At 56.8% G+C, this 57,003-nt stretch carries 58 protein-coding genes, 3 tRNA genes and 1 pseudogene (2 of these 62 running past the window's edge); 57 read left to right on the forward strand and 5 right to left on the reverse strand.

The window, feature by feature from the left end; genetic code table 11:
- The 15 genes from HMPREF9166_RS10285 to HMPREF9166_RS10355 form a co-directional block, all read left to right on the forward strand.
- A protein-coding gene (locus HMPREF9166_RS10285) for a CheB methylesterase domain-containing protein (protein WP_009753949.1) crosses the window boundary here: on the forward strand, positions 1-45 show its final stretch. The gene continues 573 nt to the left of window position 1, outside the view; only the last 45 of its 618 coding nucleotides appear in the window; its start codon lies beyond the left edge, outside the window; the stop codon is at positions 43-45.
- 18 nt (positions 46-63) lie between these two features.
- Positions 64-2,121 carry a chemotaxis protein CheA gene (locus HMPREF9166_RS10290; RefSeq protein ID WP_009753950.1) on the forward strand — a complete coding sequence of 686 codons (2,058 nt, stop codon included), beginning with the start codon at positions 64-66 and terminating at the stop codon, positions 2,119-2,121.
- A 19-nt stretch (positions 2,122-2,140) separates the two neighbouring features.
- Positions 2,141-2,605: a chemotaxis protein CheW gene (locus HMPREF9166_RS10295; RefSeq protein ID WP_009753951.1), complete on the forward strand. Its 465-nt coding sequence runs from the start codon at positions 2,141-2,143 to the stop codon at positions 2,603-2,605.
- 59 nt (positions 2,606-2,664) lie between these two features.
- A complete protein-coding gene (locus HMPREF9166_RS10300) occupies positions 2,665-3,294 on the forward strand; it encodes a chemotaxis protein CheC (RefSeq protein WP_009753952.1) in 630 nt (209 codons plus the stop codon).
- Position 3,295: 1 nt separating this feature from the next.
- On the forward strand, positions 3,296-3,781 hold the full coding sequence (locus HMPREF9166_RS10305) for a chemotaxis protein CheD (protein ID WP_009753953.1): 486 nt from the start codon (positions 3,296-3,298) through the stop codon (positions 3,779-3,781).
- 15 nt (positions 3,782-3,796) lie between these two features.
- On the forward strand, positions 3,797-4,222 hold the full coding sequence (locus HMPREF9166_RS10310) for a hypothetical protein (protein WP_039981375.1): 426 nt from the start codon (positions 3,797-3,799) through the stop codon (positions 4,220-4,222).
- A gap of 24 nt (positions 4,223-4,246) precedes the next feature.
- Entirely contained in the window at positions 4,247-5,002 is a 756-nt protein-coding gene (locus tag HMPREF9166_RS10315) for a FliA/WhiG family RNA polymerase sigma factor (RefSeq protein ID WP_175279238.1), read from the forward strand.
- Between the two features lie 68 nt (positions 5,003-5,070).
- Complete coding sequence (locus HMPREF9166_RS10320; RefSeq protein ID WP_009753956.1) at positions 5,071-6,669, forward strand: DUF342 domain-containing protein; 1,599 nt, start codon at positions 5,071-5,073, stop codon at positions 6,667-6,669.
- A 16-nt stretch (positions 6,670-6,685) separates the two neighbouring features.
- Entirely contained in the window at positions 6,686-7,021 is a 336-nt protein-coding gene (locus HMPREF9166_RS10325; protein WP_009753957.1) for a hypothetical protein, read from the forward strand.
- Between the two features lie 77 nt (positions 7,022-7,098).
- Positions 7,099-7,830 (forward strand): hypothetical protein, encoded by a 732-nt coding sequence (locus HMPREF9166_RS10330; protein ID WP_009753958.1) that lies wholly within the window; start codon positions 7,099-7,101, stop codon positions 7,828-7,830.
- An 89-nt stretch (positions 7,831-7,919) separates the two neighbouring features.
- Positions 7,920-7,996 (forward strand) — tRNA-Pro (locus tag HMPREF9166_RS10335).
- Between the two features lie 682 nt (positions 7,997-8,678).
- The gene (locus HMPREF9166_RS12630) at positions 8,679-8,954 is read left to right on the forward strand and encodes a hypothetical protein (protein ID WP_138774477.1); all 276 of its coding nucleotides are present in this window, start codon (positions 8,679-8,681) and stop codon (positions 8,952-8,954) included.
- 43 nt (positions 8,955-8,997) lie between these two features.
- Positions 8,998-9,630: an NfeD family protein gene (locus tag HMPREF9166_RS10345; protein WP_009753960.1), complete on the forward strand. Its 633-nt coding sequence runs from the start codon at positions 8,998-9,000 to the stop codon at positions 9,628-9,630.
- Positions 9,631-9,667: 37 nt separating this feature from the next.
- Entirely contained in the window at positions 9,668-10,666 is a 999-nt protein-coding gene (gene floA / locus HMPREF9166_RS10350) for a flotillin-like protein FloA (RefSeq protein ID WP_009753961.1), read from the forward strand.
- A gap of 10 nt (positions 10,667-10,676) precedes the next feature.
- The gene (locus tag HMPREF9166_RS10355) at positions 10,677-11,129 is read left to right on the forward strand and encodes a hypothetical protein (protein WP_009753962.1); all 453 of its coding nucleotides are present in this window, start codon (positions 10,677-10,679) and stop codon (positions 11,127-11,129) included.
- A gap of 52 nt (positions 11,130-11,181) precedes the next feature.
- On the opposite strand, the gene HMPREF9166_RS10360 is transcribed toward HMPREF9166_RS10355, so the two are convergent.
- Positions 11,182-12,258: a M48 family metalloprotease gene (locus HMPREF9166_RS10360; RefSeq protein WP_039981378.1), complete on the reverse strand. Its 1,077-nt coding sequence runs from the start codon at positions 12,256-12,258 to the stop codon at positions 11,182-11,184.
- 205 nt (positions 12,259-12,463) lie between these two features.
- Between HMPREF9166_RS10360 and rny the strand changes: the two genes are divergently transcribed.
- The 36 genes and pseudogenes from rny (at position 12,464) to HMPREF9166_RS10540 (ending at position 47,147) form a co-directional block, all read left to right on the forward strand.
- Positions 12,464-14,020: a ribonuclease Y gene (gene rny, locus HMPREF9166_RS10365; protein WP_175279239.1), complete on the forward strand. Its 1,557-nt coding sequence runs from the start codon at positions 12,464-12,466 to the stop codon at positions 14,018-14,020.
- A gap of 114 nt (positions 14,021-14,134) precedes the next feature.
- Entirely contained in the window at positions 14,135-15,910 is a 1,776-nt protein-coding gene (locus HMPREF9166_RS10370) for a diguanylate cyclase (protein ID WP_039981739.1), read from the forward strand.
- A 24-nt stretch (positions 15,911-15,934) separates the two neighbouring features.
- Positions 15,935-16,492, forward strand: a complete 558-nt coding sequence (locus HMPREF9166_RS10375) for a hypothetical protein (protein WP_039981380.1) — start codon at positions 15,935-15,937, stop codon at positions 16,490-16,492.
- A gap of 24 nt (positions 16,493-16,516) precedes the next feature.
- Positions 16,517-17,299 carry a TIGR00282 family metallophosphoesterase gene (locus HMPREF9166_RS10380; protein WP_009753967.1) on the forward strand — a complete coding sequence of 261 codons (783 nt, stop codon included), beginning with the start codon at positions 16,517-16,519 and terminating at the stop codon, positions 17,297-17,299.
- 19 nt (positions 17,300-17,318) lie between these two features.
- Positions 17,319-18,149: a PHP domain-containing protein gene (locus tag HMPREF9166_RS10385; RefSeq protein ID WP_009753968.1), complete on the forward strand. Its 831-nt coding sequence runs from the start codon at positions 17,319-17,321 to the stop codon at positions 18,147-18,149.
- Between the two features lie 27 nt (positions 18,150-18,176).
- A complete protein-coding gene (locus HMPREF9166_RS10390; RefSeq protein ID WP_009753969.1) occupies positions 18,177-19,034 on the forward strand; it encodes an Asp23/Gls24 family envelope stress response protein in 858 nt (285 codons plus the stop codon).
- A gap of 147 nt (positions 19,035-19,181) precedes the next feature.
- Positions 19,182-19,601 carry a flagellar basal body rod protein FlgB gene (gene flgB, locus HMPREF9166_RS10395; protein ID WP_009753970.1) on the forward strand — a complete coding sequence of 140 codons (420 nt, stop codon included), beginning with the start codon at positions 19,182-19,184 and terminating at the stop codon, positions 19,599-19,601.
- Positions 19,602-19,615: 14 nt separating this feature from the next.
- Positions 19,616-20,071 carry a flagellar basal body rod protein FlgC gene (gene flgC / locus HMPREF9166_RS10400; RefSeq protein WP_009753971.1) on the forward strand — a complete coding sequence of 152 codons (456 nt, stop codon included), beginning with the start codon at positions 19,616-19,618 and terminating at the stop codon, positions 20,069-20,071.
- A gap of 26 nt (positions 20,072-20,097) precedes the next feature.
- Complete coding sequence (fliE, locus tag HMPREF9166_RS10405) at positions 20,098-20,400, forward strand: flagellar hook-basal body complex protein FliE (protein ID WP_009753972.1); 303 nt, start codon at positions 20,098-20,100, stop codon at positions 20,398-20,400.
- 69 nt (positions 20,401-20,469) lie between these two features.
- A complete protein-coding gene (gene fliF, locus HMPREF9166_RS10410; RefSeq protein ID WP_009753973.1) occupies positions 20,470-22,050 on the forward strand; it encodes a flagellar basal-body MS-ring/collar protein FliF in 1,581 nt (526 codons plus the stop codon).
- 2 nt (positions 22,051-22,052) lie between these two features.
- On the forward strand, positions 22,053-23,072 hold the full coding sequence (gene fliG / locus HMPREF9166_RS10415) for a flagellar motor switch protein FliG (protein WP_009753974.1): 1,020 nt from the start codon (positions 22,053-22,055) through the stop codon (positions 23,070-23,072).
- Positions 23,065-23,856 carry a FliH/SctL family protein gene (locus tag HMPREF9166_RS10420; RefSeq protein ID WP_009753975.1) on the forward strand — a complete coding sequence of 264 codons (792 nt, stop codon included), beginning with the start codon at positions 23,065-23,067 and terminating at the stop codon, positions 23,854-23,856. Before fliG ends, HMPREF9166_RS10420 begins: the two co-directional genes overlap by 8 nt.
- The gene (gene fliI, locus HMPREF9166_RS10425) at positions 23,853-25,229 is read left to right on the forward strand and encodes a flagellar protein export ATPase FliI (protein WP_009753976.1); all 1,377 of its coding nucleotides are present in this window, start codon (positions 23,853-23,855) and stop codon (positions 25,227-25,229) included. The genes HMPREF9166_RS10420 and fliI overlap by 4 nt, the downstream gene beginning before the upstream one ends.
- Positions 25,226-25,693 (forward strand): flagellar export protein FliJ, encoded by a 468-nt coding sequence (gene fliJ, locus HMPREF9166_RS10430; RefSeq protein ID WP_009753977.1) that lies wholly within the window; start codon positions 25,226-25,228, stop codon positions 25,691-25,693. Before fliI ends, fliJ begins: the two co-directional genes overlap by 4 nt.
- A complete protein-coding gene (locus HMPREF9166_RS10435; RefSeq protein WP_009753978.1) occupies positions 25,690-26,298 on the forward strand; it encodes a lytic transglycosylase domain-containing protein in 609 nt (202 codons plus the stop codon). The genes fliJ and HMPREF9166_RS10435 overlap by 4 nt, the downstream gene beginning before the upstream one ends.
- A 49-nt stretch (positions 26,299-26,347) precedes the next feature.
- On the forward strand, positions 26,348-26,956 hold the full coding sequence (locus HMPREF9166_RS10440; protein WP_009753979.1) for a MotE family protein: 609 nt from the start codon (positions 26,348-26,350) through the stop codon (positions 26,954-26,956).
- A 175-nt stretch (positions 26,957-27,131) separates the two neighbouring features.
- Entirely contained in the window at positions 27,132-28,304 is a 1,173-nt protein-coding gene (locus tag HMPREF9166_RS10445) for an N-acetylmuramoyl-L-alanine amidase (protein ID WP_039981382.1), read from the forward strand.
- A gap of 22 nt (positions 28,305-28,326) precedes the next feature.
- On the forward strand, positions 28,327-29,694 hold the full coding sequence (locus tag HMPREF9166_RS10450; RefSeq protein WP_009753981.1) for an MATE family efflux transporter: 1,368 nt from the start codon (positions 28,327-28,329) through the stop codon (positions 29,692-29,694).
- A 152-nt stretch (positions 29,695-29,846) separates the two neighbouring features.
- Positions 29,847-31,130 carry an NAD(P)/FAD-dependent oxidoreductase gene (locus tag HMPREF9166_RS10455; protein WP_009753983.1) on the forward strand — a complete coding sequence of 428 codons (1,284 nt, stop codon included), beginning with the start codon at positions 29,847-29,849 and terminating at the stop codon, positions 31,128-31,130.
- Positions 31,131-31,343: 213 nt separating this feature from the next.
- Positions 31,344-31,544 carry a 50S ribosomal protein L31 gene (gene rpmE / locus HMPREF9166_RS10460; RefSeq protein WP_009753984.1) on the forward strand — a complete coding sequence of 67 codons (201 nt, stop codon included), beginning with the start codon at positions 31,344-31,346 and terminating at the stop codon, positions 31,542-31,544.
- Positions 31,545-31,654: 110 nt separating this feature from the next.
- Complete coding sequence (locus HMPREF9166_RS10465) at positions 31,655-32,578, forward strand: DUF1385 domain-containing protein (protein WP_009753985.1); 924 nt, start codon at positions 31,655-31,657, stop codon at positions 32,576-32,578.
- Positions 32,572-33,636: a peptide chain release factor 1 gene (prfA, locus tag HMPREF9166_RS10470; RefSeq protein WP_009753986.1), complete on the forward strand. Its 1,065-nt coding sequence runs from the start codon at positions 32,572-32,574 to the stop codon at positions 33,634-33,636. Before HMPREF9166_RS10465 ends, prfA begins: the two co-directional genes overlap by 7 nt.
- On the forward strand, positions 33,636-34,514 hold the full coding sequence (gene prmC / locus HMPREF9166_RS10475; RefSeq protein ID WP_009753987.1) for a peptide chain release factor N(5)-glutamine methyltransferase: 879 nt from the start codon (positions 33,636-33,638) through the stop codon (positions 34,512-34,514). Before prfA ends, prmC begins: the two co-directional genes overlap by 1 nt.
- Positions 34,515-34,575: 61 nt before the next feature.
- Complete coding sequence (locus HMPREF9166_RS10480) at positions 34,576-35,628, forward strand: L-threonylcarbamoyladenylate synthase (RefSeq protein WP_009753988.1); 1,053 nt, start codon at positions 34,576-34,578, stop codon at positions 35,626-35,628.
- A gap of 786 nt (positions 35,629-36,414) precedes the next feature.
- Positions 36,415-37,062: a ComF family protein gene (locus HMPREF9166_RS10485; protein WP_039981384.1), complete on the forward strand. Its 648-nt coding sequence runs from the start codon at positions 36,415-36,417 to the stop codon at positions 37,060-37,062.
- A gap of 70 nt (positions 37,063-37,132) precedes the next feature.
- Positions 37,133-38,815, forward strand: a complete 1,683-nt coding sequence (gene ilvB / locus HMPREF9166_RS10490; RefSeq protein WP_039981741.1) for a biosynthetic-type acetolactate synthase large subunit — start codon at positions 37,133-37,135, stop codon at positions 38,813-38,815.
- Between the two features lies 1 nt (position 38,816).
- On the forward strand, positions 38,817-39,317 hold the full coding sequence (gene ilvN / locus HMPREF9166_RS10495) for an acetolactate synthase small subunit (RefSeq protein WP_009753991.1): 501 nt from the start codon (positions 38,817-38,819) through the stop codon (positions 39,315-39,317).
- A 29-nt stretch (positions 39,318-39,346) separates the two neighbouring features.
- Entirely contained in the window at positions 39,347-40,267 is a 921-nt protein-coding gene (locus HMPREF9166_RS10500; protein ID WP_009753992.1) for a sugar ABC transporter substrate-binding protein, read from the forward strand.
- 13 nt (positions 40,268-40,280) lie between these two features.
- On the forward strand, positions 40,281-42,005 hold the full coding sequence (locus HMPREF9166_RS10505; RefSeq protein WP_009753993.1) for a methyl-accepting chemotaxis protein: 1,725 nt from the start codon (positions 40,281-40,283) through the stop codon (positions 42,003-42,005).
- A gap of 255 nt (positions 42,006-42,260) precedes the next feature.
- Entirely contained in the window at positions 42,261-42,542 is a 282-nt protein-coding gene (gene groES, locus HMPREF9166_RS10510) for a co-chaperone GroES (RefSeq protein ID WP_009753994.1), read from the forward strand.
- Between the two features lie 194 nt (positions 42,543-42,736).
- Positions 42,737-44,365 (forward strand): chaperonin GroEL, encoded by a 1,629-nt coding sequence (groL, locus tag HMPREF9166_RS10515; protein WP_009753995.1) that lies wholly within the window; start codon positions 42,737-42,739, stop codon positions 44,363-44,365.
- A gap of 178 nt (positions 44,366-44,543) precedes the next feature.
- Positions 44,544-45,866, forward strand: coding sequence for an NAD(P)H-dependent oxidoreductase (locus tag HMPREF9166_RS10520; RefSeq protein ID WP_039981386.1), 1,323 nt, complete (start codon positions 44,544-44,546; stop codon positions 45,864-45,866).
- 92 nt (positions 45,867-45,958) lie between these two features.
- Positions 45,959-46,108: pseudogene (locus tag HMPREF9166_RS13250) on the forward strand (anaerobic C4-dicarboxylate transporter family protein); the annotation flags it as partial.
- Between the two features lie 51 nt (positions 46,109-46,159).
- Positions 46,160-46,234: transfer RNA gene (locus HMPREF9166_RS10530), tRNA-Glu, on the forward strand.
- A gap of 5 nt (positions 46,235-46,239) precedes the next feature.
- Positions 46,240-46,314 (forward strand) — tRNA-Glu (locus tag HMPREF9166_RS10535).
- 74 nt (positions 46,315-46,388) lie between these two features.
- The gene (locus HMPREF9166_RS10540; protein ID WP_009753997.1) at positions 46,389-47,147 is read left to right on the forward strand and encodes a sulfite exporter TauE/SafE family protein; all 759 of its coding nucleotides are present in this window, start codon (positions 46,389-46,391) and stop codon (positions 47,145-47,147) included.
- 223 nt (positions 47,148-47,370) lie between these two features.
- Here the strand turns inward: HMPREF9166_RS10540 and HMPREF9166_RS10545 are convergent, their stop codons facing one another.
- On the reverse strand, positions 47,371-47,565 hold the full coding sequence (locus HMPREF9166_RS10545) for a ribbon-helix-helix protein, CopG family (protein WP_009753998.1): 195 nt from the start codon (positions 47,563-47,565) through the stop codon (positions 47,371-47,373).
- 244 nt (positions 47,566-47,809) lie between these two features.
- Here HMPREF9166_RS10545 and HMPREF9166_RS10550 point away from each other — a divergent pair, with 244 nt between their 5' ends.
- From HMPREF9166_RS10550 to HMPREF9166_RS10560, 3 genes are all read left to right on the forward strand, one after another.
- Entirely contained in the window at positions 47,810-48,103 is a 294-nt protein-coding gene (locus tag HMPREF9166_RS10550) for a TIGR02530 family flagellar biosynthesis protein (RefSeq protein WP_232294868.1), read from the forward strand.
- Between the two features lie 22 nt (positions 48,104-48,125).
- Complete coding sequence (locus HMPREF9166_RS10555; RefSeq protein WP_009754000.1) at positions 48,126-50,261, forward strand: flagellar hook-basal body complex protein; 2,136 nt, start codon at positions 48,126-48,128, stop codon at positions 50,259-50,261.
- A gap of 114 nt (positions 50,262-50,375) precedes the next feature.
- A complete protein-coding gene (locus tag HMPREF9166_RS10560; protein WP_006691133.1) occupies positions 50,376-50,795 on the forward strand; it encodes a rhodanese-like domain-containing protein in 420 nt (139 codons plus the stop codon).
- A gap of 228 nt (positions 50,796-51,023) precedes the next feature.
- Here the strand turns inward: HMPREF9166_RS10560 and HMPREF9166_RS10565 are convergent, their stop codons facing one another.
- Positions 51,024-51,941, reverse strand: a complete 918-nt coding sequence (locus HMPREF9166_RS10565; protein WP_009754001.1) for a LysR family transcriptional regulator — start codon at positions 51,939-51,941, stop codon at positions 51,024-51,026.
- A gap of 177 nt (positions 51,942-52,118) precedes the next feature.
- On the opposite strand from HMPREF9166_RS10565, the gene HMPREF9166_RS10570 reads away from it, so the two are divergent.
- The 3 genes from HMPREF9166_RS10570 to ttdB are packed head-to-tail and all read left to right on the forward strand — an operon-like array spanning position 52,119 to position 55,076.
- Positions 52,119-53,519, forward strand: a complete 1,401-nt coding sequence (locus HMPREF9166_RS10570) for an anion permease (RefSeq protein WP_009754002.1) — start codon at positions 52,119-52,121, stop codon at positions 53,517-53,519.
- Positions 53,520-53,565: 46 nt separating this feature from the next.
- On the forward strand, positions 53,566-54,465 hold the full coding sequence (gene ttdA, locus HMPREF9166_RS10575) for a L(+)-tartrate dehydratase subunit alpha (protein WP_009754003.1): 900 nt from the start codon (positions 53,566-53,568) through the stop codon (positions 54,463-54,465).
- A complete protein-coding gene (ttdB, locus tag HMPREF9166_RS10580) occupies positions 54,465-55,076 on the forward strand; it encodes a L(+)-tartrate dehydratase subunit beta (RefSeq protein WP_006691129.1) in 612 nt (203 codons plus the stop codon). Before ttdA ends, ttdB begins: the two co-directional genes overlap by 1 nt.
- A gap of 69 nt (positions 55,077-55,145) precedes the next feature.
- Here the strand turns inward: ttdB and HMPREF9166_RS10585 are convergent, their stop codons facing one another.
- Together HMPREF9166_RS10585 and HMPREF9166_RS10590 are read right to left on the reverse strand one after the other, a co-directional pair.
- Positions 55,146-56,264, reverse strand: coding sequence for a 5-methyltetrahydropteroyltriglutamate--homocysteine S-methyltransferase (locus HMPREF9166_RS10585; RefSeq protein WP_039981389.1), 1,119 nt, complete (start codon positions 56,262-56,264; stop codon positions 55,146-55,148).
- A 137-nt stretch (positions 56,265-56,401) separates the two neighbouring features.
- A protein-coding gene (locus HMPREF9166_RS10590) for a PTS transporter subunit IIABC (protein WP_009754005.1) crosses the window boundary here: on the reverse strand, positions 56,402-57,003 show its 3' portion. It continues 1,561 nt past the right edge of the window; 602 of the gene's 2,163 nt are visible here — the last part of the coding sequence; its start codon lies beyond the right edge, outside the window — the gene reads right to left on this strand; it ends in the stop codon at positions 56,402-56,404.

A 57,003-nucleotide genomic window follows, 5' to 3' on the forward strand; every position in this document is an offset into this window, starting at 1 on the left:
TTGCCCAAGATCGCGGGAGCGATTCAGGCGGCTGTGAGAAGATAGGAAGTAGGGGGAATATCAATGGATAACCAGTATATGGATATGTTCCTGGATGAGTCGCATGAGCATCTGCAGTCCCTGAACGAAGGCCTTTTGCGTCTCGAAGAGAACATGGAGGAGATCAGTGTCGTCAACGACATCTTCCGCAACGCTCACACTCTGAAGGGCATGTCTGCGACGATGGGCTTCGCGAAGATCGCGGAGCTGACGCATGAGATGGAAGACGTCCTTGACCTTGTCCGCAAGGAAGAGCTGAAGCTCAACGAGGACATCATGGACACGCTCTTCAAGTGTCTTGACTCACTGGAGCAGATGGTGGATAGCGTCGGCAACGGTGAGGCGGAGGATGTCGTCGATGTCTCCGACCTCGTCGCTAAGCTCAGCTCTATCTCCAAGGGAACGCCTCCTCCGGCTGCAGCTCCTGCTGCAGGGGGAGCTTCGACTGCCCCTGCGGCGGGTGATGCATCTGGCGGAGCGGGGAGCGATCTCGGCATTGATGACATTGACCTCGATGTCATGAAAAAGGCGAAGGACGCTGGGATGAACGTCTTCCATGTCAAGGTTACACTGATGGAGAGCTGTGTGCTCAAGGCAGCGCGTTCTGTCATGGTCATGCATGCATTGGATGAGATTGGTGATGTCATCAAGAGCGTTCCCCCGGCGGAGGATCTCGAGCAGGAGAAATTTGAGCGCAGCTTCGACGTGGTGATTGCCACAAGTGCTGACACGGAGGCGGTGAAGAACGCCGTTGATACGGTCTCAGAGATCGAGGATATCGGTGTAGAGGAACTCGATCCCGATGCACTTGGCAAGCAGATTGAGCCAGCTCCCGCGCAGACTGCACCGGCAGCCGCACCTGCGGCGAAGAAGCCGGCAGCTCCAACGAAGAAGGCAGGCGCGAAATCTGCGCCCGCGGCGAAGAAGCCGCATCAGAGTCAGAGCGTTCGTGTCGATATTGAAAAACTTGATACTCTGATGAACCTCATGGGCGAGCTGGTTATCAACAAGGTACGTCTTGAACAGATCGGACAGACCCATCGCATGAGTGACCTCATGGAGACACTCGAACAGATGGATCGTGTGACGGGTGATCTGCAGAACATCGTCATGAAGGTCCGCATGGTTCCAGTCAGTGCCGTGTTCAACCGCTTCCCGCGCATGGTGCGCGACGTATCGAAGGAACTGGGAAAGGAGATCAACCTCACCATCGAGGGCGAAGAGACGGAGCTTGATCGTACCGTTATCGACGAGATCGGCGATCCGATCATGCATCTTCTGCGCAACTCCCTCGACCATGGCGTTGAGAGCCCTGATGCGCGTGAGGCAAAGGGCAAGCCGCGCGTCGGTGAGGTCGGGCTGATTGCGCGTCACGAAGGCAATAACGTCGTCATCATGATTACGGATGACGGTGCGGGCATTGACGCCGATAAGATTCGCCGCAAAGCGGTCGAAAAGGGCATGATCACGCAGGATGAGGCAGACCGCCTCGATGATGCAGATGCCGTCCGCCTCATCTTCCTGCCAGGATTCTCCACGGCGGAGCAGATCACCGATATCTCGGGTCGCGGCGTCGGCATGGACGTTGTGCGCAGCAAGATCGAGGCACTCTCCGGGCACGTCGATGTAGAGACGCATATCGACGAGGGATCCATCTTTAAGATCAAGCTCCCGCTGACGCTCGCGATCATCCAGGCGATGCTTGTCCGCGTACAGGAAGAGATGTACGCCATTCCGCTCACCTCCATCGACAGCACGGTCAACATCGAGCCGACGGATATCCAGACCATCCAGAACAAGGAGGTCATCGTCCTGCGCGGTGAGATCATCCCGATTGTCCGCATGGAGGAGGCGCTGCAGGTCCCGCATGTGAAGGACTCCGAGGAGCTCTTTGTCGTCGTTGTCCATGCCGGCGAGGCGAAGGCAGGCATCGTGGTGGACAACCTCATCGGTCAGCAGGAAATCGTTATCAAGACACTGGGGAACCTCTTCGCCGGACTCAAGCTCTTCGGCGGAGCAACAGTGCTTGGCGACGGCAGAGTTGCACTCATTCTCGATGTCGCAACCATGATTCAGCAGTGAGCAGGGGAGGGAAAAGAAGATGGCAGAGGATATGAATCAGGGCGGCGCGCCGCAGAACAACCAGTACGTGGCATTCAACCTGTGTGATGAAGAATATGGTGTCAGCATTCTGAACGTGCAGGAGATCCGCAATCTCACCGATATCACCCGTGTCCCCTATTCGGCGGACTTCATCAAGGGGGTCATCAACCTGCGTGGTGCTGTTCTTCCGGTCATTGATCTCAAGCAGCGCCTTGGTCTCGCAGAGACGCCGTATACCGACCGTACGCGTATCGTTACGGTATCGGTCGAGGACGTGCACGTTGGCATGCTTGTCGATGCAGTGACGGAGGTACTGAGCATCGAGAACGCACCTGTCGATACAAAGAAGGCGACCAATGCGCGTGTGAGCAGCAAGTTTATCAGCAGCATCGGAAATATCAGAGGACGACTGATCATTCTGCTCAATCTGGAGGAGATCGTCGGCCTCAAGGAGGCAAAATAACACAGGAGTGTGCAGTGAATCCTTGAGGAATTGCACCGCATGAGAAAAGGATTGAGTCGATGACTGTAGAAGGGGAAGACCTGACAGCTCTGTCGGATATGCAGCTCGATGTGCTGCAGGAGATCGGAAATGTCGGCGCGGGTAATTCCGCGACGGCACTTTCCCGTCTGATCCAGCATCGCATCGAGATGAATGTGCCGCAGGTGGCACTGGTTCCAATTGAAGATGTACCGGAATTTGTCGGCGGACCGGAACTCGTGGTCGTCGGTATTTTCCTGCGCGTTTACGGAAAAGCACCGAGCAACATCCTTTTTCTCATTCCGCGTGACAGCGCGTTTGCTCTCGCGGATACGATGTGCGGGCGTGAGGTCGGAACAACGACGACAGAGCTCAGCCCGATGGATGAATCCGCATTGATGGAGGTCGGCAACATCCTTGCTGGCTCATACCTCAATGCGTTCTATAGCTTTACGGGGATCAGCATGCTCCCGTCCGTGCCGGCACTTGCCGTGGACATGGCAGGGGCGATTCTCAATGTTGTTCTGGTTCAGCTCGGAGAGATGGGGGATCACGCACTCCTCATAGAGACGAATTTTGTCGCGGATGACCGCAGCATCAAGGGACATTTTTTCCTTGTCCCCGATCCGGGCTCACTGAGCAGCATTATGAATGCGGTAGGAGTTGTATGATATGCCGAATTTGATCAAAGTCGGCATGGCCGACTACAAGGTCGGTGCGGCTCCCGCCACACTCATCAGCTATGGACTGGGTTCCTGCATCGGCCTTTCACTATATGACCCTAAGGAAAAAGTGGGCGGCCTGCTCCACTATATGCTGCCGGACAGTAAGCAGGCACGCCCCTCCGATACACCGGCGAAGTTCATCGATACGGGATTTCCGCTCATGCTGGCGGACGTTCTGAAACTTGGGGGGGTAAAGTCCCGTCTCGTTGCAAAGATCGCGGGTGGAGCGCAGATGTTTGCGTTCTCCAACTCGACGAGCGTCATGCGCGTCGGCGAGCGAAATGCACAGGCGGCAAAGGATCTTCTGGCGGCACATGGCATCCGCCTCATCGCCGAGGATACGGGGCTCAACTATGGACGCACCGTATCCATCGACTTGAATGACGGTACGTATACCGTCAAGACCGTCAGCAAAGGGGATAAAACCATCTAGGGGGAAGGTGATTTCTTGTTCAAAGTGGGGATGGCGCTCGCATTTTCGGTGATCGCTGCTCTCGTCGTTTTTTTGACGGGGCTCTTTACCGATGCGCGTATTGGCACAGCATTTCTGCGCAGCCTCATCGCGTTCGTCTGTGCCGGTGCATTTACCTATCTTGTCACCTTCATTCTCGAGGCAAAAGGTTGGACAGCGTACGACAAGATGCCGGACGAGCGCATGGAAGATATGAAGAAGATCGTTTATGATGCCGATGACATCGACTTTGACGCAGAGGACGACGGCGCAGAGGATGCAATTGCCTTTGCTGAGCCCAAGGATTTCCGTCCGCTGTCGGCGGAGACGCTGACGCACATGACGTCGCCGGATGAGGCGCATGAGCCGCCGGTGGATGAGACGTCGGCGGATGAGGAACGCACGGCAGCGGCACCGGCGTAAAACTGACGGATGCGCGGAGAGGAGATGATGCAGATGGCGGAGCCGATAGAAGAGGATATCGAGGCTCTGTGGAAGGCGTATGAGACGGAAAAGACCATTGAGGTGCGAAACCGTATTGCTGAATACTATCTCCCTCTCGTACGCCTGGTTGCCGGACGCATCGCTATCAGCCTGCCACAGCACGTCGATCGGGAGGATCTTCTGAGCAGTGGGTTCTTTGGCCTGCTCGATGCGATCGAGCGATACGAGCTCACACGCGGCAATAAATTTGAGACCTATGCGGGCGTACGCGTACGCGGCGCGATCCTTGACCACCTGCGTGCAAAGGACTGGATTCCCGTCAGCGTACGTCAGAACATCAAGCGCTATGAAAAAGCTGTAGCTCATCTGGAAGGGACTCTTGGGCGTACGGCGACAGATCAGGAGCTGGCGGAGGAAATGGATCTCAGCATAGAGGAATTACATCGTCTTGAGAGCCAGGTCAGTGCAGCAACCGTGATCCCCCTTGAGGAGTATCTCCGCACCGATGCTCAGGCATCCCTCGAGGATGGTCCTGTGGAGCATGCAGAGTGGACGGAGATCAAGGAAACGCTTGCTGCTGCGATTGAAAAACTCCCCGAGAAGGAGCGGACGGTCGTGGCGCTCTACTATTATGACGAAATGACACTAAAGGAGATTGCGGCTGTTCTCCACCTGTCGGAGGCGCGCATTTCCCAGCTGCATACGAAGGCAATCTTCCGTATGCGGGGCTCTCTGGCACGGATGAATGATGTTGGTTAACCTGCGCATCGCCCCGACGAAAATCGTTGTAATCGAAGCGCAATTATGAAGGATCTGGAGTGGGACTTATGGAACGTATCGTTGGGGGAAGAAAAGAGGGCTTTCAGCTTGCCCTGCGTGAGGATGGCGCCTACCTTACCGTTTATCCGGAGGAGCCGGATGCGGACGTCGTTGACCTGTCCGCTTTGCGTGAGAAGATCGAGGCGGCGGGCGTTACGGACTACGATGTCCTCCAGCTCGCGCATCTCGTGCGTGCGGCGGAGGGGGTTGAGGAAAAACTTAACGCTGCCGCTGAGGATGGGGAGGATAACCTCACCATCCCCTTTACCATCGAGATTCCGAACGATGCGATGTCGGCAGCGGTACGCTTCGACGATAAGAAGGGAAATCTGCCGCCGTCCGTCGCGGATGTATTGGATGCGCTGAAGGAGAAGAAGGTCGTCTACGGCATTGACTGCGCAGCGATTGGGCGCGGCGTTGCGCGTCTCACTCCCTTTATGGCGGCGCGCGGGACAGCACCCGTCGCAGGCGAAGATGCACGGCTCGAAAAGAAATTCGACATGGGCGTCAAGGGGCGTCCCGCAGAGCGAGCCTTTGACCGCGTCGACTACAAGGACATGAACATCTTTCTTCGGGCGGCAATCGGTGATGTCCTTGTCGTCCGTATCCCGGAGACACAGGGCATCCCGGGGAAGAATGTATTCGGCGAGGAGGTTGCGTCGAGACCCGGAAAGCCGATCAATCTTCCACAGGGAAAGAATACCAAGGTGGTCAACAACGACGAGCTGGTCGCCGTCATCGATGGGCAGATCGTCGATGACGGGAAGAAGGTCAGTGTCGATCCACATCTTGTCATCGACAGCAGTGTCGATGTGGGCACGGGCAATATTGACTTTGCCGGCAGTGTGGAGATACGCGGTGACGTCGAGAGCGGCTTCTCCGTCAAGGCAGCGGGCGATGTTGAGATCAAGGGCATGATCGGCGGTGCGGAGGTCGAGGGGCGCAACGTCATCGTACACGGCGGCATCCGCGGCATGAACGTAGGGAAGATCCATGCGCGCGAGGATGTGAGCATTGCCTTCGTTGAGAATGCGAACATCACAGCAGAGCGCGATATCTTCGTCAATGATGTCGTGCTTCACTCGGTGATGCGCGCAGGGCACCATGTCACTGTTGAGGGGCAGCGCGGATTTATTACGGGCGGCTCCGTTGGGGCAGGGGAGTCCATACGCGCAAAAATCCTTGGGAATAACTTCTATGTGCAGACCAACATCAATGTCGGCATCGATCCGAATCTCAAGCACAAATATGACAACCTGCTGAAAGAATATCAGGCGGCGGATAAACAGCTGACCCAAGTGCGGCTTGCCCTTGAGACACTGAAAAAACAACCGCTCATGAGTCTGTCGGAACGCCGTCGAGAGCAGCTTGCCGAACTGACCCATGTGCAATTCCCGCTGGCGACCAAGATCAAGCGGATGAAGGAGGAGCTGGAGGAGATGCGCGAGGAGTTGGAGCAGATGAAAAACGGCTCCGTCGAGGCGTCGGATACCATTTTCCCGGGGGTCAACATCATCATCAGTGGGGTGAAAAAGACCGTGGACAGCGAACTGCGCCATGCTAAGCTGCAGGTTCTTGAAGGGGAAGTCGTCACAGGCATTCTGTAGAAAAGGAGACAGCACCATGAACGTCACGCCAATCAGCATGCAGATGATGATCCCGCAGTCCAATGAGGCGGGGAATGTTCAAAGCAATATGCAGAACCAGGTCAATGTTCAGCAGACCTTTGAATCCCTGCGCCAGAAACAGGATGCGGAGCTCGCACGTCAGCAGGTGCGTGCGAAGGAAAAGGCGAGTGACGACGCGCGTGTCAAGGACGATCCGGAACGAGAACGCCGTCAGGGACAGCGTGGAAGGGGACAGGGCGGACGAGAGCAGCGGGAGGATCATGGTGCAGAACTCCTTCAGCGGCTTGCTGCTGACCCCAATCGTGGTGTGCATCTTGATATTAGCTTGTAGGGAGGCGGCCTGTTATTATTTCCATCACCGAAATCCTAGGCGCACTCATCATACTGGGAGCTGTACTGCTCCTCATCGTGCGCTACATCATCCATCGCCGCCAGCGCAGCGAGGAAGATGATGAGGAACTGGCAGAATCCATCGAGAAACTAAAAAAAGAGCTCCGACAGTCGGCGGACACCATCATCAAGCGCCTAGGCACCCACGTGACAAAACTCGAAGGACTCCTGCGTGAGGCAGATCAGCGGTGCACGCAGCTGGAAACGCGTGTGGCGGATGCACAGCGCCTCGAGTGGGCACTCCAGCAACGTATCGAAGAACTCGAACGCCGTCTTCGCGACCTCGGCGGAACCGTGCCCCCTGCGGCCTATACCGCATCACGCGCGGGCACTGTTCCTCCGATGCCGCCTTCGGTTCAGCTGACGGAGGCGCAGCGCACGGACGGCGATGCCTTTGCTGCCGTCCTGCATCAGTCCATCCTGCGCGAACAGATGCGCAGTACCGCTCCCGCAGCGATGCCCGCTGCACCGCATCCGCAGCAAACCATGCAACCTGCGATGCAGGTACAGCCACAGGCACGTCCCGTTGCGCCTCCGCCACCTGTGCCGCAGCAGGCGCCGGTTCCCGCACCACGGGAAGAGGACGGTATGCCGGAGGAAGAGATGCAGCCCGCCGCGCAGGAAGATGAGTCCATGGGCAAGGCACGCGCCCTCCTGCGCGCCGGACGCACCATCGAACAGGTTGCGCGTGAGACCGGTGTCGAGATCGGTGCGCTTCGCCTGATGAAGCAGATGACGCAAAAGGATTGAGAAAGAAACAAATCCGACACTTGACGGACTTCATTTTTATCGGCGATTCCTTGACAAGATGCGAAAAGGTCGGTATAATAGCCACTGTTCGGGACGTAGCTCAGCTTGGTAGAGCGCTTCCTTGGGGTGGAAGAGGCCGCAAGTTCAAATCTTGTCGTTCCGACCATTCTTTTGAACATTGCTGGAGTATTCAGTATGTGATGCTGAGTACTCTTTTTATTATGGGTAAGCGTACGTGTAGGATTGAGCGATGCCGTTTTTCAGAATCAGCGTTGAGGTGACTTGAAAACAGAGGACAAATCTGCTAAGATAAAGATACAAAAAGAGAGACACCGCAAGGCGTCACCTCTTCACGAATTACGGATTAACCGCTCACGTTTTGAAGGACAGGGCGGTTATCTCTTTTTTATAGCAACGATCAAGCTAGTGACGAGTACAATCACTAAGATAAACTCGTAATAACCCATATTGCACCACCTCCCACTTATAGAGTTGGAGAGGTGAAGAGAATAGACGCCCTACTTGTTGTGTCTCTCTTTTGGCATTATACAAACGATGGCGGGAAAGTGCAGCTAGCAACGCTCTATAAGAGCATCAACGTTTTACAGAATCCGTGTTGGGATATCTTGAAAAAATGCGCTGTGTCTGCTATGATAGAGGTACAAAAAAAGGAGAACCACCGTAGGGCGGCTACTCCTTCACAGAATAACGGAATAACCGCTTACCGTGTCAAAGTAGGGCGGTTATTTCTTTTTTATGGCAACGATGTAGCCAGTGACGAGAACAATGATTAAAATGAACTCGTAATAACCCATAGTGCACCACCTCCCGCTTATAGAGTTGGAGAGGTGAAGAAGTTAGCCGCCTTTGCCTTTAGTGGTTCTCTTCAGGCATTATACAAATGCTTTTCGGAAAGTGCAAGCAGCAACGATTTGGATGAAAAGTTGGTACATGGTCTTGCTGCTATTGACAGAATCTATACAAACATCTTGCGAACGCTGTGTGAATCTGTTATCATAAAGACAGAAAAGGAGGACCCCTCTCTGGCGGCTGCTTCTTCACATGGCTATGAAATACACCGCTCACGTTTGGGACGTAGGGGCGGTTTTTCTTTTGCAGCGTGATCGGACGGATGGCGTATGCGGCATCTGTCGAAGGAGGGCAGGTATGGATGTTATCGTAGATCGTGGCGTGCTGCAGGTGCTGCTGCTCGCCGTGATGTTTCTATCCATTATGGTAGAGATCAAGACGGGCGGGCTGGGCGTCGGTGTCCTGCTCGGGATTGTCGCGGCGGCGGTGTTCTGGGGCAGCCAGTATACGCGCGGTCTGGTGGAGTTCTATCACATCGCGGTGTTTCTTGTCGGTGTGCTGATGATCATTGTGGAGATCTTGCTGCCAACGGTCGGACTGCTCGCGGGGCTGGGCGTTGCAGCGATGCTCTACAGCATAGTGCTCGCGCTCGGCGGCGACATCGGCGCACTCGCTGCGCTCGGCATCGCGCTTGCCATCTCTGTGGCGGTATTCCTGCTCGTCGTTGCCCGTCTGCCATCGAGCCGGCTGTGGAACAAGCTGGTCCTTCACAATAGCTCGCGCACGGAGGAGGGCTATGTCAGTGCCGTTGGGGCAGTTGATCTCATTGGGAAGATGGGCAAGGTGCTCACGGAGCTGCGGCCTGCGGGAACGGTACAGATTGACGGCCGCCCTGTTGATGTCGTCTCGGAGGGCGCATTTATTGAAAAGGGGACGCGCGTTGTCGTCCTGTCTGTGAGCGGCAGCCGTGTGGTAGTGCGTGAGGCATAATATTTCGGATGGATGAACATACATCTAGGAGGTTTTCATGGGTACACTATTCGGAGGAGCATTCCTCGTTGTCATCGTTATCCTGGCGGTTTCGATCTTTCTGCATTTTGTTCCGCTCGGGCTGTGGGTCTCGGCGATCTCGGCAAATGTCTCGGTCGGCATTGTCTCGCTGGTTGGGATGCGCCTGCGCCGCGTTCCGCCGAGCCGCATTGTTCTGCCGCTCATCAAGGCGAATAAGGCAGGGCTGGATGTGAGCGTCAACCAGCTCGAGGCACACTATCTCGCAGGCGGTAATGTGGACAAGGTGGTGGATGCGCTGATCGCGTCGCATCGCGCGCAGATCGCCCTCCCATTCGAGCGCGCAGCGGCAATTGACCTCGCGGGGCGCGATGTGCTCGACGCGGTGCAGATGAGTGTCAATCCAAAGGTCATCGAGACGCCGATTGTCTCCGCTGTGGCAGCGAACGGCATCGAGCTGAAAATCAAGGCGCGCGTTACGGTGCGTGCGAACATCGATCGCCTCGTTGGCGGTGCAGGGGAACCGACGATCATTGCACGTGTTGGCGAAGGCATCGTGACGACGGTCGGCTCCTCGCAGAGTCACAATGACGTGCTTGCCAATCCGGACGACATCTCGAAGACTGTGCTTGGCAAAGGCCTCGACGCAGGAACGGCATTTGAGATTCTTTCCATTGATATTGCCGATGTCGATGTCGGGCGGAACATCGGTGCAGAGCTGCAGACCGATCAGGCGGAGGCGGATAAGCGCATCGCACAGGCAAAGGCGGAGGAACGCCGCGCGATGGCAGTTGCTCGTGAGCAGGAGATGAAGGCGTACACGCAGGAGATGGAGGCCAAGGTGGTCGAGGCGCAGGCAGAGGTGCCGCACGCTATGGCACAGGCGCTGCGCGAGGGCAAGCTCGGTGTCATGGACTATTATCAGCTGAACAACATCCAGTCGGATACGGATATGCGCCATGCGATCAGCGCATCGGGGAAGCAGGATGACAAGCATCCGTCTGTCCCCGTAAAGTGAGGAATGCACCATGGAATTTCTCGTCGTAGTCGGCATCCTGATCGCGATCAGCGTGCTCGATGACCGTGTGCGCGGAAAGAAAAAAGTTCCGCCGCCGACCGTGCCGCAGGAGATTCCCCGTCATAAACGCGGAGCGACAAAGGGCGGTGCGTTCGAGATCCCCCCGATGCGCGGCATCCCCAGCCGCATCGAGATCGGGACAGTTGATCCGGCGGAGGCAGAGCGTGCACTGCGCCAAAAGTGGGAGGCGGAGCGCAGAGCTGCCGAGAAGGCAGAGGCGGCGCACCGACAGGCAGGGAAGCAGCGCGCCGCACAGGAACGGCGCGCTGAGGTACTGTCCGCTGCAGCATCTCCTGCGATAAAGGGGCTGCCGCAGTGGACGCCGCAGACGATGCAGCAGGCGGTCGTGATGGCGGAGATCTTGGGGAAGCCACGTGCTCTGCGCCGCTTTCCGCAGCGATAGCAAAGAAAAACGAGGATTGCCACATCGGCAATCCTCGTTTTTTGTGATTCTCTTATTTGATCTTATTCAGCTGATCTGCCATGTCTGCCGCACTGCGGTCACCCTCCACCGCTGTGATGATGGGCTGTGCGCCGAGCATGACCGTGGAGCCGTCTGCGTACGCATCCGCAGCGGCGTGCCCATTCTTATAGGCTGCCGCGAGGTTGCCCATAACGAAGTAGGCGCGCTCCGCCGAGGTCATACCGTTGGCAGGGGCGGGGGTCACGAACTCCTTTTTGTTGATATAGACGGTGCCGTTGTTCACTGTGACCTTGCCGCCGCTCATCTCAGTCAGCTTCTTGGCGTAGTTGTCACGGCGCGAGGCATTCGACGGATGATCGGCGGCACCGGACATGATGGAGACGACATTGGCGGAGTTGTTGCCGTCCATATCGATGACACGCTGCCATACCGCTGCCGTTGCTCCTGGGTTGTACGGAGAGTGCGAGATGTAGTCAAAGGCGAGGTTATCTGCCTCCCACTCCATCGGCTTGGTGAGTCCCTGTCCGCTCCATATATTGGCGGCGATTGCACCGAGCACCGTACCCGTCGCACTCGCAAGAATCGCAGGCCCGAGCGAACGCTTCATGCCCCTTGCAGGGTGATCCTTCTGCCCGTGCCCCATCTCATGGGCGAGGACGACGGCGATCTCATCCTCGTTATTGAGGTAGTTGTAAAGCCCCGTATTGACGCTCATATTATGTCCGAGCGTACAGAATGCGTTGAAGCTGTTCTCGTTGTTGATGAAATAGAGGTACGGACGGTCATAGATGGTCGCGTCCTGTGAACCGATCGCCGCCGTCAGATTGGTGAAGATGCGGTCGAGCTGATTGTTGAGCGCGTAGTCGTCATTGACCCCGTACTTTTCGCGCAGCTGATTGTTCAGCGCCTGACGACCTTCCTCAGTTGTGTTGTAGTACTTAATCTCCTTGTTCATCTCAGCGGACGCTGCAATACCGCCGACGATCGCACCGATGATGTTGCCCGTGCTTGCCTCGGCCACGGCTGGGGTACTGAGGGTAATGCCACCCGCCATGGAGATGGAGAGAGCAAGTGCGACACCACTTCGCATCAATTTTTTCTTATTCATAATTCCTCCTAACATATGAACCGATGAACATATTATATCGGATGAAAATATTTCTGTCCAGTACAGAGGGAAAGAAGCGTGTCGCTGTAAGCGCAGAGCAGGTTTTAGGAGAGTAGGACTTTTTTCTCCTGCGTGTGCAGAGGGGGCGCTATTCTTGACACCATCCACAAAAAACATTAGAATATATAAGAATATGCGCTTATTTATGAACGAGGAGGTGGCCGTTATCTTTACGGAAATACTCATGATAATTATCGCCATTGGCGTTGGCGCTGCAGCCGGCTATACGGCACGCAGGCGTGCGGCAGAGGCACAGATAGGATCAGCCGAAAGTGAAGCAAAACGCATTGTCGACGAGGCCGGGAAGGCGGCGGAGACGAAGCGGAAGGAAGCACTGCTCGAGGCCAAGGAGGAGATCCAGCGGCAGCGGCAGGACTTTGAGCGTGACACGAAGGAACGCCGCAGTGAACTGCAGCGCATGGAGCGTCGTACGATCCAGAAGGAGGAGAATCTCGACCGCAAGCTGGAATCCATCGAGAAAAAGGAGGAAGGTCTCGCACGTAAGGAAGCACGCATCGACAAGACGCAGGCAGAGGTCAGCGCGCTCTATGAGAGTCAGCGGCAGGAGCTCGAGCGCATCTCTGGGCTCTCCTCCGAGGAGGCACGCACCGTGCTCATGGCAGAGGCAGAGGAAGAACTGAAGCATGAAAAGGCACGCAAGATCAAGGAATATGTCCAGCAGACGAAGGACGAGGCGGACAAGGCAGCACGTGAGATCCTGAGCGTCGCCATCCAGCGCTGTGCTGCCGATCACGTAGCGGAGACGACGGTCTCGGTCGTTGCTCTGCCGAACGATGAGATGAAGGGGCGCATCATCGGGCGCGAGGGGCGCAACATCCGCACATTGGAGACGCTGACGGGCATAGACCTCATCATCGACGATACGCCCGAGGCGGTCATTCTTTCGGGCTTTGATCCCGTACGCCGTGAGGTGGCGCGTATTGCGCTCGAAAAGCTGATTCAGGACGGTCGTATCCATCCCGCACGCATCGAAGAGATGATCGAGAAGGCGCGCCGTGAGGTCGACCAGCGCATCAAGGAAGCAGGGGAGCAGGCGACGTTCGAGACGGGCGTGCACGGCATCCATCCCGAGCTGGTGCGTCTGTTGGGGCGGATGCGCTATCGCACGAGCTACGGACAGAACGTGCTGGCGCACTCCATCGAGGTCGCGCATCTCGCGGGGCTGATGGCGGCGGAGCTGGACTGCGATGTCATGCTCGCCAAGCGCGGCGGCCTCCTCCACGACATCGGCAAGGCAGTCAGCCATGAGATCGAGGGTCCGCATGTCACAGTGGGCGCCGAACTCGCACGCAAGTACCGTGAGTCGAAGGAGGTCATCAATATCATTGCTTCACATCACGGTGATGAGGAGGCGACAACGGTGGAGGCCGTGCTCGTCGCGGCGGCGGATGCTGTCTCTGCAGCACGTCCCGGCGCACGGCGAGAGAGCCTTGAGTCCTATATCAAGCGACTGAAGGCGCTCGAGGAGATCGCGGAGTCATTTGACGGCGTAGAGCGCTGCTTTGCCATTCAGGCGGGGCGTGAGATCCGCGTGATGGTAAAGCCGGACAAGGTGGATGATGCGGGAGCGGCAGTTCTCGTTCATGATATTGTAAAGAAGATCGAGGGCGATCTCGAGTATCCGGGGCAGATCAAGGCAACGGTGATCCGTGAGACGCGCGTTGTCGATTATGCGAAGTGAGGCAAGAAACATATAAATAGGGGACATCTGCCCTTTATTTATGGGAAATATGGAGGATGGACAATATCCGCGGTGAAAAAGCGGAACGGCCCGACGTTCAACAAGGAGTGCATCATGCAGCAGCTGACCTATATTGTTTCCGGGACTGCCGATGCGCAGCGCAAGGCGGAACAGGCAAAGGAAAAACTGGATCGGATTCCGCATGTGGAGTCTCTGCTCATTACGATTGCCGCCCCCTGTGATATGCCGGCTGAGAAGGCAGGGAGCATGGTGAATGCTGTGCGGGAGCTGTTCCCGCATGCGCGGATCCTGGCGCATACCTGTGCCCTCAAGATGGCGGATCTGTGCCTTGATACGGAAGGGGCCATGCTGACCTTTACGGCGTTTGAGTCATCGCGGGTGGAATTTGTCACGGTCAAAGGAAATACGCCGATATCAGAGGCAAAGGAGAGTATTGCCCGCTTTATCGGCACACGTCCGCATACCAAGGCAGTCGAAATCCTTGTGGTCGGCCTTATGGATCAGCTCGGTGCACTGCTTGAGGAGGGCACTGCGATGGACGAACGCATCGCGGTGTTTGGAGCCTTTGTTGATTCGCCGCCTATGGGAGTGCACGGCTATCTGATTGCGGACGATGCGGAGCTGCGGCTTGGAATGGCCGCCATTGTGTTCCACGGCGAGACGCTGGATGCGCATGCAGTACGCAACTTCGGTTGGAATGAACTCGGCCGTGAGATTGTTGCGACACGTGTAGACGGCTGCACGGTCAAGGAGTTGGACGGCGGCATACCGCTGCGTATCTATGAGCGCTATTTTGGCATCAAGGGGAATGGCGACTTCAGTTCGGATGCGGCACTCTTCCCGCTCTGCTTCGAGGAGGAGGATGGCTCGGTCTCCGCGCGTGTCCCTCTTAAGATAGAGGAGGGATCGGGAGCACTCACCTTCGGCCTGCCCATGCAGGCGGGGACGAAGTTTCGCCTTGCTTACGGCGACCCCTACGGCATTCTCACGAAGGCGGCGGAAAACGCACGTGATATGTCTGCGTTCTCACCGCAGGCAATTTTCGGTGTGGCGTGCATCGGGCACTATCTCCTGCTTGGCGAAGATGTCGTGACGGAAATGTCCCCCTGCGCTGGGCTCCCCTCGTCGACTGTATTTGTATTCGGGGAGGTTCGGCGCGTTGGGCGACGCATTGTTCCGGCAAATTTGAATGTCCTGCTCGTAGGCATGAAGGAGAAATCCAATTACGTCAAGGCCGCAAAGCTGGAGCCAAAGCGCGTGGCACCGCTGTCCTACGATCGGAAAATGCTTGCATTCATGTCGCACTTCATCCGTGTTTCGGAGGAGGAGCTGCATACGGTGAATCAGCAGCTCACGCAGCTTGCCATTCGCGACACGCTGACGAATCTGCTGAACCGCCGCGAGATGGAGCGCCTCCTGAAGGAGGCGGTGTCAGTCTCACAGACGCAAAAGACACCACTCTCGGTCATCCTTATGGACATCGACTACTTCAAGGGCGTCAACGATACCTATGGACATGATATGGGGGACAAGGTACTTCTTACGGTGTCGGATGCAATCTCCCACACGATCCGTGGCTCAGATGCGGGCTGCCGCTGGGGTGGGGATGAGTTCTTCATTATTCTTCAGGGGGCGCCGCTCGCAGTTGCGGGCAGAGTCGGGGAGCGTATTCGCCGCAGGGTGGAGGAGGCGAAAATGCCGTTTCACCACAATGTCACGATCAGTGTCGGCGTAGCTGCCTTCGATCCGGAGCAGGATAATGAGCTCCAGCTATTCAAGAATGCTGACGAAGCACTTTATCAGGCGAAGAAGGCAGGACGCAATGTGGTATATGCGCTCGGCTTTGGGCGTGTGAGCAGTGAGGAATAGTCGGTCATGGAAAGGGGGCGCAACATGTGGGATTCTTTTCGCAGTATGTTTTTAGGGCAAAGATCGGTTCGAACGTCTCGTGAACAGGCACGTCCGGGTGTGCAGCTGCTCGCTTCCGTGCTCGTCTGCTTTCCTGAGATTGCGGCGGTTTCCTACGATCCATGCGAGGGAATGCTGACGATGGCTTTTTTCGTTTGCGCACAGCTGTCACCCGCAGAGGCGGAGGCGTTTACCGCGTTTCTTGGTGAGAGCATTGAGAGCTTTCATGCGATCGAGGGGAGTGTTGTGACGGCGATGGACTTCTCCTATGAGCGGCATGATGGGCTCATGATGCTGCATCTCGCACGGCGGATGGATGAGGTGACGGAGCGGGAGATTGGGCTTACGGTACAGCTTCTGACCGATCGCTTCGGCGATGCGCTGCTCGTGGACGTACATGGGGCGGACCTGCCCGATGCGGAATTCCGACAGATGCAGCATGAGACACTCGATCGCATGCTGACCGCCGTACGCGAGATGCCGCTGCGCGATCGTCTCGTTGGGATTCGGGAGCGCGACCAGGTTGTGGTTTATAACCGCTGATGGAGTAAGAGAGGAGGGGACGCCGTGCGCATACTGATCGTCGGTGATGTCGTCGGACACGCGGGACGGCGTGCCTTTCGTGCTCTTACGCCGCGTCTGCGCGCGGAGCGTGGCATTGATGTCGTCATCGTCAATGGAGAGAATTCGGCTGGCGGCAAGGGCTATACGCGTAAGGCGCTCGATGAGCTCTATGCAGGCGGAGCCGATATTGTCACCTCGGGCAATCACGTCTGGGATAAAAAGGAGGTTTTCTCCTTCGTGGATGATGAGCCGTTTCTCATTCGTCCTGCCAACTATCCTGAGGGGGCGCCAGGAAAAGGATTCTGCGTCTTTCCCGCCAAGACGGCGAGCATCGGCGTGATGAATCTCTCGGGGCGGTCGTTTATGCCGCCGATGGACTGTCCCTTCCAGAAGGCAGATGAGATTCTTGCCGTGCTGGAGGGTCAGGCGGATCTCATCGTACTGGATTTTCACGCGGAGACCACGTCGGAGAAACTCGCGATGGCACATTATCTGGACGGCCGTGCGGACATCGTTGTCGGCACGCATACACATGTCCAGACAGCAGATGCGCGTATCCTGCCGGGCGGGACGGCGTACATCACCGATCTCGGCATGGTCGGGGCACAGAATTCGGTGCTCGGCGTGCGCACGGATCTCGTCATTCAGAAGTTCCGTACGGGGATGCCTGTGCGGTTTGATATGGCAGAAGGTCCTGCGGAATACGCGGCGGTCATCGTGGATATTGATCCCGCGGGGCAGCGCCCTGCAACGATTGAACCGCTTTTGCTGCGCGAAGCGGAATAGGGAGTCAAGGAGAAGATATATGCCAAGCGATTTGCATATCCATACGACCTTCTCCGACGGCAGGAATACGCCGGAGGAGATCATGGAAGCGGCAAAGGCTGCGGGGCTGCGCTACATCTCCATTACGGATCACGACTCGGTTGAGGGCGTGACGGAGCTGTATGAGAGCGGACACATTTCCTCCGGCAGCCTGCGGGTGATCCCCGGGGTGGGATTCAGCACGGGCGATGGCGGGCACGACGTCCATATCCTAGGCTACAACATCGACATCTACGATGCGGGGCTGCAGGAAAAACTCGAGGAGATCAGCGAGGCACGGTGGACGCGCTTCACGAAGATCGTGGAGCTCCTGCGCGGCCTCGGTTATGAGATTGGTGAGACTGAGGTACTGACGGACGAGGGAATGTGCAAGGCAATCGGTCGCTCTCACGTTGCACGCGTGCTGGTGAAAAAGGGCTATTTTGACTCCGTCCGCACTTGCTTCGACCAGCTGCTGAAGCGTGGGCAGCCTGCCTATGTGCCGCATTTCCGCGTCTCTGCCGAAGAGCTCATCAGCCTCATCCGCGGGGCGGGCGGGATCCCCGTCCTCGCAAATCCCAAGTCTGTCGGCGATGAGACGATCATCATGACGCTCGTCGGGCAGGGACTTCAGGGGGTTGAGGCATTTTATCCCACCTACGACAGGCAGGATACGCAGCACTACCTGGATGTGGCGCAGAAGTATGGACTTCTCGTATCGGGCGGCTCGGATTACCGTGGCTTTCCCGGACGCGGAACAGGGAAGATCGGGCAGTTCACGATCGAGGATGTCTATGCGGAAAATTTTTATCGCCCGCCGCAGCATACGTGAGGATACCGTGAAAAGAGGAGGGACACAATGGACGTAATTGCCCTTGTCGGCCCGAGCGGAACGGGAAAAAGTCACCGCGCACTGTGGGTCGCCCGAAAAAATGGCGCAGATGCCATCATTGATGACGGCATCCTCATCAAAGATGGGAAAGTGGTCGGCGGCACATCAGCAAAGAAGGAAAAGAACCGCATCATGGCGGTACGGCGTGCGATTTTCGTCCTTCCGGGACATGCCGCCGAGGTACGGCGCGCGATTGAAGAGTGTGCGCCGCGCCGCATCCTGATCCTCGGCACCTCGGAGAATATGGTGCAGAAGATCGCGAAGGCACTGCATATCGGTCCAGTCGGTAAGATCATCCGCATCGAGGACGTCGCCTCCAAGAAGGATATGGAGATCGCCCAGTATCACCGCCTGAAACGCGGCGAGCACATCATTCCCGTACCAAGCATCGAACTGAAGCCACATTTTTCGGGTTATCTCATTGACCCGATCAAGAGCTTTTTCAAGACCTCCTCGTCGAAGCGCCGCAAGCTCGGGGAGCGCTCCATCGTACGCCCTGTATTCAGCTACTATGGAAAACTCATCATCGACGACTCAGTTATCAAGAACATCGTGCGCATTGCCGCCGAGAAGTTCGAGAACGTATACCGTGTCGGTGGGACGCGCGTCCGCCACATCGTGAACGGGGACGACGATCTCGGCATCACGGTCTCATTGGAGGTTGTCTTCGCCTATGGACATGCGATCAAGGAGACCATGGTCGCCTTGCGCCATCGTCTGCAGACGGAGATCGAGCGCATGACGGGGATGGTCGTTCACGAGGTCGATATCCTGGTCAAGAGCCTCTATGTCGACGCGCAGCCCTCTCTGCGTGCCGAAGGATAACGCGGTGACGAAAAGCCTTATCATTTTTTAAGAAAAAAAGGCAGAATCAAAAGGATTTTTTATGGGGACGTAGAACTAAATATATATCTATTACGTATGTCGATTTTTGTGTGCGTAAAAATATCGAGGAAAGGAATGTGACGTTTCATGCTGGAGCAGGTGGTCAATACCCCGGTGATAGATGTCAGCAGCCGTGCCATGGCAGCATCGACACTTCGCCATGAGGTGCTCAGCAACAACATCGCCAACGTGAATACACCGAACTTCAAGCGGAGTCATGTCCGCTTTGAGGATCTGCTGAAGAAGGAATTGGGGCTGGAGGACGATCCGCTGATGCCAGTCGTGCGTACGCATGACCGCCACCTCCCGCTGGCGTATCGCGGAAAGGCACACGGTGTCATCGAGCAGGAGAATACGACCAATATGCGCCTGGACGGCAACAATGTCGACATTGACGTTGAGATGGCAGAGGTCGCAAAGAACCAACTTTATTACAATGTACTTGCCAATCAGCTGGGGGGACACATCAGTAGGATGAAGAGTGTCATCACCAGTGGTCAGGGCTGATCGGAGGGCATGATATGGGAATGTTTTTGGGAATTGATACGGCGGCCTCCGGGCTTACAGCGGAACGCCTTCGCATGGACGTGATCTCCAACAATATCGCGAATGCGAATACGACGCGGACGCAGGGCGGGGGTGCCTATCACCGCCGCTATGTCGTGTTTCAGCCGCGTGAGAAGGGACATGGCATCGGCTTTGAGTCCTTCCTGGCACGTGCGTCGAACCGCATGCGCCCCGGTGACGGCGTACGTGCTGTCGGCATTCGCACAGACAACACGCAGGGACCTCTGGTCTATGAGCCAGGGCATCCGGATGCAAACGCAGACGGCTACGTGGAGCGCCCAAACGTCAACATCGTCGCTGAGATGGTCGACATGATCTCGGCGTCGCGCGGCTACGAGGCGAATACGACGACGATCAATGCAGCGAAGTCCATGGTCAATGCGGCACTCCGCATCGGCGGCGGAAACTGATGCACACATTGTAAGGGGGATCCATTATGGAAGTACAAGCACTGCAAATGACTCCTGTAACGATGCGTGCACCCAGCCATTTGGGCGAGACCATCGACAAATCCCAACGCAAAGATTTCGGCACCTACCTAAAAGATGCCCTCTCCGAAGTCAATCATCTTCAGCTTGCATCAGAGGAGCAGACGAAGCTGCTCGCTGCGGGTGAGGTGGAAGATGTTTCTCAGGTTATCGTGGCAGGGCAGAAGGCTGAAATTGCCCTGCAGCTTACCTTGCAGATGCGCAATCGTGCCGTTTCTGCCTATCAGGAAATCATGCGGATGCAGGTATAACTGAAACTGCCGTTCTGTTTGCACCCTCGCGGGGAAGCACAACCGCGGTGACTTGAAGGGAAAGAGATTATGGGAGAGTGGAAAGAGCGCAGCCTTGCCTTGTGGAAACGCTTTGACAAGCGGCAGCGCTACATCATGCTCGGCTCGGCACTCGCAATTCTCGTACTGGTCTTCGGCCTTAGTTTCTGGTACGGCAGCAAGCCCGATATGGTTCCGCTGTTTACCGACATGGAGACCAAAGATGCGGGCGAGGTCGCGAATCAGCTGCGTGAATCGAAGATCAGCTACGAAATACAGGAGAATAAGTCGGGCACGACGATTCTCGTTCCGACGGCGAATGTGCATGAGGCTCGCCTCAACCTTGCCGTGCAGGGACTTCCGCACGGGAACAAGGGCTTTGAGATCTTCGACGACAGCAAACTCGGCGTGACCGAGTTCCAGAACCGTGTCAACTATCTGCAGGCACTGCAGGGCGAGCTGACGCGTACCATCGAGCAGATCGAGGCCGTCGATAAGGCACGTGTTCACATCGTGCTGCCCGAGGACAGCCTTTACAAAAAAGAGGAGAAGCCGGCGACGGCTTCCATTATGCTGCGCCTGAAGCCGCATGCAGAGCTGACGAAAAAGGAAATTAAAGGTATTGTCAATCTCGCAGCACACAGCATCAAGGGGCTGACGCCGGAGAACATCACCATCGTCGACGATACGGGCAAGATCCTGAATGATCCAGACGATCAGGATGAGAAGGGGCTTGGCGCAAAGACCATCACCCAGCTTGAGATGACGCGCAAGGTGCAGGACAACATCGAGAAAAAGGTGCAGACCCTGCTCGATCAGACGCTCGGGGAAGGGCGTGCATTTGCCCGCGTCAGTGTGGAGCTGGATTTTGACGACCGCTTGACAGATCGTCAGACCTTTACCCCTGTGGTAGATGATGCAGGCATCATCCGCAGCCAGCAGGATATCTCCGAGAGCTACAACGGCAGTTCGACGAATCCCGGCGGCCCTGCGGGCGTGCAGAGCAACGTCCCGGGCTATGTTGAGCAGGAGTCAAACGCGAACGCTGCCTACGAGAAAAAAGAATCCACGAAGAACTATGAGATCAACGAGGAACGTCAGCATGTAATCGCCTCCCCGGGCTCGATCCGCCGTATGACGGTTGCTGTCCTTGTCAATGACGACGTGACGCAGCCGCAGCAGGAGAGCATCCTGCGCACGGTGAGCAGCGCGGCAGGCATCAATCAGACGCGCGGCGATACGATCTCCGTTGAGCCGCTGCCGTTCAGCACGGAGGCGGCAGACCGCCGTGCGGCAGAGCTGCAGGCAGAGAAGGATCGTCAGGACCGCATCTTCTACATGCAGGTTGGCGCCGTTCTTCTCATCATTGCACTCATCGTTGCCGCGATTCTCATGTATCGCCGCAAGAAGCGTCTCGAGCGCGAGGCTGCCGAGGAGGCAAAGCGTCTCGAAGAAGAGCGCCTTGCCGAGGAGCGTGCCGCCGCAATCGCTGCCGGCGAGGTCGAGGAAGAGGATCTCTCTGAGGAGGAGCAGCAGCAGATGAACGAGAAACTCGCGCTTCTTGCGCTCATCGACAGCAAGCCTGAGGAGGTTGCGCTCCTGGTCAAGACTTGGCTTACGGAGGAGGAGTAACCATGCCGGATCTATATGGCAGCGGTGATCTGACCAACCAGCAGAAGGCGGCGATCCTCTTTATCGCCATTGGTCCTGAGTACTCCGCAAAGCTGTTTCAGCACATGGATGACGACGAGATCGAGCAGCTGACGCTTGAGATCGCCAACCAGAAGCAGGTCTCGTCCGCTCTCAAGGCGGAGGTCATCTCGGAGTTTTATTCCATGTGCATGGCACAGGACTACATCTCCTCGGGTGGTTTGCAGTATGCACAGAACGTCCTGGAAAAGGCCCTCGGTCCGGACAAGGCGCTCGAGATCATCAACCGTCTCACGACGAGTCTGCAGGTGCGTCCGTTCGACTTCCTGCGCAAGACCGACCCAGCACAGCTTATCAACTTTATCCAGAACGAGCATCCCCAGACCATCGCCCTTATCATGGCGTATCTGGAGCCAGATCAGGCAGCAATTGTTCTCGGAGCATTGCCTCCGGAGTCTCAGGTCGAGGTCACGAAGCGTATCGCGACCATGGATCGCACTTCGCCGGACTCCATCCGCGAGGTCGAGCGCGTGCTGGAACGGAAGCTGTCGTCCATGGTAACACAGGACTTTACATCGGCAGGTGGCATCAAGGCGATTGTCGAGGTGCTCAACCGCGTCGACCGTACGACGGAGAAGGCGATTGTCGAAACCCTCGAGGTCGACAGCCCCGAGCTTGCCGAAGAGATCAAAAAGCTCATGTTCGTGTTCGAGGACATCGTCCAGATCGACGACCGCTCCCTGCAGCTTGTCCTGCGTCAGGTCGAGACCAAGGATCTCTCCCTCGCGCTCAAGGCAACGCCACAGGAAGTTGCAGAGAAAGTCTACAAGAATATGTCGACGCGCGCGGCAGATATGCTGCGCGAGGAGATCGAGTTCATGGGCCCGGTCAAGATCCGCGACGTGGAGGAGGCACAGCAGAAGGTTGTCGCCGTTATCCGCGTGCTCGAGGACAAGGGCGAGATTGTGATTTCGCGCGGCAAGGGAGACGAGATGATTGTCTAGAGTTATCAAGGCCGCCATCTGGGAGGAGAACCCGCATCTCATCGACGTCCCCGCCCCCTCTGTTCCGCCGTCGGCGGACGGCATGGAGGATGGTGTCAGCGAGGAGACCGTCCAGTTCCTGCTCTCGCGCATCGAGGAGCGTGAACACGCAATTGATGTCCGCAGTAAAGAGCTGGACATGGAGATCGCCGTACGCCGCGGTGAAATCGAACAGGAGCGGGAGAAGCTTCTCAGCGAGGCGAAAGAGCAGATCGAAAAGGATCGCGAGGAGGCGCGTCAAGCGGGGCACGACGAGGGCTTTGCTGCTGGCAGAGAGGCGGGCGAGGCCGCCGTACGCGAGGAGATGGAGGATTTCATCCGCCAGACCAACGCGAAGGCGGAGAAGACCCTGCGCGATGCACACGACGCGATGCGTGACTACCTCATGCAGGCGGAGGAGGTCATCGTATCTATTGCGATGACTGCCGTGGAGCGCGTTCTTCCGCAGCATTTCATCGATGTGCCGCAGATGGTTCTGCCCATTGTGCGCGATGCCATCGAGCGCGTCAAGGATCAGAAAGAGATTGTCGTCCACGTTCCGCCGGACAGCTATGACTTTGTGCTGATGGCACGCGATGAACTGCGTGGCATTGTGACAGCGGGGGACAGCAGTCTCTCGATTACATCCGATGAGAGCCTGAAGCCGGGCGACTGCCTTGTGGAGACGCCGAACGGCAGTGTCGATGCACGCCTGCAGACACAGATTGAACAGCTGAAGAAGGCGGTGCGGGAAGTTATGCTATGAATACAAGTGAGACGGGGGGCAATCCCCCATTTTCCATAAATATCCATAAGTTCCAGGATGCACTCCGCGCTGCTTCACCGATGAAGCTGACGGGTAAGGTAACGCAGATCATCGGGTTGGTCATCGAGTCGCAGGGGCCGACGGTGACGGTCGGTGAGCTCTGCTATGTGAGCTCTCATTTTGCAGGGATGCCGCCCGTGCCGGCGGAGGTCGTCGGATTTCGCGAGGGGAGCGTTCTCCTCATGCCGGTCGGCGAGATGCAGGGCATCGGCCCTGGCTGCGAGGTTGTCGCAACGGGGCGCCAGCTCCGCGTGAAGGTTGGTATGGAGCTGCTCGGCCGTGTGCTTGACGGACTCGGCAATCCAATCGACGGCAAGGGCCCCATCCTCGCCAAGGAGGAGTATCCCCTGCAGGCGCCGCCGCCGCCTCCGTTGACGCGGCCGCGCATCCATGACAACCTCTACGTCGGTGTGCGCGCGATTGACGGGCTCATCACGATGGGGGACGGACAGCGCATCGGCATCATGGCGGGCTCCGGCGTTGGCAAGTCCACGCTGCTCTCCATGATTGCACGCAATACAGAGGCGGACATCAGTGTCATCACGCTCGTCGGAGAGCGCGGACGTGAGGTGCGCGATTTCATCGAGCGCGATCTCGGCGAGGAGGGGCTGAAACGCTCCGTTGTCGTGGTTGCCACCTCTGACCAGCCGGCACTTGTCCGCATCAAGGGGGCGATGACGGGAACGGCGATTGCGGAGTACTTCCGCGATCAGGGGCGCAAGGTAGTGCTCATGATGGATTCCGTAACACGATTTGCGATGGCGCAGCGTGAGGTCGGGCTCACCATCGGCGAGCCGCCTGCGACACGCGGCTATACCCCATCGGTTTTCGCCATGTTGCCGCGTCTCCTAGAGCGCGCCGGAACGAGCGAAAAGGGATCCATTACGGGCATCTATACCGTGCTGGTTGACGGCGACGACATGAATGAGCCGATCGCTGATGCGGTGCGTTCGATCCTAGACGGGCATATCGTGCTCTCGCGGCGGATCGCCGCGCAGAACCATTTTCCTGCCATCGACGTACTCAGCAGTGTCAGTCGTGTCATGTATGAGGTCGTTGCGAAGAATCATCTCGAGGCGGCGCAGGAAATGCGTCAACTCATGGCCGTCTATCAGGAAGCGGAGGATCTCATCCACATCGGTGCGTACGTCAAGGGCTCCAGCCCGAAGATCGACGCCGCAATCCAGAAGATCGACGGCATCAACGACTTTCTCTGTCAGGGCATCTACGAGGTGACTTCCTACGCGGAGACGGAGCAGCAGCTCATCGGTCTGACGGGGAAAGAAACGTCCGCAAATGAGGCGGCATCATGAAAAAATTTCGCTTTCAGCTCGAGACCTTGCTCAAGGTGACGCGCATGAAGAAGGAAGAGGCGGAGGTCGCCTTTGCCAAAGCTGTGCGAGCTCTGGAGGAGGAACGTGCCTATCAGCGGCAGCTGCTCGAGGAGATGGCACAGGGACAGCGTGACTACGAGAAGATCTCCAAGGAGGGCACGCACATCAAGATCGGTCGGCTCATGAGTTTTAACCAATTCTTTGGATGGAAACGGCAGCAGATCGAAGATCAGCAGCAGGTGATCCTGCGGGCGAACGCCGTGCGCCAGAAAGCACTGAAAGTACTGATGGAGCAGATGAGCGCGCTCAAGAGCATTGAGAAACTAAGGGAAAAACGCCTTGCCGAGTACAAGGCGGAGGCACTGCGGGAAGAGCAGAAGATGCTTGATGAGATCGGCCTGCAGCTGACCATGCGCAATAGGGAATGGGAGGAAGCCGTATGATAGATCTTTCGGGCATTCAGCAGATTCAGGCGCGCATCGCCGAGATCGAGGGAGAATTCAACCTCAAACAGCAGAATCTCCCGGGGTTGGATTTCGCTTCAAAACTCCAGCAGGAGATCGATAAGAACACGGCTGCGGCGGCGTCCAAAGCACAGGCTGCACAGCGTGTTGACGGGACAAAGCCCGTTGCATCACCGACGCACGCGGAGAAGGCAGGAAAGGCGGACCTGGCCAATCCCGACCTCACGCAGATGATTCATCAGGCGGCACAGAAGTACCACGTCGACCCAAAACTCGTTTCGGCCGTCGCCGAGGTCGAGTCGGGCGGACATCAGGATGCCGTCTCTCCTGCGGGCGCGGTCGGCGTCATGCAGCTCATGCCGGAGACTGCCGCCGGGCTTGGGGTTGACCCGTACAGTGCGGAGGGCAATGTTGAGGGCGGCGCGAAGTATCTGAGCGAGCTGATGAACACCTTCGGCGGCGATGTGAAAAAGGCGGTTGCTGCCTACAACGCAGGACCCAATGCGGTAAAGGCATACGGCGGCGTACCTCCCTATGCGGAGACGCAGGATTACGTGAATCGCGTTCTCGATATATACCGCTAATCGGATGAGATGGGCAGGATAAGGGGAAGAGAAAGAGGGCAGGAAATCCATGCGGAAAAAACTGAAGATCCTATTGGTGCTGATCTTAATCCTCGTGCTGATTGTAGGCGGATTTGCTCTCGGCGTCTATCTCCGTCTCTTTGATACGAAGGAGCTCAACGAGGAGTATAAACTCCATGAGCTGCCTGTGGTCGGTGAGTACTTTGTGCCGCCGGCGGAGAGCGAGGAAGAGAGTTCGCAGTCCTCGTCCGCATCGTCTTCGACGACGAGCACGGCAACGAAGCAAAAGAAGGTACCGGAGAGCGTCAAGATCACCAAAGAGGAAATCGAAAAGCAGCAGAAGGAACGCGAGACGGCAGAGAAGAAGCGAATCACGAAGCTCGCACGCCTCTACAACGATATGAAACCGGCGGATGCTGCCAAGGTCATGGAGTCGCTCGACATCAATCTCTGCATTGCCATTCTCCAGCGTATGGACGAAGGAAATGCGGCGAAGGTGCTGACGGAGTTCGAGCCTGACCGTGCGGCGCAGATCACACAGATCATGTATGAGGGCGCACCGCGCCGTGCGACGACACGCCGCAATGCTCCTGTGCCGGGTGAGGCAGAGGAAAGTGCTGTCCCCGGAGAAGCGCAGAGCGCACCGCCAGAACAATAATACACTGATGAAGATGCAGTGCTGAGTGAATCGACACTGCCGCAGAGGGTCAATGGGAGAGCCTGTGAAGCTGCTGGAAGGAATCGCTGAATCGAGCGGTGCTGCCCAAGCTCTTCGCAGGCTTTTTGGAAGTCTGTCCGTGGGGATGGTCAAACTTCCGTTAGGGGGTATACTCTTGCGCCGCATATTTTTACTGGCTGCCGCACTTCTCATCGGGATGCTTAGCGTCCTCCTTCCCGCAGGGACGGCAGATGCCGCGTTCAGCGACCGGACGAAGGATATGGCAAAGATCACGGGCATCCGCATTGGACGCACCGAGGGAAATGTCCGCATCGTGGTGGATTCCGATCATTCCGTCACCTATCGGCAGTTCGTCCTTGCGAACCCGACACGTGTCGTACTGGACGTTCAAAACGCGTGGATCATGCCGGAGGCAAAGAAAAACGTTCAGGTGGATTCGCCCCTCGTTTCGGGGGTCCGTGCTGCACAGTTCGATGAGAAAACGGTGCGCATCGTGGTGGATACGACCGTTGGGAAGGACGGCTGGAAGGTATTCTCCCTCGATGGCGGAAAGCCGCGCATCGTTATGGACTTCGGCCGTACGCCGAAGAGCACGGCAGGGACGAAGGCACCACCTGCAAAGCCCGCTCCAGCGCAGCAGCCGACCAAACCGGTGAAGCCAGCACCGCCCAAGACGACACCTCCCTCAGATCAACGGGATGGCGACCATACGGGCGACGATATCGGCAGCGATATCTCCGACCTCATCGGACTCAAGGGGAAGAAGATTGCCATTGACCCCGGTCATGGGGGCAGCGACTCGGGCGCGATTGGTCCGACGGGGGTCATGGAGAAGAATGTGACGATGCGTGTCAGCCGCGAGCTGAAGCGTCTTCTTGAGGCAGAGGGCGCGACGGTCGTGCTCACGCGTACGACGGATACGGAGGTCTCTGACAAGGGGGCAAATGCCACGGCAGTCGAGGAACTGGAGGCGCGCTGCGAGATCGCAAATCGCGCGAATGCGGATATCTTCCTTTCGATTCATGCCGATGCGTTTACCAATCGCGAGGTCAAGGGGACGACCGCGTACTACTATGCAAAGGCATCGGAGAAATCCAAACGCCTTGCCGACTGCGTGCGTCTGGCGCTCATCGACGCCATCGGGACACTCGACCGCGGCACGCAGACCTGCAATTTCTACGTTGTGAAGCATACGGATATGCCCGCCACACTCGTGGAGATCTCCTTCATCTCGAACGCAGATGAGGAGCGGATGATGAACAGTGAGGAGGGCGTCAAAAATATCGCGCGCGGCATTGCGGACGGGATTGCAGACTATTTTGGATGATTGACGAGAGGGGAGGGAGACCTTGAAGGAGGTTCACGGCTATCCGGCACGTGCACGGCAGTTCTTTATCGTGCTCTTTCCCATACTGGTCACGCAGATTTCCCTCATGGCACCGGGATTCTTCAATACGGTCATGGCGGGACACATCAGCAAGGAGGATCTCGCGGGTGTTGCCGTCGGCGCAAGCATCTTCTTCCCCGTATTCGGTGCATTCATCGGACTGATTTCGGGACTCACTCCTATCATTGCACAGCACTACGGGGCAGGGCACACGCGTGAGATTCGGAGCGTCGTTCAGCAGAGCTTCTGCTGGGCGACGCTCCTTGCTGTACTGCTCTATGCAATCGGCGCACTCACCGTTCCTCATCTCGTGCACGCACTCGCGCTCGAGCCCGTGGTGGAGGGGATCACCCTGCGCTATCTCTCCTACATTGGTTGGGGGGTCATCCCCATTGCCGTGGCGAGCGTCCTGCGCAACCTCATCGATGCGCATGGGCGGACGCGATTAACCATGCTCATCACCATGACGACCGTGCCGCTCAACATCGTACTCAACTACGTCTTTATGTACGGCGCGTGCGGCGTTCCTGCCTTCGGCGGAGCAGGTGCAGGACTGGGGGCGGCGCTCAGCTACTGTGTCAATCTCATCCTCAACATCGTCGTCACGCTGCGTATGGCGCAGTTCCGCCGCTATCGCGTCTTTTCGCATCTGCCGCGCCCTGCACTCGGAACATGGCGGGCACTGCTTGCCATCTGCGTCCCCATCGGGCTGACGGTATTTTGTGAGCAGAGCATCTTCGGCGCGGTCGGCCTTTTGATGGCGGCGTACGGGACGACGGTGCTTGCGGCGCATCAGGCGGCGATGAATTTCACCACCATCGTCTACATGCTGCCGCTCTCCGTCTCCATGGCGATTACGATTCTCGTCGGCTATGAGATCGGCGGCGGCCGCGAGAGCGGTGCGCGCGCCTACATCCGCCTCAGCCGCGTACTCACGCTGCTCTTCGTCGGTGTCGTTGCACTCGTCCTCGCAGCCATGCGCGATACGGTCGCCGCGCTCTACACGACGGATCCCGCCGTACAGGAGCTGCTGCAGGTGTTTCTTCTCTACGCGCTCCTCATGCAGTTCAGCGACTGTGTCAATGCGCCGCTGCAGGGGGCGCTGCGCGGGTACAAGGACGTGACGGTGACGTTCTGGCTCGCCATTCTGTCCTTCTGGGGGATCGGACTGCCGAGTGGGTATCTGCTCGCGCTGTATACCAATCTCGGTCCGTATGGCTACTGGGCGGGGCTGATCGGCGGGATCGTCGTCGGCGCGGTGCTCCTCATGATCCGCCTGCGCATCATCGAGCAGCGGATGCGCAGAATGATGCAGGCCGAGCAGTCATAAAGGCTGTGCTCTGTGAAAAAATCCTATTGAATTTACCCTGAAATATGGTATGATAATGCAAATGGAACGGAGGATTCGGTGTATAATCTCTTCGTAGGATTGATGTGACATAGCTGTATGATTTTTTTCACTTTATGAGAAGGGGATTTGTCATGGCAGATCAGAAGCATGTTGTCATCGTTGGTGCGGGGTTTGGCGGAGTGCACCTTGCCAAGGAGCTGGCACAGGAGAACGTGCGCATTACGCTCGTTGACCGTCACAACTACCATCTGTTTCAGCCGCTGCTCTATCAGGTGAGTACAGCGGTGCTCTCTGCATCTGAGATTGCCTATCCGACGCGTGCGTTTTTCCGGAACAACAACAATGTTAATTTCTTTATGGCAAAAGCGACGGGTGTCGATCAGGGGCGGCGCGTGCTGCTGACGGATCACGGCGAGATCTCTTACGATTATCTCGTCCTTGCGGCGGGCGGCACGACGAACTTCTTCGGGAATGAGAGCGTTGCGCGCAACTCCTACGGCATGAAAACGCTGCAGGAGGCGATTGCCCTGCGCGGACACATTGTGCATGAGTTCGAGCGTGCCTCGAAGAAGACCGATCCCTCTCATACGGAAGAGCGCCTTCGCCACCTCAACTTCGTCATCGTCGGCGGCGGTGCGACGGGCATCGAGATGGCAGGTGCGATTATGGAGCTCATCGGCGTATTCAAGAAAGAGTTCCATAACATTGATTTCTCCGAGGTGCACGTTACGCTGCTTGAAGCGATGGGCTCCGTCCTGCCGATGGTGCCGCCCGATCTGCAGCAGCACACCATCGACGTCCTGCGCAAGAAGGGCGTTGATGTCCGTCTCAACACAGCGGTGACGGCGTATGACGGCAACGATCTCGTCCTCAAGGATGGAGAGATCATTTCGACGAAGACCGTGATCTGGGCGGCAGGCGTGCGTGCGCAGGACTTCATCAAGGACTGCGGCGGCGAGGTTGACCGCGCGGGGCGCATCATTGTCGAGGAGAACCTTCTCGTAAAGGGCAGCGACTGTGTCTTCGCGATCGGCGACTGCGCGAACTTCCAGCACGGAACGGAGCGTCCGCTCCCGACAGTCGCCCCCGTGGCGACGCAGGAGGCAATGCAGGTCAAGGCGAACATCATGGCACTCATCAGTGGGAAGATGCCCGACCAGCTCGGCAAGTTCGTCTATCACGATCTCGGCGCGATGGCGACCATCGGCAGGGGCGAGGCGGTCATGAACGGACCAATGCCCGTACTTGGATTCAATCTCAAGGCAAGCGGCTTCTTTGCGTGGTTTGCGTGGATGCTTGTCCATCTCATCCGACTTGCTGGAAAATATGCAGACTTTACCGTTTCTATCAAGTGGATCTGGAACTTCTTTTTCGGCACGCGTCTTGCCCGCATCATTCACAGCAAGCTGGAGTAGGACTTGCGCATATTAATATTTTATGCTATACTTGCGCGGTAATGAACGCAGGGCGTTTGTTTCCATACGTAAGAAATCACGGATCCGTAAAGCCGCTCAAATGGGCTTCGTATGGGTTTGTGCTTCCTTCACCCGTTCTCGGCGAGACAGTCGAGTTCAACCAAGCGCACATAAGGGTGCTTGTATCCGGCAAAAGAAACGAGGTGTATTAACATGAAAGAAGGCATTCATCCCGAGTACTTCGAGGCGACGGTGACGTGTGGCTGCGGCAATACGTTCACGACCGGTTCGACGAAGAAGGATCTGCGTATCGATGTCTGCTCGAAGTGCCATCCGTTCTTCACGGGGCGTCAGCGTGACGTTCAGGCGGGCGGACGCATCGAGAAGTTCCAGAAGCGCTATGCAAAGAAATAGTGACGGCGGTGAGGTGCACTGCACCTTGCCTCTTCACTGCACGAAAACTAGGAGGAGGCCATTGTACGAGAGATCGTGCAATGGTCTTTTTTATGTGACAAAGGAAAACTATGCCAAAGAAAATGACAGATCTTGCCGTCGGGGGTCAGGCGGTCATTGAGGGGGTAATGATGCGCAATGCATCAAAGACAGCGACCGCCGTGCGCCTGCCAAGCGGTGACATCGATGTCGAGACACGTACCGTTTCCTCTATCCGCGAGCGTTATCCCATCCTCAACCTGCCGCTCGTGCGCGGCTCGGTCATCATGGTGGAGTCGCTCATCATCGGGATGCGCGCACTCTCCTTTTCAGCACAGGCGGCGGGTGAGGAGAACGAGCAGATGACGAAGAAGGAAATCGCGATGACAGTCCTCTTTGCCCTCGTCCTTGCGAGCATCCTCTTTATCGTTATCCCGACCGGAGCGGCACACCTCGCGGCAGCATATACGGATGATCCCATCGTATTCAACCTCATTGAGGGAGGTATCCGCCTTCTGGTGTTCCTCCTCTATATCTGGGGGATTTCCTTTATGGGCGGCATTCGCCGCGTGTTCCAATACCACGGTGCGGAGCACAAGACGATCCACTGCTACGAGGCAGGAGAGGCACTGACCGTGGAGAACGTGCAGAAATTTCCGCGTCTGCATCCGCGCTGCGGAACAAACTTTCTGCTCATCGTCATGGTGGTCGCCATCGTCTTTCACGTTTTCTTCGGCTGGCCTGATCTCTGGCTGCGTATCCTGAGCCGCCTTGCGATCCTGCCTGTCGTGGCGGGTGCCTCCTACGAGATCATCCGCTTTGCAGGACGCAGTGAGAATCGCCTTGTGCACATCCTCATCACGCCCGGACTGTGGCTGCAGTACTTGACGACGCGCCCGCCCGCCGATGAGATGGTCGAGGTGGCGATCGAGTCGCTGAAGGCTGTGCTGCCGGCAGAGGATATCCCCGCGGGCAGCGGAAATTATCGGAATGAGCATAAGGAGACAACGTGCTAAGCAAACTTGCTGCAGTAGAAGATAAATACCGTGAGCTTGAGACACTGCTGAGCGATCCGTCCGTGATGGCGGATATGGCGGTGTGGCAGCGTTACACACGCGAGCACGCGGCGCTTACGCCGATCGTCGAGGCGTACCAATCCTACCGACGGGCGCTGGCCACCATTGATGAGGATAAGGAGATGCTCGCCGAGGCCGATGCCGAGATGAAGGCGATGCTCACGGAGGAGATCGCAGAGGCGGAGGCAGAGCGCGATCGTCTCGCCGCCGAGCTGCCGATTCTCCTCCTGCCGCGCGACCCGAACGACGATAAGAATGTCATCGTCGAGATTCGCGGCGGCGTGGGCGGCGAGGAGGCGGCGCTCTTTGCCGCGAGCCTCTTTCGCATGTATGCACGCTATGCCGAGCGACAGGGATGGCGTACCGAGGTGCTCAGCAGCAATCCGACGGAGATCGGCGGATTCAAGGAGATCACCTTTCTCGTCAGCGGTGCCGGCGCATACAGCAAACTCAAGTATGAGAGCGGGACGCATCGCGTCCAGCGCATTCCTGTCACGGAGTCCGGCGGGCGCATCCACACCTCGGCGGTGACCGTCGCCGTCCTGCCCGAGGCAGAGGAGGTCGAGGTGACCATCGATCCGAACGATCTGCGCATCGACACCTACTGTGCGTCGGGTGCGGGCGGGCAGTATGTCAACCGTACGGAGACGGCGATCCGCATCACGCATATCCCGACGGGTATCGTCGTTCAGTGTCAGGACGAGAAATCCCAGCTGAAAAATCGCGAGAAGGCGATGAAGGTACTGCGGGCGCGTCTCTACGACCGTGCACAGCAGGAGCAGGCAGATGCCGTTGCGGCCGACCGCCGCAGCCAGGTGGGCTCGGGCGACCGCAGCGAACGCATCCGCACCTACAATTTCCCGCAGGGACGCGTGACCGATCACCGTATCGGACTGACGCTCTATAAAATTGATGCAGTGATGGACGGCGAGCTGGATGAGCTGCTGGCGGGGCTGATTACGGCCGATCAGGCAGAACGTCTGAAACAGGCGAACTGATGGCGCAGCGTGTATGGACAATACAGGAACTGCTGACGTGGACAACGGATTTTTTCCGCACGCGCGGCATAGAGACATCGCGCCTCGATGCCGAGGTGCTGCTCGCTGCCGTGCTCGGTCGGGATCGCATGTATCTCTATGTGCATTTTGACGAGCCGCTCGAGCCTGCGGAACTGGCGACATTTCGCAGCTATGTGAAGGAGCGCGGGGCGCACGTGCCGATTGCCTACATATTGGGCAGACGCGAGTTCATGGGGCTGGCCTTCCGCGTCACGCGCGATACGCTCATCCCGCGTCCCGATACGGAGATTCTGGCGCAGTTCGCCGTGGATACCCTGCGTGCACGAGCAGAGGCAGGGGCGGGGGAGCTGCGCTTTGCCGATATCGGCACGGGGACGGGGGCAATCGCGCTCTCCGTCCTGCACCATACGGAGGGGACGCGCGCAGATGCCGTGGACATCTCTCCCGCTGCCGCGGCAGTTGCCGCAGAGAACGCGGCAACGTTGGGACTGACGGAGCGCATCGAGGTACTGACGGGTGACCTCACGGCGCCGCTCTTCGGACGCAGCTATGCTATGATCCTGTCCAATCCGCCGTATATCCCATCTGCTGATGTAAAAACCCTGATGGAGGATGTGCAGGCGTATGAGCCGCATCTCGCACTTGACGGTGGAGCAGACGGGCTCGCCGTCTATCGTTGCCTCCTGCGGGATGCGCCTGACCTCCTGACGGAGGGCGGCGTCCTCGCCGTTGAGGTGGGCGTACATGAGGCAACGGACGTTGCGGCACTCATGGCGGCGCATCCGCGCATCGTGCGGACAAAGACACTCCGCGATCTGGCGGGGATTGAGCGCGTGGTCGTTGGAGAGACCATTTGATTCTGTCGATAGCGGAGGATTCGCCGGTAGGCAGTATATGATCTGTTGAAGGAGGGAAAACGTGAAGACGGAGATTCTTCGCCCCACATCCACGGAGCATTTTGCGCGTGCTGCAGCGTTGATCCGCGACGGACAGCTGGTCGCATTCCCCACGGAGACGGTCTATGGACTCGGCGCCAATGGGCTCGATGCAGCGGCGTGTGCGCGGATCTACGAGGCGAAGGGACGTCCCTCCGATAATCCGCTCATCCTCCATATCGCCGATCTCTCCATGCTGCACGAGGCGGCAGAGGATGTGCCGCCCGCCGCCGCACATTTGCTTACGGCATTCGCGCCGGGCCCCATCACCGTCATTGTGCCGAAAGCCGCACATATTCCGCCGCTGGTCACGGGCGGGCTGGCAACGGTCGGCGTGCGTTGTCCTGCGCATGATGTGGCACGTCGACTCATCCGCGCGGCGGGGATGCCGATTGCTGCACCCTCGGCGAACATCTCGGGGCGTCCGAGCCCGACGACGGCAGCGATGACGGCGGCAGATATGATGGGGCGGATTCCGCTCATCCTCGATGGCGGCAGCTGTTCTTGGGGGGTAGAGTCCACCATTGTCGACTGCACGGAGGAGGGCTGCATCACCATCCTCCGCCCCGGTGCGGTGACCCCTGAGATGATCTCCGCCGAGCTGCCGCATCTCACCGTCCGCATGGATGCGGCCCTCGTTTCGGCGGATACCGCGCCGCGTGCCCCCGGCATGAAGTACACACACTACGCGCCGCGCGTGCCGCTCACGGTCTTTGCAGGGGCGGGGACGGATGTCGTCAGGGCACTGCGGATAGAGATCGAGCGCCGTATGGCGGCAGGCGAGCGGCCTGCGCTGATCGCCAGCAACGATACCATCATGGCCCTCAGTGGACTCCTGCCTGCGGCGTATACCTACAACTGCGGCGCGCGCGGCAATCAGAGTACGCTTGCCGCCTGTCTCTACGATGCACTGCGCCATTTTGACGATACGGATGTCACCTCGCTTCTGGCGGAGGGGGCAGGTTCGGTCGGACTCGGGATTGCGATCATGAACCGTCTGCGTAAGGCGAGCGGGGGCAACATCATCTATGTTTGAACAGGAAGTCGCTGAATAAAGGAATCGCTGATAAAATGAAGTCCGTCAGATTGGCGTAGATTTTTTCGTCCGAACAAGGAGGAAAACCGGACGCATAGCCAAAGCTATGTGGAGGATTTTCCGACGAAGTGCGGGCAAAAAAGATGCGCTAAGATGGCGGTGCTGAATTTATCAGTGCTTCCTAAAGAAAGTGCCGCCATTGCAGCGCAGGCGGCAGAGAAATGAAAGAACCGACAGCCGCTCTGTTTCGAGCAAGCTGCCGGTCATTTGGCAATCATAAATGTGTTTCCACGTCCTTATTCAGTTGTGTTTGCTTTTTGCCGCACAGATCACCGCGTGTGTCTGCACAGCCACATATTGTACGTTCAGCTGAAACCGTTTTGGAGATCTCTGTATCATCCAAGTTGCGCGCGTGGTTTTCGAAAAATGAATCGTACAGTAACACGAGTGTCGTCTGCTCACACTACCCGAGGACGACCGGGCCTAGACGGTTCTCATGAGATGATGCCAACGGAGCACCTGTCGATGCAGGCTCAGTTCTTCTTCAAAGATGCATACTGCTCAGGAGACGATACCGCCATGCCGAAGAATTTGTGTCAATAGACATTCTCCTTTCCAGCATTTATGACCAAGGAGATATATCTCTTTTCTGAATTTATCATATCATAAATAAACTGGAAATGCAATAGATTTTTACAAGGAAAACAATGCGGAAAGGTCTGAATTGATGTATAATTCATGTAGATAGAATTGCTCAGTGGGCTCTTTGTGATGGAGGGGATGCAATTGCTTTCTGCACTTCTCGATTTCCTCTTCCCGCCGCGCTGTCCCTCCTGCCACGCCTGTGTAGAGCGGCAGGGATTCTGCCCGGCGTGTGCGCGGCAGCTCATCGGCATGCGCCGCATGATGGAGATGGGCGCGATGGCGGAAGATCTGACGGGCGTCTGGGTCTTGGCACACTATCGTGACGGTATCCGTGATCTTTTGCGCGCGCTGAAATATCACCGAAAGATGGCAGTGCTTGACAATCTGCGTACGATTCTCGCTGCGGGGGAGGAGGTACTGGAGGAGCTGCCGCCGTCCCTTATCGCCGTTCCCGTCCCACTTGCACCACAGCGGCAGAAAGAGCGCGGCTTTAACCAGACAGAGGAGATCTTTGCTCCGTGGTTTGCGTCGTATGGCATCCCTTTTGAACCTATTCTTGTCCGCACGCGTGAGACGATGCCGCTCTATGAGATGACACGTACGGAGCGGCGACAGGAACTGCGCAGCGCGTTCGCCCTCGTACATGGCGCAGATGTGCAGGGGAAGGATCTCCTGCTCGTGGATGATATCATGACGACGGGGGCAACGCTGACGGAGTGTGCGCACGTTCTGCGGCACGGCGGAGCACGGCGTGTCTATGCAATTGCACTCGCGGGGGAACATCGCTGAGTCCTTCCTTGTCAAATGGACAGAAATGCTCTATAATTCACTCTATGATAAAGGGGGAGTTACTTTGGTGATGAATGGAGCGCGGGCTCTCTTGGAGAGCCTTAGGCAGGAGGGTGTGGAGGTCGTTTTTGGCTATCCCGGCGGCGCCGTCCTCACGCTGTACGATGAAGTATATAAGATGAAATTTCCGCATATCCTTACGCGCCATGAGCAGGGAGCTGCACATGCGGCAGACGGCTACGCGCGCGCCTCGGGCAAGGTTGGCGTGGTCTTTGCGACCTCGGGACCGGGTGCGACGAACCTCGTGACGGGGATTGCAACGGCGAATATGGACTCCGTTCCGATGGTCTGCATCACGGGACAGGTTGCCAATCCCTATATCGGCAAGGACTCCTTTCAGGAGGCGGACATCGTCGGCGTCACGACGCCGATCACGAAACACAACTACCTCGTCAAGGACGTGCACGATCTGCCGCGCGTGGTCAAGGAGGCCTTTTTCATTGCACGGACGGGGCGTCCCGGTGTCGTCGTCATCGACGTGGCAAAGGACGTATTTGATGCGAAGATCGACTTTGCCCCTCCTGCTGACGCTGCACTGCGCGGATACAGCGGCAGTGTACCGCTGGATGTCGATGCCGTATGCGCTGCAGCGGACGCCCTCCGCACGGCAGAGCGGCCGCTGCTCTTTGTCGGCGGCGGCGTCATCCTCTCGGATACATCTGCGTACGTGCGGGAGCTCCTCACGCTGACGGGGATGCCTGCCGTCTCGACATTGATGGGGCTCGGCGGCGTTCCCGCCGATACGCCGGGCTATACGGGGATGGCGGGGATGCATGGCACCTATGCCTCCAATATGGCGATCCAGGACTGTGATCTGCTGCTCGCCGTCGGCACGCGCTTCAGCGACCGCGTGACGGGCGCAGCGGCAGAGTTTGCCCCGAAGGCACGCATTGTCCACTTTGACATTGACCCCGCCGAGTTCAACAAGAACGTGCGCGCCGACATCCCTGTCCTCGGAGATCTGCGCGAGAGTCTGCCCGCCTTCCTCGATGCCCTGCGTCCTGCGGCGGCAGATGTGGCATCCCGTATGCCGGCGTGGCAGGCGAGTGTCCGCACCATGGAGGAAAAGCATCCGCTCGGATGGAAGGAGTGTGAGGCGATCCGCCCCGAGGAACTCCTGCACCGCGTGCGCGAAATCGTCGGCCCCGATACCATCTGCGTCACGGATGTGGGGCAGCATCAGATGTGGGCAGCACAGTACTATGCGTGTACGGAGCCGCGCCGCTTCCTCACCTCGGGCGGACTCGGCACGATGGGCTACGGGCTTCCTGCGGCGATCGGGGCAAAGCTCGCGCGTCCCGACAAGGAAGTTGTGCTGATTACGGGCGACGGCAGCATCATGATGAACTGCCAAGAGTTTGCGACCATCGCGGACAACGATATTGATGTGAAGGTTGTCATCGTACATAACTCCATCCTCGGCATGGTTGGTCAGTGGCAGCGTCTGTTCTACAATCATCATTACTCCGCATCGGAGCTCAAGGGCAAGACGGACTTCGTCAAGCTTGCTGCGGCGATGGGCGTCGCGGGATGTCGCATCGAAACGCGGGCGGAGTTCGCAGAAGTTCTGCCGCGCGTGCTCCGCGAAAAAGGAGCGCGTCTCATCGACGTCATCGTGCCCGAGGAGGCGGATGTCGTGCCGATGGTGCCGGGCGGCAAGAGTCTCGATCAGATGGTGTTGGGAGGAAGATAAGATGGACAAATATTTGCTTGCCGTCCTCGTCGACAACAAACCGGGCGTCCTGACCCATATCGCAGGGCTCATCAGCCGCCGTGCCTTCAACATCGAGAGCATCTCTGCCGGCTATACAGAGGAAACCTCGGTCACGCGCATCAATATCGTTGTCTCGGTCGCTTCGGAGAACGAACTGCGGCAGGTCGTGACGCAGCTCTCCAAACTCATCGACGTGGTGAAGATCGTCAACCTCACGCAGTTCGAGTCGATCACGCGTGAACTTGTGCTCATCAAGGTGCACGCAACGAAGGAGAACCGTGCGGAGATCATCGACGTGGTGAACATTTTCCGTGCGCGCATCGTAGATGTCGGCGTGGAGAATGTCGTCATTGAGCTGACGGGCGACGCGAAGAAGATCGATGCCCTCTCGGAGCTGCTGTCCGACTACGGCATCATCGAGATCGCACGAACGGGGGCGATTGCGCTCTCGCGTGGACCTGTGCCCGTCAAGCAGATGTAGTTTTTTTGGTAGGGAAGGAGTGTTTTGACATGAATCTCAGGGCATGGGGGCTTCTGCTCCTGCCTGCTGCATGCCTTTCGCTGGCGGGCTGCGGGCTGCCGGGGGCGAGTTCGGATCGGGTCATCTACGCAAACTACGATGACAGTGACGGATTCTGCGCGCAGATCAAGGACGCGTTTGCCGCAAAGGCAAAGGCGGACGGCATTGAGGTCGAATTCCTCGACGCGAAGAACGACGGCAATATGCAGATCGACCAGCTGAACGAGGCGATTGGCAGCGGTGCGGGGGCGATCATCCTGCTTGCTGCCGATGGTTCCAGCATCGTTAAGACCATTGAAAAGGCAAACGATGCGGGCATTCCCGTCATCACAGTCAACCGCAGCGTTGCGGGCGGACAGGTGCTCCGCGCCTATTCCGACGATGTGGAGGCGGGGCGTATGCAGGGCGAGTACATGGCAGCGCATCTGCCGCCGAACGCGAAGATCGTGTATTTGCAGGGCGATGAGACGCAGAGCAGTGCCGTCGGCCGTTGGGAGGGGTTCAAGGCAGCGTGTCTGGACAAGCGCCCCGACATTCAGCTGCTCTCGTTCGTGGATGCCGGATGGAGCAAGGCCGAGGCCTTGAAGACCATGATGCTCTGGATGAATATGTTCCCCGAGGTCAATGGTGTCGTTGCAGGAAATGATGAGATGGCACTCGGTGCGATTGCCGCACTCAAGGGGGCAAACCGCCTCAGTGGATGCCTTGTCTCTGCGGTCGATGCCACCCCTGCGGGTCTCGCAGCAGTCGAGGCGGGCGAGATGGCGCAGACGGTCAAGCAGGATGCAAAAGCGCAGGGTGAGGGGGCACTCACACTTGCAGAGGGCTTCCTCAAGGGAAATCCGCCGAGTGGGGATCTTGCGATTCCGTTTACGTCCATAACTGCGGACAATCTTGCGCAGGCGAAGTGAGGAGGGGAGTGCCATGAATCTGCCGTTCATCTCTGCGGAGGCAATGAAGGACTATGCCGTGCGGACAAAGGTGTTCATCCTGTCCGTATTCCTCTTGGCAGCCATCCTCGTTGTCGCCGTCGTCGGTATCTACTCGAACGATCAGGCAAAGCAGTCGCTTGACGATATGTATCACCATAATCTCATGTCGACACAGTATCTGAACGATGCCAATACGCGTCTGCGGAAAATCAGCGTCAATGTGCCGTACATCTTACAGGAGGGAATCACAGCGGACAACCGCAAGATTCTCGTGGACGATGTGCTCGGCAATCTGAACGCGCTCCATCACGACATGGAGGAGCTCAAGAAGATCGACACGAGCGAGCGGGCACAGGCGACGATTGCCGAACTGGAAAAAAATCTGACCGTCGCGACGGACAAGGTCGGAGCGGTCAACAACATGGGGACGACCACCGAGGATCGCGTCGCGATCTTTGACAATCTCGCCTCGCTCACCGTCATCTCAAGCAATATGGCGGTGCTCACACCCGATAACGTGTTCCAGGGAAAGCAGCTCTTTGAGGCGAACAATGCGCGCTATGACCGTACGGTCTACAGTTTTGCCATCATCATCGTCATTGCGGTGGCCTTTGGTATTCTTGTGTCGCGCCGCATTGCAGATAACATCTCCGATCCGCTCGCTTCCTCCATCGGACATCTGAGTGCCGTCGCGTCCGGAGACCTCTCGCGTGAGATCCCGCGCGAACTCTCTGACCGTGCGGATGAAATCGGTACGGTGGTCAAGGCACTCGGCAAGATGCAGGGCTTTATGAAGCAGGTGCACGAGGAGGCAGAGCAGACCGATGCGATGGTCGCGGAGCTTGAGGAAATGCTGCATGGGCTCAACAATGACACGCAGGACATGTCTGCCGTGACCGAGGAGATGTCCGCAGGCATGGAGGAGACAGCAGCATCTACATCCAGTGTCCAGCATCTCAGCGGGGAGCTGAACGATGGGATCAAGGGGGCAGCGGACGCAGCACGCGAGAGCGAGGAGTATACGCGCGAGGTTGCACAGCGTGCCGCCGATCTCCAGACGACGATGGAGCAGTCGCGTCTCAATACGCGTCAGATCTACGGCTCGACGAAGGACTCTGTGGCAGAGGCGATCAAGTCCTCGAAGATCGTCGACCAGATCGGACAGCTCACGCTGGAGATCTCCGAGATCGCCGAACAGACGAACCTCCTCGCTCTGAACGCAAGCATCGAGGCAGCGCGTGCAGGTGAGCAGGGACGCGGCTTTGCCGTGGTCGCGGGCGAGGTCGGAAAGCTCGCCGAGCAGTCGCGCGGAACGGCAGAGAAGATCAAGGGCCTCACGGGGCAGGTTACGGGCTCGGTGCAGGCTCTCTCCGACGGTACGCATAGGCTGCTCACCTTCATTGATGAAAACATCCGCGGCGATTATGACCTGATGGACAAAACAGCAGAGCAGTACAAGGCAGATGCGGAGTTCTTCCGCAAAACTGCAGAGGCGACAACGTCGCGGTCACAGGAACTGTTGGGCTCCGTCAGCGAGATGAATGCGGCGATGGAGGGGATTCGCAACGCGACACACGAGGGTGCGGAGGGCAACACGCGCATCGCGGAGAGAGTCGTCTCCATGGCGGCAGAGTACGAGAATATCCTTGCAAAGATCCAGACCTTCAAGGAAGGGACGGCGCGCCTCAAAAACCTCGTGGCGGCGTTCAAGGAGTAACGCTGCTGGGCATACCGCACACTTTTCTCGTTTGTTCCACTAGGGTTCGCTTAGAGGCATTGCCCATTCGCACGAAAAATTTACATGTTATGCAGAGAGCCTTTTATGGCTCTTTGTTGTTTTTTTGACTTTTTTACAAAATACCTATTGACTTTTTGACTAAAAACATTTACTATAGACAACGTAAGTTAGCACTCAGTCAATGAGAGTGCTAACACGACAAAAAGATTTGGGATAAACTAGGAGGAAGATACCATGATTAAGCCATTGGGCGAACGTGTTGTCATTGAAGTCGCAGAGAGCGATGTCACGACGGCGAGCGGCATTGTGCTCCCCGATACGGCAAAGGAAAAGCCGCAGAAGGGCAAGGTCGTTGCGGTCGGTACGGGCAAGCTCCTCGAGAACGGACAGCGTGCAGGCCTTGAGGTCAAGGAAGGCGACAGCGTCGTTTTCTCGAAGTACTCGGGCTCTGAGATCAAGGTTGACGACAAGGACTACCTCATTGTTCGCGAGAGCGACATTCTGGCAATCCTGTAATTAGGGAAGTACTGATAAATTCGGCACTACTATCTTGACGCATCTTTTTCGCCCGCACTTCGGCGGAAAATCCTCCACAGAGCCCCACTCTGCGTCTGGTTTTCCACCTTGTTCGGACAAAAAATCTACGCCAATTTGGCAGACCTCATTTTATCAGTGCTACCTTAGATAGACGAAACGTGGAGGCAATATAAATGGCAAAGCAGATTCTGTTTGACGAAGAGGCACGCCGCGCTCTTGGCCGCGGCGTTGATGCACTGGCAAATGCGGTCAAGGTAACGCTTGGCCCGAAGGGACGCAACGTTGTCCTCGATAAGAAGTACGGCGCACCGACGATCACGAATGACGGCGTGACGATTGCACGTGACATCGAGCTCGAGGATCCGTTCGAGAACATGGGCGCACAGCTCGTGAAGGAAGTTGCGACGAAGACGAACGACATCGCGGGCGATGGCACGACGACGGCGACGCTCCTCGCACAGGCGATGATCCAGGAGGGCATGCGCAACGTCGTGGCGGGCGCGAACCCGATGATCGTCAAGAAGGGCATCGACATGGCGGTCAAGACGCTGGTCGAGGAGATCAAGAGCAAGGCACAGAAGGTCGAGACGAAGGCAAAGATCGCGCAGGTTGCGTCGATCTCCTCGGCAGACTCCGAGGTCGGCGAGCTCATCGCAGAGGCGATGGAGAAGGTCGGCAAGGACGGCGTCATCACGGTTGAGGAGTCCAAGACCATGGACACGAACCTCTCCGTTGTCGAGGGCATGCAGTTCGATCGCGGCTATATCTCGCCGTACATGGTGACGGATACGGACAAGATGGAAGCCGTCATGGATGATCCCTATGTGCTCATCACCGACCGCAAGATCTCCTCGGTCGCGGATATCCTGCCCGTTCTGGAGCAGGTCGTGAAGCAGGGCAAGCAGATCGTCATTATCGCAGAGGACCTTGACGGTGAGGCTCTTGCGACCATCGTGGTCAACAAGCTGCGCGGCACGTTCAAGGCACTCGCGGTCAAGGCACCGGGTTTTGGCGACCGCCGCAAGGCGATGCTCGAGGATATCGCTATCCTCACGGGCGGCACGGTCATCAGCGAAGAGGTCGGCCGCAAGCTCGACAGCGTCACGATCGAGGATCTCGGCCGTGCACGTCAGGTGCGTTCCTCCAAGGAGGAGACGACGATTGTCGACGGTGCAGGAGACAAGGCACAGATCTCCGCACGCGTGGCACAGCTCAAGAAGCAGATCGCAGAGACCACGTCCGACTTTGACCGTGAGAAGCTGCAGGAGCGTCTGGCAAAGCTCGCCGGCGGTGTTGCTGTGGTCGAGATCGGTGCAGCGACAGAAGTCGAGATGAAGGACAAGAAGTACCGCGTTGAGGATGCACTCAATGCAACGCGTGCGGCAGTCGAAGAGGGCATCGTTGCCGGCGGCGGCACGACGTTCATCGACATCCTCCCGGCACTCGACAAGCTGAACGTCGAGGGCGACGTCAAGGTCGGCGTCGAGATCGTGCGCCGTGCGGTCGAGGCTCCGGTGCGCCAGATCGCTGAGAATGCAGGCCTTGAGGGCTCGGTTGTCGTCGACAGCGTGAAGAAGGCGGGCGATGGCGTTGGCTTCAATGCACTCGAGAACACCTACGTCGACATGATCGGCGCGGGCATTGTCGACCCGGCGAAGGTCACGCGCTCTGCCCTGCAGAATGCGGCATCTATCGCTGCCATGGTGCTCACGACCGAGACGCTCGTCACGGACAAGCCCGAGCCTGAGGCTCCGGCACCTGCAGGTGCACCCGGCATGGGCGGTATGGGCGGCATGATGTAAGGCAGTTGCCCTCGATCATATCGTGAAATAGCGAAGAAGCATGTTTCCTATCAGTGGAGCATGCTTCTTTTTGTTTTACAATCTATATCGACGGATTGTTAAAATACAGATACAGTGCTATACTACAGAGCATGAAGATAATAGAGCTCCATCGACAGAGGAGCAAAAGGAGTTTCGCATGCTGAATATAGATAAGAAACTCGCGAAACGCGAGGCAGAGGGCAAGATCATCCGCACAGGCATCGTGGGTGTGGGGCAGATGGGGCGCGGACTGGTTTCGCAGATGGTGCTCATGAAGGGCATTATGCCTGCCATTGTTGCCGATCATACACTGGATAAGGTCATCAAGGCCTTTCATACCGCGGGTGTCCGTGACGAGGATATCGCCGTCGCAAAGACCATCGATGAGGCAAATCGCTACATGGAGCAGGGCAAGTACGTTGCGACAGAGAACGACACATTTATCTCGCACGCGAACCTCGTCGAGGTCGCCATTGATGTGACAGGCGTGCCCGAAGTCGGCGTGCGGATCGCGATCGACGCACTGAACAACAAAAAGCACGTCGTCATGATGGACGTTGAGACCGATGTGGTCATCGGCAGCTATCTCAAGAAGCTCGGCGACAAGAACGGCGTCATCTATACCGGCTCGGCAGGCGACGAGCCGGGTGCGGTCATGGAGCTCTACTCCTTTGCGTGTGCGATGGGGCTGGATGTCAAGGTCATTGGCAAGGGCAAGAACAACAAGATCGACTATGACTGCAATCCCGATACCGTGTACGAGGAAGCAGTCCGCCGCAAGATGAACCCGCGCATGCTCACCTCGTTCAAGGACGGCACGAAGACCATGGTCGAGATGACGGCGATGTCGAACGCCACAGGCTTTGTCCCCGACGTGATCGGTGCTCACGGTCCCGCGGGCTCGCCGCAGCATTGCTGCGCCGATCTCAACGAACTCTTTAAGCTCAAGAAGGATGGCGGTATCCTGAATCGGCACGGCGTCGTGGAGTATGTCAATGGCATTGCGCCCGGCGTCTTTGTCACCGTCGCATGTCCGAATGAGGATGCTGCCTACGTGATGGACTATCTCCAGATGGGGCATGGCCCCCTCTGGACCCTCTATCGCCCCTATCATCTCTGCAACCTCGAGACGCCGCTCAGCGTGGCGAAAATCGTCATCGACGGCGAACCGACCATCATCCCGCTTGACGGCCCGGTCAGCGAGTGCATCACCGTCGCCAAGCGCGACCTGAAGGCGGGGGAAAGCCTTGATGGCATCGGCGGCTACACGACCTACGCCTCGATTGCGACAGCCGAGGAGACGTACCGAAACGGCTACGTCGTCTACCCCCTCGTCAACAAAAACGCACGCATGAAATGCGATGTCAAAAAGGGCACACTCCTCACACTCGACATGGTCGACCTCGATACGTCCACGCAGCTCTATCAGGTGCGTAAAGAACAGGACAAGATGTATGCCAACGGGTACGCGCTGAAGTAAAGGAATTGCTGAGCTTCCTAAAATACAATGCCCCCCACGATGCAGGCGTGGGGGGTTCACTTTTGAGAAACTGAGATATGAGGATGTAATGTATGTTTTGGCTTGAACTCATTGTTGTGTTTGGGATGCTTCTCGTCGGTGCACGCGTTGGCGGCATCTTTCTCGGCATGTCGAGCGGTGTCTCCCTTGCCGTACTCATCTTTGGCGTTGGCTGTACGCCCAAAAAAGTGATTCAAAAAATTTCCTTGATTTTTCTCCCCCCCTATGATATAGTAACTTCCGTTGACATATGTGGCGCCTTCGTCAAGTGGTTAAGACACCGCCCTCTCACGGCGGGTTCATGGGTTCGAATCCCATAGGCGTCACCAAATTCGGCGCCTTCGTCAAGTGGTTAAGACACCGCCCTCTCACGGCGGGTTCATGGGTTCGAATCCCATAGGCGTCACCATCGAAATGGATAGGAGCCGTTTACGGCTTCTTTTTTGTTTTCTATCGTAATGAAAAAATGGGGGCGGGGCAGGCATGCTCTTCTTATCGATGCTTCTCATGGGCGGAATTATCGGCTTTGTCGGGGCGGGCGGCAGCGGCGTGATCATCACATTGCTTGTCGTCGGATTTTGCGTGCCGATCCACCAGGCTCTAGCCGTCGCCCTCGGATCTATGGCATTTACGACACTGTCGGGGGCAGTCAGTCACTACCGCGAGCGTGAAGTCGTGCCCCTGACAGGGGCGGTACTTGGCGCGGGCGGTCTTCTCGGTGCACTCCTCGGTGCGGTGATTTCCAACCACATGGAGGCACCGAATCTCAGCCTCTTTACGGGCGTTATGCTCCTGTCGAGCGCCTTCCTCCTCTATCTGCGCATTTACCGTGCCGTGTGGCTCTCGGCGCATATCCACGTTCGTGAGGAGCTCTTGACGGGGCGGCGCCTCTATCTCTATGGGCTGCCCATCGGCTTTCTCTGCGGCGTCCTCTCGGGCGCGTTCGGCATCGGCTCTGCGGCCTATATACAGATCGCCCTCATGGTCGTGTTCGGTGTGCCGCTCCTGCAGGCCATCGGAACAACGATGATGATCATCGTGCCCATCTCGATCAGCGGCGGCATCGGCTATCTCCTCTATGGACAGCTGGAGCCGTGGCTGTTCATCCAGACGCTCGTCGCGCTCTCGCTCGGCTCGTATGCTGGGGCAAAGCTGACGCACCTCGCGCCGCTGCCTGTTTTGCGCTTTTGGATTGTTGCCCTGCCGACCATCGGCGGTGCGATTATGATTCTGTTTCACTGACGGTGTTGCTGCAGAAGTGATATAGAATGATTTGTCATGGAACGAAAAGAGCCGTGATACGGAAATTATGCCGTATCATGGCTCTTTTCGTATGTATTCGTAACGTTTTTGAGCCCACCGGCAATTAGCGCGGCAGCCAACTGATTCAGACGAATCCCCCTCCGCTCTTGCCGTCAGAGCAAGATTTCGATGTGAAAAACAGGTTGAATCTATCAGCGATTACTTACCGCTCAGCGACGACTTCACTGTTGTTCAGCGCGAAATTGAGCAATAGTCCGATCAATTCGTTGCGTGAGCGCCCCGTCTGACCAGCGAGGTCGTCCAGACGGTCAATAATATCTTCCCGTACGCGGATGGATAGGGTTTTATGCCCATCCTCTCCGCGTTTTTTCTTTGTGATTACTAGTTTTGTGGTCATATATATCACCTCATGGTTAGTTTATATATGAGTGGTTATAAAATATATGATTGATATATTGTTGTAAAACATATCTATAAAATGCTTAAGTAAATATGAAATATATACGATATAGTGATTGAAAAATTATGTTATAAAATATGTTATAAAGTGTAGGTGAAAAATGAAAGTAAATCCTGCTGTACAAGGGGGCGCCGAGCAGGGAAGCGCACGCGTCGGCAGGGGACAGGGAGCGTCTCTACCCATGGATGCTTTTCAGGCACTGCTCAATCAGGCGGAGAGCCGTACGCGTTTCTCGGCGCACGCAAAGGCGCGGATCGAACAGCGCGGCGTCGATCTCACGGCAGATGATCTCGCACGGATTGATGATGCGGTTGATCGTATGGCGGCAAAGGGCGTGCGCGATGCGCTCATTTACATGAGTCATGGGCTTGCCATGGTCGTCAGCGTAAAAAATCGCACGGTGATCACGGCACTCGATGACGCGAGTGCGAAGGAAAACATCTTTACCAACATCGACAGTGCTGCCATTTTGTAATATGTGAGGGGAGAGATTTATTATGATGCGTTCGATGTTTTCGGGGGTGTCAGGGCTTAAAGGACATCAGACCCGTATGGATGTCGTCGGGCATAATATTGCAAATGTGAATACCGTGGGGTACAAGGCAAGTCGTGTCACTTTTGCCGATACACTGTATCAGACAAGCTCAGGAGCATCTGCACCCACGGGGAACCTTGGTGGTATCAATCCGAAGCAGATTGGTCTTGGGATGAACGTCGCCTCTATCGATACGATCTTTGGCGATGCCAGTGCGCAGGGAACAGGAAAGAACACCGATGTTGCTCTTTCGGGGAATGGCCTCTTTATCGTAAAGAATGGGTCGGGAACGTATTATACACGTGATGGAGCTTTCGAGTTCGATGCGCAGGGCAACTATGTCTTACCTGGCAACGGTTCGTTTGTGCAGGGATGGATGGCACGTGAGAACGGTGAATTGGTAACTACGGAGCAGCCTGGTAATATCACGATCAAGGCAGGAAAGAGCATGCAGCCGGAGATGACAGGGGCTGCTACCTATTTGAACAATTTGAACGCCAACACGAAGGGCTATGAGATTGCGAGTATCGTTGCAAAGTATAAAGATGGAACGCAGAAGTCTCTTGCCTCCTATAAACAGGGAAATGTGGGCGTAATGTCTCTCGGGACGGATAAAAATCGGTCTGTCACGCTTGACGATGATGTAGCAGATTACAAGTTCACGACGAATGACGATCTGTGTGTGCCTGGTGCCACGCAGGGCAGAGCTCTGTTCAAAACGACAGTAACCTCCCTTGATCCCAATGGGCACAATATTGGGCTTACTTTGAAAAACAATCCGGATTCTTTTAGTATTCAGGAGCAGAACGGAACGACATTTTCAGATATTGAGTTCGATGTTAATACAGGCGGTCCTTATTCCATTGGACAGAATTTTACGATCAGCGGTGAAATTGATACGAATGGCGTAACCACAAATGGTTCGGATCCTGGTGTGACAGAGTTGACACTGAAAAATGCAAAGATATTGAATCCGGATGGTACAACAACACTAAAGACCTTAACAAACAAGGTTAAAGTAAAAGTCCCGTCGCCAAAAGATTTTACTTATCAGGATGGTGATAGGCTCAAATTTGGGATGAGCATTTCGAAGATGGAGGCAGAAACGGACGTTAAAGCTGCTACGCCTAATACATACAGCAACGGTACAAAGTTGGATGGGAACGAATGCACGAGGATGGCCTCGGCAAAATTCGCTGCAACGAAGCGATATATTGTTACAAAGAACGATCAGGAGTATATTTACAGAGGACGTCTTAACGGCGACGATGGTAAAGTAAAGAGCGTCACGCGAACGTCCAAAGAGGAGGAATCCGTCACCCTCACTACGAAGGATGGGCAGGTGTTTACTGGTGCAATCAATGGGGAGTATACGGTTGGCAATATGTATTACCCACCATCCGTGACGACGTTTACAGTTTATGATAGTCTTGGCGGGGCGCACAGCATTCCTCTCGTATTCCGCAAAGTGGGGGCAAATGAGTGGGATATGAGCCTCGGCGCCGATGACACCTATAGCTACAAAGAAGATAATGGAACAGAGGTCTCTGCGCAACTGACAAAGACTCGATTGAAGTTCAGCCAGACCGGGCATTATGTGAGCGGGGACGCAACTGTATCTTTGTCTTATAAACGGGAAGGTGCAGAGGAGCCAAAGCCGCATAAAGTGACTGTCAGCCTTGGTGCGCTCACGCAGTACAGCGGCAGCAGCACGATCAAGGCAGAGTCGGATGGCAATGCCGAAGGCGTTCTGAAGAATGTGACAATCGACAGTACGGGAACGATCACGGGCGTTTATTCGAATGGCAAGATCAAGGCGGAGGCACAGCTTGCCATCGCGCAGTTCAATAATCCGTCAGGGCTGACGCGTGCCGGAGGGAACTTCTTCCAGCAGTCGAACAACTCAGGCGCAGCAAATGTTAAAACCGCATCGGATCTCGGCTGTACGATTACACCGTCAGCACTTGAGATGTCCAATGTTGACCTTGCCGACCAATTTTCGGATATGATCGTTACTCAGCGTGGATTCCAGTCCAACTCGAAGATCATCACTGTTGCCGATGAGATGCTTGAAACGCTCATTAGTATGAAACGTTAATTGATTTTTTCGCCGCTGCATCATTCTGGTGCGGCGGTTTTTTCGTATACCGTTTGCAAAAGTTCAGGATAATTGTTATAATAAAAGAATAAAACTACTTTAAGGAGTGATACGATGAGAATATGGATGGTATTGATGTTCGTCGTTATGCTGATGCTGTCTGTCTCCGGCTGCGGCGGAGCACAGTCGTCAGCGGCATCGGAGGGAAAGGAAGAGGCGATGGCAGCATTTCAGCGTGTCGCATCCGATGAGGCGCAGCGGATGATGGCGGAGAATACGAACTATATTATTTTGGACGTGCGGACCGCGGGGGAATATGCAGGCGGACATATTCCGCATGCCATCAATGTGCCGAACGAATCCATTACTACGGTGCCGCCAAAGGAGCTGCCCGATAAGGATCAGATGATCTTTGTCTACTGCCGCAGCGGTGCACGCAGTCAGCAGGCGGCGCAGAAGCTCGCGAACATGGGCTATACGCATATTGTGGAGATGGGCGGGATCAACAACTGGCATGGGGATGTTGTGAAGTAAGGGAAGCACTGATAAATTCAGCCGCGCTGTCTTGACGCATCTTTTTTCCCGCATCTCGGCGGGAAATTCCCCACATAGACTTTGCCGCGTGTCCGGTTTTTCACCATGATCGGACGAAAAAATCACGCCGGGTCTGAAGGCTTCTCTTGTTGGTGATGGATTCCTGGAAAATTAAAGCAGGGCTGCTGTATGAAGATCTTTTAGCTTCGTACAGCAGTTTTTTTATCCTCACTTTGCACAAAACGCCTGCAGTTCCTTTCGAAAAATATCAACGGCGCGGGGGAGGTAGCGGTTCTTTGCGCGGGCGAGGATGATTGTGCGATGCGGGTCGCCCTCGATGGCAGCGTAGCAGGGCGGATTGGCGGGCGGTGCAGCGACAATGAGTGTTTCGGGGAGAATCGCGGCACCGAGTCCTGCGCCCGCAAGCGCATGTGCCGTGTTCATGCTGCGCGTCTCAAGCGTAACCTGCGGGAGGAAGCCTGCCGCCTTACAGAACATGAAGAGCGTATCGTGGAGTTTCTGCTCGCGGTGCATCAGGAGGAACGGTGTGTCGCGAAGTGCGGCAAGCGGAACGATTGGCGGTGCTGTACGGTCACCGGGCAACAGTCCGAGAGCCGTGCTTATGGGATGCGCGGGAGGCAGTGCGAGCATAAGCCGCTCCTTGAAGAGCACATCGTAGTCGAAACGATGCTCGCTTACGGGCAGCAGCGAAATGATGCAGTCCGTCTCCCCCGCCTCGGCAAGCTCCTCGAGTCGGTAGGTCGTGTCCTCGCGAAGATGCAGCATGATCTTTGGATATTTTGCACGAAAGGCGGGCAGCATGGGCGCGAGAAGATGTGTACTGCGGAACTGCGTCAGCCCAACCGTCACATTACCTGCTGCGCCGCGCATGCAGTCGTCCACCTGCTGATGGAACGCTTCGTCGAGTGCGATGATGCTGCGCGCTGTTTCAAGATACAGCCTGCCGACGGCGGTTGGTGTGAGGCATGTGCCGCCGCGGTCGAAAAGCGGTGCCCCGATCTTCTTTTCCTGGGCGGCAAGCATCTGTGAGAGCGATGGCTGTGAGACGTAGAGTTTTTTCGCTGCACTTGAGAGTGTGCCCTCCTCGGCAATTTTTAAGATATAGCGGAACTGTCGGAACTCCATGATGCACCTCGATATAAGATTTTTCTTATCAATAAAATAGGATTTTACGTATTCGACTTATAGGAAAGAATAACGTATAATCAAATATAAGTAAAGAGTCTGTGCAGATGCTCTCGGAGGAATGGGCGAACAAAACCGTCCACTGTGTATTATATATCATTAAGGGAGGGGACTCTTTTGAGTAAGGGAGTACGATGCTTTCTGACGGCAGGACTGATTGCCGTCCTCTGGTTCATGCCGATACCCGATGGGCTGACGCCTGCGGCATGGCATCTGTTTGCGATCTTCGCGGGTACGATTCTGGGGTTCATTTTGCAGCCATTCCCGCTTGGAACGGTCGCACTTGCGGCGATTACATTTGCGGCGCTGACCAATACGATCAAGCCGGCGGAGGCACTCGCGGGATTCAGCAATACGGTCATTTGGCTGATTGTGTCGGCGTTCCTCTTCGCACAGGGCTTCATCAAGACGGGACTCGGGCGGCGGATCGCCTACTGTCTCATTCTGAAATTTGGATCGAGCAGCCTGAAACTAGCCTATACGCTTGTTCTCAGCGACTTCATCATTGCGCCCGCAACGCCGTCGAACACCGCACGTTCGGGCGGTATTCTCTTTCCGATTGTACGCAGTCTCGCCTCGGTTTTTGGGTCGGAGCCGGGCGCGACAGCGCGCAGAATCGGTGCGTTCCTGCTCGTTGTATCCTTCCAGGTGGATGCGCCGATTGCCGCTGCATTTTTGACGGCGTGCGCACCGAACCCCCTGATGGCGGAGCTGGCGCGCGACACGGCGGGGATCGAACTCTCGTGGGGTCTTTGGGCGACGGCGGGCATCGTGCCCGTCCTGCTTTCGATGATTGTTTTGCCCTATGTCCTCTATAAGTTCTATCCTCCCGAGATTCGGGAAACGCCCGAGGCGCAGTCGCTCGCGCGTGAAAAACTTGCGGAGATGGGCCGGATGACACGCGATGAGAAAATTATCTGCGGCATCTTTGTCGGTGCGCTTCTCCTTTGGAGTACATCGGGCTATACGGGCGTGAATGCAACCATTGCCGCTCTGCTCGGTGTGACGGCAATGCTCCTCACAGGCGTCCTCACATGGGAGGATGTGCTGAAGGAAAAGGGCGCATGGGATGGCATGATGTGGATGGGCGGCGTCGTCAGCCTTGCGGGTGCACTGAATAAGATTGGCTTTATTCCATGGTTCGCCGCCAGCGTCACGGGGGCGATGACGGGGATTTCATGGGGACTGACACTCGGCATTCTCTTTCTGGTCTACCTCTACAGTCACTATGGTTTTGCGAGCCTCTCGGGGCATGCGACGGCAATGTATGCGGCGTTCCTCGCCGTCGCCGTGGCTGCAGGCGCACCGCCCTATCTCGCCGCGCTCGGACTGGCTTTTCTCTCGAATCTTATGGCGGGGCTGACACATTACTCCACGGGGTCGGCTCCCATCTACTTCGGTGCGGGCTATGTGACGCAGGAACAGTGGTGGAGGATGGGCTTCCTCTGCTCCGTCATCAACATTCTTATATGGATCGGCATCGGCCCCGTCTGGTGGAAGCTCCTCGGTATTTGGTAACGTTGTGTTCGGTAACTCTGTATATTTATATAAAGGAGAGATTTCTATGACGAAAGCGGAAGCCTCTGCGCGCATGACGGATGTGCTCGCGAAGTTCGTAGCGTACACGGGGAAGCGCTTGCCGGATGATGTGCGGGCCAAGATCGCCGAACTCGCTGGTGAGGAGGATGCTCCTTTGGCGAAGTCAATCTATGAGACGATGGAGAAGAATCAGGAACTCGCGATGAAGCTGAACCGCCCGAGCTGTCAGGACACGGGCGCGGCGCAGTTCTTCCTGAAATGCGGGGCGAACTTCCCATATATGGGTGCGATGGAGGAGATCCTGCACGCGGCTGTCGTACAGGCGACGGCGGACGCGCCTCTCAGACACAACGCCGTGGAGACGTTTGACGAGTTTAACACGGGCAAGAACGTCGGTAAAGAGATTCCGTCGATTTTTTGGGAGATCGTGCCTGACCGTGACGATATCGAGATCCATACCTATATGGCGGGCGGCGGCTGCACGCTGCCGGGCAAGGCAATGGTGCTGATGCCGGGCGAGGGCTACGAGGGCGTGACACGTTTTGTGCTCGATGTTATGACGAGCTATGGGCTGAATGCCTGCCCGCCGCTGCTCGTTGGCGTTGGTGTCGGCACGTCGGTCGAGGTTGCGGCGCTCCACTCAAAGAAGGCACTCATGCGCCCCATTGGGTCACACAATCCAAATCCGCGTGCCGCTAAGATGGAGCAGCTGCTCGAGGACGGCATCAACGCCATCGGCCTTGGTCCGCAGGGACTCATGGGCAAACACTCCGTGCTCGGCGTGAATATCGAGAACAGCGCGCGCCATCCGTCCGTAATCGGCGTCGCCGTAAACGTCGGCTGCTGGTCGCATCGGCGCGGACACATCATCTTTGACAAGAATCTTGACTATAAGATTCTCTCGCATGCGGAGGTGGATTTCTGATGGAGAAGAAAGTTCTGACGACCCCGATTCAGCCCGAAGATCTCGCGGACATCAACGTTGGTGATGTGATCTACCTCACCGGGTATCTCACAACCTGCCGTGACGTGGCGCATCGCCGCGTCATCGAGGAGGGGAGGAAGCTTCCCGTCGATGTGAAGAACGGTGCCATTCTCCATGCAGGCCCCATCATCCGTAAACGCGGTGAGGGAAAATATGAGATGGTCACGGTCGGACCAACAACCAGTATGCGCATGGAGAAATTCGAGGAGGCGTTTATTGCTGAGACGGGGGTACGGCTCATCATCGGCAAGGGCGGCATGAAGGACGGCACAATGCGTGGCTGTCGTGACCATAAGGCGCTCCACTGCGTCTTTCCGGCTGGCTGCGCCGTCGTCGCCGCAACCTGTGTCGAGGAGATCGTGGACGCGAACTGGCTCGACCTTGGGATGCCCGAAACGCTCTGGACATGCAAGGTGAAGGAGTTTGGTCCGCTCATCGTCTCCATCGACAGCCACGGGCGCAATCTATTTGAGGAAAACAAGGTGATCTTCAACGAACGTAAGGAAAAGGCGTGCGAAGAAATTTGTAAGCAAGTTGGGTTTATCAAATAAACATGCAAAGAAAACGGCGGCACATCGGTACGAATGACTGATGTGCCGCCGCTGCTGTATCACACGTGCTCACTTCCAGACGGATTCTGCGATCTCCTTGATAAAGCGCAGTTTGTTCCACTGCTCCTCCTCCGTCAGGAGGTTTCCCTCTTCGGTCGAGGAGAAGCCGCACTGCGGGCTGAGGCAGAGCTGATCGAGCGGGACGTGCTTTGCCGCCTCGTGGATGCGGGCGACAATATCCTCCTCCTTTTCGAGCGTGCCCGATTTTGAAGTGACCAGTCCGAGGACGACGCGCTGATCCTTGATATAGTCGAGGGGGGCAAACCCGCCTGCACGGTCGGAATCATATTCGAGGAAGAAGCCGTCGACATGGCAGCCGCCGAAGAGAATTTCTGCGACGGGTTCATAGCCGCCCGAGGAGAACCATGTTGAGCGGAAATTTCCGCGGCAGATGTGCATGGTAATCGTCATGTCCGCAGGCTTTGCCTCCAATGCACGGTTGATCATCGCGACGTAGGCACGCTCGATGCGGTCGAGGTCGAAGCCGCGTGCCTTGTATGCGGCACGTTTCTCGGGATCGCAGAACTCGCCCCAGGACGTATCGTCGAGCTGCAGATAGCGGCAGCCTGCCTCATAGAATGCACGGATGGCCTTCTGATAGGCGAGTGCGATGTCCTCAAAGAGCGCATCCTCGTTCTCGTAGCGCGGAATCGGCGCGTAGTCCGTCGCACGCACGCAGCAGATGAGGTGCAGCATGCTGGGCGAGGGGATGGTCATCTTTGCGACGGCATCCCCTGCGAGACCGTTCAAAAACCGGAAGTGGTCGAGGAACGGATGCGCTCCGAAGTCCACCTTGTCCACAATTTTTACCGTCGCCGCCTTTGGCTGTGCGCCCTTGAACGCGACCGACCAATGCGATGCACCGACCTCTTCGACGCCGCCCAGTGCTGCAAGAAAGTCCAGATGCCAGTAACGGCGGCGGAACTCGCCGTCCGTGACCGCGCGCAGCCCAACCTCCTTCTCCTTTGCGACGAGGTCACGGATTGCCGCATCCTCCGCTGCACGCAGTTCCTCTGCGCCTGCATTTCCTGCGGCGTATGCCTCACGCGTCTTCATGAGTGCGGCGGGGCGCAGAAAGCTCCCCACAATGTCATAGCGAAATGGTGCTTTTGTTTTTGTATGGTTCATTGTCATTTCCCCCTGATGTACGATGTACGATTGAAACAATGTTATTATATCACAGACGTTCATATCTATGTGAGTAACAAATGATACAGAAAAAGCAGTCTGCTCATCGACAAACTGCTTTTTCTATGACACGGGGGTCAGATTCTGGCAACGGGATCAAGGGCCTTGACTTCGCCCGTGGCGGTCATCTCGATGCTCGTGCCCTCGGGCAGTCCCGTGAAGATCACAAGGCAGGCATCGGATTTCGCATGTTCACGGATGTAGTCGATGTCGAACTCCATCAGCTTGTCGCCTTTCTTTACCTGCTGTCCTGCCTTGACAAAGACGTTGAAGCCCTTGCCTCCGAGCGCGACGGTGTCGACGCCGATGTGGAGCAGGTACTCCGTGCCGTCCGCGCTCTTCATGCCGATGGCGTGCTTCGTGTCAAAGACAAAGACCACCTCGCCGTCGGCGGGTGCAAATACCTCACCTTTGCTCGGGTAGATGAAGAAGCCGTCACCCATCATCTTGCTCGCAAATGCCTCGTCGGGTGCTTCCGTGATCGGATGTACTGTGCCTGTGACGGGGCTGCAGAGCGTACGCTTTTCGCTTGTGGAAGCCGCTGCTGGTGCTTCTGCGGCGGCGGAATGCTCCTCGACGGGGGCTGCGGAAGGCGCATCGTCCTCCGGCTCGACCTCGGGTGCTGTCTCGAGATAGGTCTCAAGGTTCGATTTGATGACGGCGACCTGCGGGCCGTAGA

It is taken from the genome of Selenomonas sp. oral taxon 149 str. 67H29BP, from assembly GCF_000146365.1.
In the GTDB taxonomy this organism is placed as follows: Bacteria; Bacillota; Negativicutes; order Selenomonadales; family Selenomonadaceae; genus Centipeda; species Centipeda felix.

What these genes read in the sequence shown, in the direction of transcription:
- HMPREF9166_RS10290 (WP_009753950.1), top strand. Translation starts at nt 64, where the DNA reads ATGGATAACCAGTATATGGATATGTTCCTGGATGAGTCGCATGAGCAT.
- HMPREF9166_RS10295 (WP_009753951.1), top strand. Translation starts at nt 2,141, where the DNA reads ATGGCAGAGGATATGAATCAGGGCGGCGCGCCGCAGAACAACCAGTAC.
- HMPREF9166_RS10300 (WP_009753952.1), top strand. Translation starts at nt 2,665, where the DNA reads ATGACTGTAGAAGGGGAAGACCTGACAGCTCTGTCGGATATGCAGCTC.
- HMPREF9166_RS10305 (WP_009753953.1), top strand. Translation starts at nt 3,296, where the DNA reads ATGCCGAATTTGATCAAAGTCGGCATGGCCGACTACAAGGTCGGTGCG.
- HMPREF9166_RS10315 (WP_175279238.1), top strand. Translation starts at nt 4,247, where the DNA reads ATGATGCAGATGGCGGAGCCGATAGAAGAGGATATCGAGGCTCTGTGG.
- HMPREF9166_RS10320 (WP_009753956.1), top strand. Translation starts at nt 5,071, where the DNA reads ATGGAACGTATCGTTGGGGGAAGAAAAGAGGGCTTTCAGCTTGCCCTG.
- HMPREF9166_RS10325 (WP_009753957.1), top strand. Translation starts at nt 6,686, where the DNA reads ATGAACGTCACGCCAATCAGCATGCAGATGATGATCCCGCAGTCCAAT.
- HMPREF9166_RS10345 (WP_009753960.1), top strand. Translation starts at nt 8,998, where the DNA reads ATGGATGTTATCGTAGATCGTGGCGTGCTGCAGGTGCTGCTGCTCGCC.
- floA (WP_009753961.1), top strand. Translation starts at nt 9,668, where the DNA reads ATGGGTACACTATTCGGAGGAGCATTCCTCGTTGTCATCGTTATCCTG.
- HMPREF9166_RS10355 (WP_009753962.1), top strand. Translation starts at nt 10,677, where the DNA reads ATGGAATTTCTCGTCGTAGTCGGCATCCTGATCGCGATCAGCGTGCTC.
- HMPREF9166_RS10360 (WP_039981378.1), bottom strand. Translation starts at nt 12,258, where the DNA reads ATGAATAAGAAAAAATTGATGCGAAGTGGTGTCGCACTTGCTCTCTCC.
- rny (WP_175279239.1), top strand. Translation starts at nt 12,464, where the DNA reads ATGAACGAGGAGGTGGCCGTTATCTTTACGGAAATACTCATGATAATT.
- HMPREF9166_RS10370 (WP_039981739.1), top strand. Translation starts at nt 14,135, where the DNA reads ATGCAGCAGCTGACCTATATTGTTTCCGGGACTGCCGATGCGCAGCGC.
- HMPREF9166_RS10375 (WP_039981380.1), top strand. Translation starts at nt 15,935, where the DNA reads ATGTGGGATTCTTTTCGCAGTATGTTTTTAGGGCAAAGATCGGTTCGA.
- HMPREF9166_RS10385 (WP_009753968.1), top strand. Translation starts at nt 17,319, where the DNA reads ATGCCAAGCGATTTGCATATCCATACGACCTTCTCCGACGGCAGGAAT.
- HMPREF9166_RS10390 (WP_009753969.1), top strand. Translation starts at nt 18,177, where the DNA reads ATGGACGTAATTGCCCTTGTCGGCCCGAGCGGAACGGGAAAAAGTCAC.
- flgB (WP_009753970.1), top strand. Translation starts at nt 19,182, where the DNA reads ATGCTGGAGCAGGTGGTCAATACCCCGGTGATAGATGTCAGCAGCCGT.
- flgC (WP_009753971.1), top strand. Translation starts at nt 19,616, where the DNA reads ATGGGAATGTTTTTGGGAATTGATACGGCGGCCTCCGGGCTTACAGCG.
- fliE (WP_009753972.1), top strand. Translation starts at nt 20,098, where the DNA reads ATGGAAGTACAAGCACTGCAAATGACTCCTGTAACGATGCGTGCACCC.
- fliF (WP_009753973.1), top strand. Translation starts at nt 20,470, where the DNA reads ATGGGAGAGTGGAAAGAGCGCAGCCTTGCCTTGTGGAAACGCTTTGAC.
- fliG (WP_009753974.1), top strand. Translation starts at nt 22,053, where the DNA reads ATGCCGGATCTATATGGCAGCGGTGATCTGACCAACCAGCAGAAGGCG.
- fliI (WP_009753976.1), top strand. Translation starts at nt 23,853, where the DNA reads ATGAATACAAGTGAGACGGGGGGCAATCCCCCATTTTCCATAAATATC.
- fliJ (WP_009753977.1), top strand. Translation starts at nt 25,226, where the DNA reads ATGAAAAAATTTCGCTTTCAGCTCGAGACCTTGCTCAAGGTGACGCGC.
- HMPREF9166_RS10435 (WP_009753978.1), top strand. Translation starts at nt 25,690, where the DNA reads ATGATAGATCTTTCGGGCATTCAGCAGATTCAGGCGCGCATCGCCGAG.
- HMPREF9166_RS10440 (WP_009753979.1), top strand. Translation starts at nt 26,348, where the DNA reads ATGCGGAAAAAACTGAAGATCCTATTGGTGCTGATCTTAATCCTCGTG.
- HMPREF9166_RS10455 (WP_009753983.1), top strand. Translation starts at nt 29,847, where the DNA reads ATGGCAGATCAGAAGCATGTTGTCATCGTTGGTGCGGGGTTTGGCGGA.
- rpmE (WP_009753984.1), top strand. Translation starts at nt 31,344, where the DNA reads ATGAAAGAAGGCATTCATCCCGAGTACTTCGAGGCGACGGTGACGTGT.
- HMPREF9166_RS10465 (WP_009753985.1), top strand. Translation starts at nt 31,655, where the DNA reads ATGCCAAAGAAAATGACAGATCTTGCCGTCGGGGGTCAGGCGGTCATT.
- prmC (WP_009753987.1), top strand. Translation starts at nt 33,636, where the DNA reads ATGGCGCAGCGTGTATGGACAATACAGGAACTGCTGACGTGGACAACG.
- ilvB (WP_039981741.1), top strand. Translation starts at nt 37,133, where the DNA reads ATGAATGGAGCGCGGGCTCTCTTGGAGAGCCTTAGGCAGGAGGGTGTG.
- ilvN (WP_009753991.1), top strand. Translation starts at nt 38,817, where the DNA reads ATGGACAAATATTTGCTTGCCGTCCTCGTCGACAACAAACCGGGCGTC.
- HMPREF9166_RS10500 (WP_009753992.1), top strand. Translation starts at nt 39,347, where the DNA reads ATGAATCTCAGGGCATGGGGGCTTCTGCTCCTGCCTGCTGCATGCCTT.
- HMPREF9166_RS10505 (WP_009753993.1), top strand. Translation starts at nt 40,281, where the DNA reads ATGAATCTGCCGTTCATCTCTGCGGAGGCAATGAAGGACTATGCCGTG.
- groES (WP_009753994.1), top strand. Translation starts at nt 42,261, where the DNA reads ATGATTAAGCCATTGGGCGAACGTGTTGTCATTGAAGTCGCAGAGAGC.
- groL (WP_009753995.1), top strand. Translation starts at nt 42,737, where the DNA reads ATGGCAAAGCAGATTCTGTTTGACGAAGAGGCACGCCGCGCTCTTGGC.
- HMPREF9166_RS10520 (WP_039981386.1), top strand. Translation starts at nt 44,544, where the DNA reads ATGCTGAATATAGATAAGAAACTCGCGAAACGCGAGGCAGAGGGCAAG.
- HMPREF9166_RS10540 (WP_009753997.1), top strand. Translation starts at nt 46,389, where the DNA reads ATGCTCTTCTTATCGATGCTTCTCATGGGCGGAATTATCGGCTTTGTC.
- HMPREF9166_RS10545 (WP_009753998.1), bottom strand. Translation starts at nt 47,565, where the DNA reads ATGACCACAAAACTAGTAATCACAAAGAAAAAACGCGGAGAGGATGGG.
- HMPREF9166_RS10550 (WP_232294868.1), top strand. Translation starts at nt 47,810, where the DNA reads ATGGATGCTTTTCAGGCACTGCTCAATCAGGCGGAGAGCCGTACGCGT.
- HMPREF9166_RS10555 (WP_009754000.1), top strand. Translation starts at nt 48,126, where the DNA reads ATGATGCGTTCGATGTTTTCGGGGGTGTCAGGGCTTAAAGGACATCAG.
- HMPREF9166_RS10560 (WP_006691133.1), top strand. Translation starts at nt 50,376, where the DNA reads ATGAGAATATGGATGGTATTGATGTTCGTCGTTATGCTGATGCTGTCT.
- HMPREF9166_RS10565 (WP_009754001.1), bottom strand. Translation starts at nt 51,941, where the DNA reads ATGGAGTTCCGACAGTTCCGCTATATCTTAAAAATTGCCGAGGAGGGC.
- ttdA (WP_009754003.1), top strand. Translation starts at nt 53,566, where the DNA reads ATGACGAAAGCGGAAGCCTCTGCGCGCATGACGGATGTGCTCGCGAAG.
- ttdB (WP_006691129.1), top strand. Translation starts at nt 54,465, where the DNA reads ATGGAGAAGAAAGTTCTGACGACCCCGATTCAGCCCGAAGATCTCGCG.
- HMPREF9166_RS10585 (WP_039981389.1), bottom strand. Translation starts at nt 56,264, where the DNA reads ATGAACCATACAAAAACAAAAGCACCATTTCGCTATGACATTGTGGGG.